The following is a 55160-nucleotide window of genomic DNA, read 5'->3' on the forward strand; positions in this document are numbered from 1 at the left end:
GTTCGGGCCAGGCCAAGGGCGGCACCAAGGTCACCTTCGGTGAGTTCGGTATTCAGGCGCTCACCCCCGCTTACGTGACGAACCGTCAGATCGAGTCCGCTCGTATCGCGATGACCCGTCACATCAAGCGCGGTGGCAAGGTGTGGATCAATATCTACCCCGACCAGCCCCTCACCAAGAAGCCCGCAGAAACCCGTATGGGTTCGGGTAAGGGTTCGCCCGAGTGGTGGGTGGCCAATGTCAAGCCGGGCCGCGTCCTCTTCGAGGTCGCCGGTGTCGACGAGCAGCTGGCCCGCGAGGCGATGACCCGCGCGATCCACAAGCTGCCGCTCAAGGCCCGCATTATCAAGCGCGAGGAGGGCGACGCGTAATGGCGATCGGTACCAAGGAACTGGCCATCACGGAACTCGATACCTTCGAGAACGAGCGTCTGGCCGAAGAGCTGAAGAAGGCCAAGGCCGAGCTCTTCAATCTGCGTTTCCAGTCGGCCACCGGCCAGCTGGAGAGCCACGGCCGCGTGCGCCAGGTGAAGCGCGACATCGCTCGCATCTACACCGTGCTGCGCGAGCGCGAGCTCGGGATCCGGGCGACGCCCGCTCCCGCGGCTCCCGCCAAGGCCAAGAAGGCTACGAAGAAGACCGAGCAGGCGGACGCCGCCGCTGAAACGAAGGAGGCCTGAGTATGGCTGAGGTCGAGAAGGAACAGCGCGGCTACCGTAAGACTCGCCGCGGCTACGTCGTCAGCGACAAGATGGACAAGACCATCGTCGTCGAGGTCGAGGACCGTGTGAAGCACCCGCTCTACGGCAAGGTCATGCGCCGTTCGTCGAAGGTGAAGGCCCACGACGAGCAGAACACCGCCGGCATCGGCGATCTCGTGCTCATCCACGAGACCCGCCCGCTGAGCGCCTCGAAGCGCTGGCGTCTGGTCGAGATCCTCGAGAAGGCGAAGTAAGCCCCCGGCTTACTGATTGAAGGAGTAGCAAGTGATTCAGCAGGAATCCCGACTCAAGGTCGCCGACAACACCGGCGCCAAGGAGTTGCTCACGATCCGTGTCCTCGGGGGATCGAAGCGTCGTTACGCCGGTCTCGGCGACACGATCGTCGCAACCGTCAAGGATGCGATCCCCGGCGGCAACGTGAAGAAGGGCGACATCGTCAAGGCGGTCGTCGTTCGCGCTCGCAAGTCGACCCGTCGTGCCGATGGCTCGTACATCAGCTTCGACGAGAACGCAGCCGTCATTCTCAAGGCAGACGGGGAGCCCCGCGGCACCCGTATCTTCGGGCCGGTCGGCCGTGAGCTTCGCGACAAGAAGTTCATGAAGATCGTCTCGCTCGCACCGGAGGTGATCTAGTCCTATGGGCGCAAAGATCAAGAAGGGTGACCTCGTCGAGGTCATCTCGGGCCCGTCGCAGGAGCGCGGCGGCTACAAGGGCAAGCAGGGGCGCGTCATCGACGTCCTCACCGACAGCGATCGCGTCGTCGTGGAAGGCGTGAACTACGTCAAGAAGCACGTCGCGGCCGGTCAGACGAGCGGTGGCGCCCGCGAGGGCGGCATCGAGACCGTCGAGGCCCCGATCCATATTTCGAACGTCGCCATCGTCGACCCCGAGACGAAGAAGCCGACCCGTGTCGGTTTCCGCGTCGAAGAGGTCGAGAAGGACGGCAAGAAGAAGACCGTTCGCGTGCGCTACGCGAAGAAGTCTGGGAAGGATCTCTGATGGCCGAGGCTAAGGTTCAGCCCAGTCTGAAGCAGAAGTACCGCGGCGAGATCGTGCCGCAGCTGCGCGAGCAGTTCGACTACGCCAACATCATGCAGGTTCCCGGCCTCGTCAAGGTCGTCGTGAACACCGGTGTCGGCGAAGCCGCACGCGACAGCAAGGTGATCGAGGGCGCCATCGCCGACCTCACCAAGATCACCGGCCAGAAGCCCATGGTCACCAAGGCCCGCAAGTCCATCGCGCAGTTCAAGCTGCGCGAGGGCCAGGCCATCGGTGCGCACGTCACTCTCCGTGGCGACCGTGCATGGGAGTTCCTCGACCGTCTCGTCAACCTCGCACTGCCGCGCATCCGCGATTTCCGCGGTCTGTCGCCCAAGCAGTTCGACGGCAACGGCAACTACACCTTCGGATTGACTGAGCAGAGTGTGTTCCACGAGATCGATCAGGATAAGATTGATCGGGTGCGCGGTTTCGACATCACTGTCGTGACTACCGCTCAGACCGACGACGAGGGTCGCGCGCTGCTCAAGGCGCTCGGCTTCCCGTTCAAGTCCGAATAACTGAATAGTCCAAACGGCGAGGGTGTCCGGGGTTTCCCGGGCACCCGATCCGTGTGTCACCCAGGTCGGCGGTCGTGTAACGGCCGTCGATACCAGGCGAGAAAGAAGAGTCACTCATGACTATGACTGATCCGGTCGCAGATCTGCTGACCCGGCTGCGCAACGCAAGCGGTGCGCATCATGACGACGTTTCGCTTCCCGGCTCGAAGCTGAAGGAGCGGATCGCAGAGATCCTCAAGCGCGAGGGCTACATCACCGACTGGAAGGTGGAGCCGGCTCGCGTCGGGACCACGCTGACCCTGTCGCTGAAGTACGGCCCGAACCGCGAGCCCTCGATCGAGGGGCTGAAGCGCGTTTCGAAGCCCGGTCTTCGCGTGTACGCGCGTTCGACCGAGATCCCGAGCGTGCTCGGCGGCCTCGGCGTTGCGATCCTGTCCACCTCCTCCGGTCTGCTGACCGACCGCGAGGCCGAGCAGAAGGGCGTCGGCGGCGAAGTGCTCGCCTACGTGTGGTAAGCCGTCATGTCACGTATTGGAAAGCTTCCCATCACCGTTCCCGGTGGTGTTGATGTCAAGATCGATGGCCAGCAGGTCACGGTCAAGGGTTCGAAGGGCGAGCTCTCGCTCGTCGTCTCCGAGCCCATCCGCGTCGCTCTCGAGGACGGCCAGGTTCTGGTCACCCGTCCCGACGACGAGCGCGAGTCGCGAGCGCTGCACGGTCTGACCCGCACGCTCATCAACAACAACATCGTCGGCGTCACCGCGGGCTACTCGAAGTCGCTCGAGGTCGTCGGCACCGGCTACCGCGTGCAGCAGAAGGGCACCGGCATCGAGCTGGCGCTCGGCTTCTCGCACCCGGTCACCTTCGACGCCCCCGAGGGCATCGCCATCGCGGTCGAGGGCGCCAACAAGATCACCGTGAGCGGTATCTCGAAGCAGGCTGTCGGCGAAGCCGCAGCGAAAATCCGCAAGCTGAAGAAGCCGGAGCCCTACAAGGGCAAGGGCATCCGCTACGCGGGCGAGAACGTTCGTCGCAAGGCTGGAAAGGCTGGTAAGTAACATGGCCGCATCTATTTCCCGGGCTAAGGGCCGTACCGCGGCTCGCCTGCGCCGCCATGCCCGCCTTCGCAAGAAGATCGTCGGCACGGAGGTCCGCCCCCGTCTCGTCGTGACCCGCTCGTCGCGTCACGTCTTCGTCCAGGTCATCGACGACTCGAAGGGCCACACCGTGGCCTCGGCGTCGACCATGGAAGCGGATCTGCGCGTCTTCGAGGGCGACAAGACCGCCAAGGCGCACAAGGTCGGCGAACTCGTCGCCGAGCGCGCGAAGAACGCCGGTGTCGAAGCCGTCGTCTTCGACCGCGGTGGCAGCAAGTACGCAGGTCGCGTGGCGGCAGTCGCCGACGGCGCACGTGAGGGAGGGCTGTCACTGTGAGCAACGAAACTAAGGAGCAGCAAGTGACTGCAGAGGCCCCGGCCGAGACCCAGGCCGCAGCGGCACCCGCACAGGATCACCGCGGCGAGCCCCGCGAGCAGCGTCGCGGCAGCCGCGACCGCGGCACCCGTGGCGAGCGCGGCGGTCGCGACCGCAACGACAGCCAGTTCCTGGAGCGCGTCGTCACCATCAACCGCGTGTCGAAGGTCGTCAAGGGCGGCCGTCGCTTCAGCTTCACCGCGCTCGTCGTGGTGGGCGATGGCAACGGCACCGTCGGCGTCGGCTACGGCAAGGCGAAGGAAGTTCCCCTCGCCATCTCCAAGGGCGTCGAGGAGGCGAAGAAGAACTTCTTCCGCGTGCCTCGCGTCGGCAGCACCATCCCGCACCCCATCCAGGGTGAGGCAGCCGCAGGCGTCGTCCTGCTGCGCCCGGCCGCTGCCGGTACCGGTGTTATCGCCGGTGGCCCGGTCCGCGCCGTCCTCGAGTGCGCCGGCATCCACGACGTGCTGAGCAAGTCGCTCGGTTCGTCGAACACCCTGAACATCGTGCACGCGACCGTCGAGGCCCTGCAGAAGCTCGAGGAGCCCCGCTCCGTCGCAGCTCGCCGCGGGCTCGACTTCGACCACGTCGCGCCGGCTCGCATCGTGCGCGCCGAGGCGAAGGCGCTGGCCGACGCTGCCGCGAAGGCAAAGGCAGGTGCGTGATGGCGAAGTCCTTGAAGATTACGCAGAAGAAGTCCGTTATCAGTGAGAAGCAGAACCAGCGCGAGACGCTGCGCAGCCTCGGTCTCCGCAAGATCGGCCAGTCGGTCGTTCGCGAGGACACCCAGGCCAACCGCGGCTACATCCGTGCGGTCGCTCACCTGGTAGAGGTTGAGGAGATCGACTGATGAGCGAGAAGAACGAGGAGCGCCAGCAGGTGCTCAAGGCGCATCACCTGCGCCCCGCCGCCGGTTCGAAGACCGCCAAGACCCGCGTGGGTCGCGGTGAGGGCTCGAAGGGCAAGACCGCGGGCCGCGGCACCAAGGGCACCAAGGCCCGGTACCAGGTGAAGGCCGGCTTCGAGGGCGGCCAGATGCCGCTGCACATGCGTACGCCGAAGCTGCGCGGGTTCAAGAACCCGTTCCGCGTGGAGTACCAGGTGGTCAACGTCTCGAAGCTCGCCGAGCTCTACCCCGCGGGGGGCGACGTCACCGTCGCCGATCTCGTGGAGAAGGGCGCTGTCCGCGCGAACCAGCCCGTCAAGGTGCTGGGCGACGGCGACATCCAGGTGAAGCTCACCGTCGATGTCGACAAGGTCTCCGGCTCGGCCGAGCAGAAGATCGTCGCAGCCGGCGGTCAGATCAAGTAAGCGTTCGAGTCTGACTCGGAATGCGGGGGAGTCGCGGGCCGGCAGCACATGCCGGCTCGCGATATCCCCCTTTTTTCTTCCCAGCGAGTTGCGTACGCGGTCGATTACGACCTCGGTGCAGCGTGTAGGCTGGTGTGGTTGGTTATCGTCGTGAGGCGAAGCCCCATGACGACGTCCCCAGGAGGCAGGATTTGTTCAGCGCCATAGGACGGATTTTCCGTACGCCTGATCTCAGGCGGAAGATCCTCTTCACGCTCGCCATCGTCGCACTGTTCCGGCTCGGCTCATTCGTGCCGACGCCCTTCGTGCAGTTCGACAACGTCCAGTCGTGCCTCGCCGCGAACCAGGGCGGCACCTCGGGCCTGTACGAGATGATCAACATGTTCAGCGGCGGTGCGCTGCTGCAGCTCTCGGTCTTCGCGCTGGGCATCATGCCGTACATCACCGCATCGATCATCGTGCAGCTGCTGCGCGTGGTCATCCCGCACTTCGAGGATCTGCACAAGGAGGGCCAGGCCGGCCAGGCCAAGCTCACCCAGTACACGCGATACCTCACCATCGCCCTCGCCGTGCTGCAGTCGACGACGCTCATCACGGTCGCGCGCTCGGGGCAGCTCTTCGGCTCCGCCGCCAACCAGGCCTGCCAGAACCTGGTGGCGCAGGAGTGGTGGGCGGTGCTCATCATGATCCTCACGATGACCGCCGGCACCGGCCTCATCATGTGGTTCGGCGAGCTCATCACCGAGAACGGCATCGGCAACGGCATGTCGCTCCTCATCTTCACCTCGATCGCCGCGACCTTCCCGAACGCGCTGTGGGTCATCAAGCAGTCCGAGGGCTGGGAGGTCTTCTTCCTCGTCATCGGCGTCGGCCTGCTGGTCGTATGCGCCGTGGTCTTCGTCGAGCAGTCGCAGCGCCGCATCCCGGTGCAGTACGCGAAGCGCGTCGTCGGTCGCCGCACCTACGGCGGCTCGAGCACCTACATCCCGATCAAGGTCAACATGGCCGGCGTGATCCCGGTCATCTTCGCCTCGGCGATCCTCTACCTGCCGATGCTCATCGCGCAGTTCAATCAGCCGAAGATCGGCGAGGACCCGAAGGGCTGGGTCGTCTGGATCCAGAACAACCTCGTCTACGGCGATCAGCCGCTGTACATGCTGGTATTCTTCCTGCTGATCATCGGCTTCACGTTCTTCTACGTACAGATCACCTTCAACCCGGAGGAGGTCGCGGACAACATGAAGAAGTACGGCGGCTTCGTCCCGGGCATCCGCGCCGGCCGTCCGACGGCCGAATACCTCAACTACGTGCTCAACCGCGTCACGAGCGCCGGGTCGCTGTACCTCGGCGTGATCGCTCTGATCCCGCTCATCGCCCTCGCCTTCTTCGGCGCGAACCAGAACTTCCCGTTCGGCGGGGCCTCGATCCTCATCATCGTCGGTGTGGGGCTCGAGACGGTCAAGCAGATCGATGCGCAGCTGCAGCAGCGTCATTACGAAGGGCTTCTCAAGTGAGCGAAACCACCACCCGACTCCTCATCATCGGCCCGCCCGGCGCGGGCAAGGGCACGCAGGCCGGCCGCATCGCCGAGGCCTACGGCGTCCCCGCGATCTCCACGGGCGACATCTTCCGCGCGAACATCAAGGGCGGCACCGAGCTCGGCAAGCGCGTGCAGGCGATCATCGAGAGCGGCGAGCTCGTTCCCGATTCGCTGACCAACGAGATCGTTCAGGATCGCCTCGGTGCGGACGACGCCCAGGGCGGCTTCCTGCTCGACGGCTACCCCCGCAACGTCGAGCAGGTGCACGCCCTCGACGGCATGATCGACGGCGACGCGCTCGACGCGGTCGTGCTGCTCGAAGCCGACGTCGACGAGGTCGTCTCGCGCCTCCTGAAGCGCGCCGAGATCGAGGGCCGCGCAGACGACACCGAAGAGGTCATCCGCCACCGCCAGGACGTCTACGCGGAGCAGACGGCACCGCTCGTCGAGCTCTTCACGGAGCGCGGGATCCTCGTCGCCGTCGACGGTCTCGGCACTGTCGACGAGGTCGCCGAGCGCATCGCCGCCGGCCTCTCGGCCCAGCTGGGACGCTGAGCATGGCGCGTCGGGGGCTACTGCGCCGATCGATCTACAAGTCGCCGGCCCAGCTGCGGCTCATGATCGAGCCGGGGCGGGCCACCGGCGCCGCGCTCCGCGCGATGCGCGAGGCGGTGCGGCCCGGCATCACGCCGCTCGAGCTCGACGCGATCGCCGAAGATGCGATCCGCTCGCTCGGAGGCGCTCCGAACTTCATGCTCGAGCCCGGATATCGGCACACGATCTGCGCGAACGTGAACGCCGACGTGGTACACGGCATCCCGACCGACCGCCCGCTCGTCGACGGCGATATCGTCTCGCTCGACGTCGGCGCGGTGATCGGCGGCTGGAACGGCGATGCGGCGATCACCGCCGTGCTTCCCGACCCGCGCGACGCCGAGCGCACCGCGAGCAACACGAAGCTCAGCGAGGTCACCGAGCAGGCGATGTGGCGCGGGATCGCGACGCTCGCCCGCGCCACCCATTTGAACGAGGTGGGCACGGCCGTCTCGCAGTACGTGCGCAGCCACAGCGACTTCGGCGTGCTCGAGGACTACATCGGGCACGGTATCGGACGCAGCATGCACGAGGATCCGCCGGTCTTCAACGTGCCGGTCGCCCGCAAGGGTCCCGAGATCAAACCCGGCCTCGTCGTCGCGATCGAGCCGATCATCTCGGCCGGCACCATCGATACGGTCATCCAGAACGACGACTGGACCGTGACGATCGCCGACGGTTCGATGAGCGCGCAGTGGGAGCACAGCGTCGCGGTGCACGAGAAGGGCATCTGGGTGCTGACCGCAGACGACGGCGGCGCCGCCGGCCTCGAGCCGCTCGGCATCACCCCCGTCCCGATCCCCTGATCGAAGTGACCGCCGGGGGAGTCCCACTGACGAGGCGGAGCCTGGTCATCGGTTCCGTCGGTCTGCTGCTCGTCGGTTGCTCCCCGGAAGCGCCCGCCGACGTGCGCCCACGACCCGCTACGAGCACTCCGGCGCCGTTCGCTACACCGGAACCCGAACCGACGCCCGAGCCCGATCCCGTGCTCGAGACGCCGCCGCAGCCCGATGTCGAAGCAGTGATCGCCGCGCATGAGGGCCTGGCCCCGACGCAGTGGGGCATGCACTTCCCGGGCGTCGTCGGCACGGGGGTCGACGCCGGGAGCGCACAGCCCGGTGCGGTGCATCTCACGCTCGACGCGTGCGGCGGGCCCACCGGCTCGGGCTACGACGCCGCCCTCATCGACGGACTCGTCCAGGCCGGGATACCGGCGACCCTGTTCCTGAACCTCCGATGGATCACCGCGAACCCCGATCTCGCGGCGCAGCTCGCGGCGAACCCGCTCTTCTCCATCCAGAACCACGGCGCCCTGCATCGCCCGCTGAGCGTGACCGGCGCAGCGGCCTACGGCATCGCGGGCACGGCCAGCGCCCGGGAGGCCGCGTACGAGGTCTGGGAGAACCATCTCGCGATCGAGAACCTCGCCGGGGTCGCACCGCGCTGGTTCCGCCCCGGCACGGCGCACCTCGACGATGTCGGCCTGAGCATCGCGGCCTCGCTCGGCGAAGGCATCGCCGGCTTCGCGGTGAATGGAGACGGGGGAGCGACCCTTCCAGCAGCAGCCGTCACGGGCGAACTCCTCCGATGCGCGGGCGGCGAGATCGTGATCGCGCACATGAACCAGCCCGGCTCGGGCACCGCGGCAGGGATCCTGCAGGCCATCCCGCAGCTGCAGGCCCGAGGTCTGGCCTTCGCCGCGCTGTGATCCGCGCCGTCGGAATCACCTGCGCGCCTCGGAGGCGCGATAGGCCCAGAGCCCGATGCGTAGATCTGCCAGATCAGCGAAATCCAGAGGGTTCTTGCCGACGATGCTGTGAATGCGCGAGAGTCGGTGCCGCACCGTATTGATGTGCAGGAACTCCGCCTGCGCCGTCGCCTTCAGCGAACCGTTGTGCGCCATGAACGCTTGAAGGGTGCCCAGGAGGTCGCGCCCGCCGCGCACTTTCGGGTCGAGCAGTGGGCCGATGAGCTGATGGACGAACGGAGCGAGGAGCCCGGGCGGCTGCTGCTCGAGCAGGGTTTCGATAGTGGTGAGGCTCTCGGGTCCGCAGACGCGGCCCTGCTTGCGGGCGACCCTGAGGGCGGCACGGGCCTCGAGGATGCCGCGCTGCAGCTCGGGCTGCTCGATCGCGCTGCTGTATCCGCACACCAGCCCGAGTCTCTGCGCGATGCCGTGAGCGTCCGTGGGAGTCGCGGAAGCGACGAGGAGCTCGTCCCCGGTATCGGCGATGAGCCCGGATCCGAACTGCTCGACCAGCAGATGGAATGTGCCGCGGGGCCAGGCGGATACCGAGAGCGGAGCATCTTCCATGCCGCCGCTCGCGAGATCCGCGGCGAGGGAGCCCGGGCGGGCCAATCCATTCGCTACCAGCGTGAAGAGCTCCCCGATGCGACGCGATTGCTGGCGCAGCTTCTCGAACTCGTTGCGGTGCGCGACCTGCAGCACGCGCCCGATCTGGTGCAGGGCTCCGGTCTCGAGTGCTGGATGCGAATCATCGGGGGCCCAGAGCAGCGACTCTTCCGCGTTCAGCCGTACCCGATGCACGGATCCTGAGTCTTCGGGCGCGTTGAGGAGTTCGCGCGCAGCGTGCTCCTGCAGCTCGCCCCGGTGCCAGAAGAGGAATCGGCCGCCGAGAGCGCGTTCGCATTCCGTGATGAGCTCCGAGGTGAGCGCTCCTCCTTGGAGCAGCGTGAGCATCCCGGCGATGATCTGGTCATCGCGCTCTGTAGCGGCGGTATGCAAGCGCAGGCGGTCGTCGGCGAGTCTCACGCTGATCTCCGTGAACGGCGTTCCCGTCGCCATCTCCACCAGAGGCATGCCCGCTCTGCGGCACTCGTCGATGAGGGGCGTCGGGGCGTGCAAGTGCACCTCGCCGAGGCCGAGGCAGATCGCGACAGCTCCCGCACGGCTGACCGCATGCACGAAGTTCGCGCAGTTCGCGGCCGATGTCAGGGCCGTGCCCACCGTGCAGATGAGCTCGCCAGCGCGCACGTACGGGCTCGGGTCGATCGCCTCGGTAGTGTGCACATCGGTGATCATCACCGTCGCGGGCGGTTCAGAGGTGAGCACTGCCGTGATGTTGAGCCCTGGCTCGGCGAGGAGCGCCGAGAGCGGTTTCCCGGGCCAAGGGTCCAGCGGGGATGAGTCGTCGATCATCGGGCTCCTTCTCATTCCTCGTGGGGGCGGCGCAGCCGCCCCGCTTGCGCCGCTGATTGTATGTTCGCACAATAAACGCCGCTGTTCGATAGCACTCATCCAATCTGCTGCTGTTTCGCTTGTCGGATCGTCGTGTGGGTTCGCATAATGTTGCCGTCCGCATATTTGCGTCCGCTCAATGTCGAGTCAGGAGAATGATGAGTGAAACGAAGAACCGCACGACGCCTCGTCTCGCTGCAGGCGCCGCGCTCGCCGGCACCAGTATCGAGTGGTACGACTTCTTCATCTACGCCACGGCAGCGGCTCTCGTGTTCAGACACGTGTTCTTCCCGCCCGATATGAACCCCACGATAGGGCTGATCGTCGCCTTCGGTACCACCTCGTTCGGTTACCTAGGACGGCCGATCGGCGCACTGCTGTTCGGCTATCTCGGCGACCGGATCGGGCGCAAGCCGATCCTCGTCGCAACGCTCCTGCTCATGGGTATCGGCACGGTCGGTATCGGTCTGCTGCCGAGCTACGAGACTGCGGGCCCCATCGCGCCCCTGCTGCTCGTAACGCTGCGCCTCGTGCAGGGCGTCGCGATGGGCGGTGAGTGGGGCGGTGCCGCATTGCTCGCGGTGGAGCACGCACCGCAGGGGCGACGCACCTTCTACGGCTCGTTCGTGCAGCTCGGCTCCTCGGTCGGCGCCACCCTGTCGTCGGTGATGTTCTCGGTCTCGGAGCACATCGGAGGAGGCCTGCTCGAAGGCTCCTGGCGCATCCCCTTCCTCATGTCCGCCGTGCTGCTGGTGCTCGGCCTGATCATCCGGCTGAAGGTCGCGGAATCGCCTGAGTTCACCAATACGGCTGCGCTGGGGATCCTCGTGAAGAACCCGGCGAAGGAGGTCATCACGCGGATGCCGCGACGGCTGCTCATCGGCATCGGTGCGATGTTCATCGCCACGGGCGGATACTACGTGACGTCCTCGTTCTTCCTCGCCTACTCGACGGACGAGGCCGGGGTGCCGATCGATCTCGTGCTGAACGCACTCATCATCGCGGGGCTCTTCGAGATGGCGTTCATGCCGCTCGCCGGCCTTCTGGGCGACAAATGGAAGGCCCATTACGTCGTGGTCGTCGGGCTATCGGGAATCGCGATTCTGTGCGTCCCGCTGTATCTGCTCGCGCACACCGGGTCCATGTTCATCATCACGGCGATGCTGTGCGTCATCGCGCTCTGCACTGCCTTCAACTACGGCCCGATGGCGAGCATCCTCGCGCAGCTCTTCCCTGTGAATGTCAGGTACTCCGGTACCTCGCTCGCCTATCAGGGAGCCGCGCTCACCGCCGGCGTCGTCACGCCGATCGTGCTGCCGACGCTGCTGGGCATCGCGAACGGCTCTCCGTGGCTGATCTTCGCCTACCTCGCCGTCTTCTGCGGAGTATCGATCCTGAGCGTGCTCGCCATTATGCGCCTGCACGACAAGGGGCGCCGGGAAGCGGCACCGGACGTGCATGGCTGAAGCCGGGCGGGGAGCACAGGGCGCACTGATCCGCCCATCATCCATCGATGAATCGCAACACTCGAGAATGGAACCTCTGATGAGCATGGTCGAGACGCTGTTCGTGAACGGCACGATCCGCACCGTCGAAGACGTGGTGGCCGCCGACGCAGTACTCGTGAGGGATGACCGCATCATCGCGGTCGGTACGGAAGCCCAGTGCAGAGCCGCATCGCTGAGGCCACCGGAAGTCATCGATCTCGACGGCGGCACCATGCTCCCCGGATTCGTCGATGCGCATTGCCACCCGTTGATGCTCGGGCAGTTCGATTCGTGGGTCGATTGCAGTTGGAACGCGGCGCCATCGGTCGAGGATGTCGTCGCGCGACTGCAGGAGCAGGCGCAGTCGCAGCGGACCGGCCCGGTGCGGGGCGAGGGGTTCCATCACGGCAATGTCGCCGAGGGGCGCATGCTGACCCTGACCGACCTCGACCGCGTCGCGAGCGACCGGGAGGTGCTCGTTTTCCATTCGAGCGGGCACGGCGCGATCGTCAACTCCTGGGTGCTGCAGCAGGCGGGCGTCACCGAAGACACACCGGACCCCGATGGCGGGCACTTCGGGCGCGATGGGTCCGGCGCGTTGAACGGCGAAGTCTGGGATGCCGCCGCCGACGTCCTGACGGGCGCGGGCGGCGTGAAGATCGCGAACAACGGACCGAACTTCCATCTGCCTGAGGGGCTCGCGGAGCTCGCCGATCATCTCGGCGAGGCTCAGTCGCGCTTCCTCTCAGCCGGAGTGACGACCGTGGTCGACGCGCAGGTCACAGCCCGGGAGCTGCGCGCCTACTTCGCGCTCCGACGTCGGGGCGAGCTCACCATGAGGGTCGAGATGCTCGTGATCTCGAGCCTGCTGGACCAGATGGAAGCGCTCGGACTCGGCGACCGGCTCGGCGACGATCTGCTCGCATTCTCCGGGATCAAGCTCTATGTCGACGGCGCGCTCACCGGCGCCACAGCGCGGTTCAGCGAGCCCTACTGCTGCTCGACGGAGGACTTCGGCTATTACTACCATTCCCCGGAGGAGATCTCGGAGCTCATCGCGCGGGCGGACCGGCTCGGCTTGCAGACCGCGACGCATGCTCAGGGCGACGCGGCGATCGAGGTCGTGATCGACGCGCACGAGGTGATCCGTGCTTCGGGGGGACGCACCGATGCGAGGCACCGCATCGAGCACTTCGGAGCCCCGACCTCCGAGCAGGTGCGCCGCGTCCAGAAGCTCGGATTGTGGCCGGTCACGCAACCGCAGTACATGCGCCGCTACGGCGAGGAGCTCTCGAAGGCGCTCGGCGATCGCGCGCAGCGCCTGTGTCCGCTGGGGGAGATGCGCGACAACGGGGTGCCGCTGGTCCTTTCGTCAGATGCGCCCGTCTGCCCGCCCGACCCGATGGAGGCGGTGTGCACGGCAGTCGCCCGCATGACTTCGACGGGAGAGGTGCTCGGCGGCCCGGAGCTGCGATTGACGGTCGCCGAGGCGATCGAGGCGCACACGCTCGGCGCGGCGAGATCGATCCATCGAGAGTCATCGGTCGGGTCGATCGCTGCGGGGAAGCTCGCGGATCTCATCGTGCTCTCCGCCGATCCCTATGCCGTTGCACCAGAAGCGCTGATGCAGATCGAAGTTCTCGAGACCTGGGTCGGCGGGCATCGCGTATTCGAACAAGAGAGAGGGAACTGAGCCATGGATGATTCGAAAGACCGGAGCAGCGCGAGGCCAGCGCCCGTCGGGCAGGTCGACGGACAGGTCTCGCCGCGATATGCGGGCTTCACGACGTTCGCGCGTCTGCCGCGCATCGACGATGTGCAGGCGCACGATGTTGCGATTGTCGGCGGCCCCTTCGATGCCGGGGTGACATTTCGGCCAGGAGCCCGCTTCGGACCATCGGCCATCCGCGAGGCATCGCGACTGCTCAGGGCGTACAACCCTGCGCAGCAGGTGCACCCATTCGACCAGGTGCAGGTCGTGGACGCCGGCGACATCGCCTGCAATCCGTTCAGCATCGAGACGGCGATCGACGAGGTGCAGGCCGGGCTCGCAGAGCTGATGGGCGGCGAGCAGCGCCCCTATGTGCTCCTCGGCGGCGACCACACGCTCGCGCTGCCGTCGCTGCGGGCCGTTCATTCGGAGCATGGTCCGGTAGCGCTGGTCCATTTCGACGCCCACCTGGACACCTGGGGCACCTACTTCGGAGCATCGATCACGCACGGTTCGCCATTCAGGCGGGCCTCCGAAGAAGGCCTAATCCGCAAGGATCGCTCAGCGCATGTCGGCATCCGGGGGTCGATCTACCAGCCGGAGGATCTGGAGGATGACGAGCAGCTCGGATTCACCATCATCCACTGCCGCGACTTCGACAGGATCGGCGCCGAGGGCGCGCTCGAACGCATTCGGCGACGGGTCGGTGACGCACCGGTGTACATCTCGATCGATATCGACGTGCTCGACCCGGGCTTCGCGCCGGGCACCGGCACCCCCGAGGCCGGAGGGATGACTTCGCGCGAGCTGCTCGAGATCCTGCGCGGCATGAGCGACCTGCACATCGTCGCAGCCGACATCGTCGAAGTCGCGCCCGCGTACGATCACGCGTCGATCACCGCAGTCGCGGCATCGAACCTGGCGTATGAGCTCGTGAGCATCATGGCGACGCAGTCGAACCGGGCGCGAGGCGCGAACTCCTGAGGGAACGCGTGCTTGCGCGAGCGGGATCGCCGGTGTAGAGTAACTCTTTGGTGCTTTGCGCCTGTTTTCGTGTTCTCGAAAACGGTGCCGAGCATTCGCAAGACCAGTACATCCTACTCAAGCGATAGTGAGGCTATGGCGAAGAAAGACGGCGTCATCGAGATCGAGGGCCAGGTCGTTGAGGCACTGCCCAACGCCATGTTCCGTGTCGAGCTGACCAACGGTCACAAGGTACTCGCTCATATCTCGGGCAAGATGCGGCAGCACTACATCCGCATCCTCCCGGAAGATCGCGTAATCGTGGAGCTGACGCCCTACGACCTCACGCGCGGTCGCATCGTCTACCGCTACAAGTAGGCCGCTGGAAAGTAACGACTCGCGGCATCCCGCGAGTACGAGGACAGCGAACCACTAGAGGAAACATCATGAAGGTTAAGCCCAGCGTCAAGCCCATCTGCGATCACTGCAGGGTCATCCGTCGCCACGGCCGCGTCATGGTCATCTGCAAGAGCAACCCGCGTCACAAGCAGCGCCAGGGCTGATCCCCTCGCCGCTCGCGCTTCCCGGCCTCGGCCGGAAACGCGGACGCACCGCTCTCGCAGAGCAGACAAGTCAATACTCACAGCGCATCGAAGAAGCCGAGCCCAGCGGGCGCGGTGGACACCTCGGGCGGAGGCTCGAACCCCCGATGCGCACCACACCTCCACAATCCGCAAGGAGAGCCACCATGGCACGTCTCGCAGGAGTCGATATCCCGCGCGATAAGCGCGTCCAGATCGCACTGACCTACATCTACGGCGTCGGCCGCACGAGCGCACTCAAGGCGCTCGCCGACACCGGCATCGACGGCAGCATCCGCGTCAAGGATCTGACCGACGATCAGCTCGTCGCGCTCCGCGACTACATCGAAGGCAACTTCAAGGTTGAGGGCGACCTCCGCCGCGAGGTCGCAGCCGACATCCGCCGCAAGGTCGAGATCGGCAGCTACCAGGGTCTTCGCCACCGCAAGGGCCTGCCCGTGCACGGTCAGCGCACGAAGACGAACGCTCGTACCCGTAAGGGCCCGAAGCGCACCGTCGCCGGCAAGAAGAAGTAATCGCCGGTTCACTGACCGAACACACAGAGCTTTTCAGGAGAATACTCAATGGCTGCACCGAAGACGGCGGCTCGTAAGCCGCGTCGCAAGGACAAGAAGAACGTTGCAGTGGGCCAGGCCCACATCAAGTCGACGTTCAACAACACGATCGTTTCGATCACGGACACCACCGGTGCTGTGATCAGCTGGGCCTCCTCGGGCGGCGTCGGCTTCAAGGGCTCGCGCAAGTCGACCCCGTTCGCCGCGCAGCTCGCCGCAGAGTCGGCTGCCCGCAAGGCGCAGGAGCACGGCATGAAGAAGGTCGACGTTTTCGTCAAGGGTCCCGGCTCGGGCCGCGAGACCGCGATCCGTTCGCTCCAGGCTGCAGGCCTCGAGGTCGGCTCGATCAATGACGTCACCCCGCAGACGCACAACGGCTGCCGCCCGCCGAAGCGTCGTCGCGTCTAACCAGCACGCGTGTGCGATTGAGCGCGGTCGGGTCACCGGCCCGCCGCGCTCCGTCGCAATTCCTCATTCCCGATACCGCATGAGTCATATAGCGGACTCCAGCGAAAGGACACCACCGTGCTCATTGCACAGCGCCCCACTCTGACTGAAGAATCGATCTCCGAGTTCCGTTCGCGCTTCGCCATCGAGCCCCTCGAACCGGGCTTCGGCTACACGCTCGGCAACTCGCTGCGTCGCACGCTGCTCTCCTCGATCCCCGGCGCCGCTGTCACCAGCGTCCGCTTCGAGGGCGTTGCCCACGAATTCACCACGATCCCCGGCGTGACCGAGGACGTGACCGAGATCATTCTCAACATCAAGTCCCTCGTCGTCTCCAGCGAGCACGACGAGCCGATCACCGCCTACCTGCGCAAGACCGGTGAGGGCGAGGTGACCGCCGCCGACATCTCCGCTCCCGCTGGTGTCGAGGTGCACAACCCCGAGCTCGTCATCGCGACGCTCAGCGACGCGGCCCAGTTCGAGCTCGAGCTGACCATCGAGCGCGGCCGCGGCTACGTCTCGGCAGCCCAGAACCGCAACGAAGACGCAGAGGTCGGCCGGATCCCCGTCGATTCGATCTACTCGCCCGTACTGAAGGTCACCTACCGCGTGGAGGCCACGCGCGCCGGTGAGCGTACCGACTTCGACCGCCTCGTGGTCGATGTCGAGACGAAGCCCGCCATCAGCCCCCGCGACGCCATCGCGTCGGCCGGTTCGACCCTGGTCGAGCTGTTCGGCCTCGCACGCGAGCTGAACACCGCCGCCGAGGGCGTCGAGATCGGCCCCGCGCCGGTCGAGGCGGCCACCGAGGGCGAGCTGTCCATCCCGATCGAGGATCTGGACCTCTCCGTGCGCAGCTACAACTGCCTCAAGCGCGAGGGCATCAACACGGTGAGCGAGCTCGTCGCGCTCTCCGAGGCGCAGCTCATGAACATTCGCAACTTCGGTCAGAAGTCCGTCTTCGAGGTGCGCGACAAGCTCACCGAGATGGGCCTCTCGCTGAAGGATGCCGTGCCCGGTTTCGACGGCGCGCAGTTCTACAGCTACGAAGACGACAACAACTAACGATCCGGCCGTCACCGACCCGATCGCACATCCACTGGAGTAAACAATGCCGAAGCCCAACAAGGGCCCCCGCCTCGGAGGCGGCCCCGCTCACGAGCGCCTGATGCTGAACCAGATGGCTGCGCAGCTCTTCGAGCACAAGCGCATCCAGACGACGGAGACCAAGGCCAAGCGTCTGCAGCCCGTCGCCGAGCGCCTCGTCACCTTCGCGAAGCGCGGCGACCTGCACGCACGCCGTCGCGTCATGCGCCAGATCCTCGACAAGTCGGTCGTGCACGAGCTCTTCACCGAGATCGCACCCCTCGTCGAGAACCGTGAGGGTGGCTACACCCGCATCATCAAGACCGGTTTCCGCAAGGGCGACAACGCTCCCCTCGCAGTGATCGAGCTCGTTCTCGAGCCCGTGAACCCGAAGCCGAAGAAGGCTGCTGCGGCTCCGGCCGAAGAAGCACCCGTCGAGGCCGAGGTCGTCGAGGAAGAGGTCGCCGAGACCGAAGCCGCCGAGACCGAGGCTCCCGCTGAGGAAGCCGCCGAGGAGAAGGCCGAGTAAGGTCTTCGTCCCGTCGCACGAGCGAACGCCCCGCGCATCCGAGAGGAGACGCGGGGCGTTCGTCGTTGTACGCGGCGTCCGGTGCGGCGCGGGCGTTTCGGACCAGGCGGCGCGACGACTGGAGTGGCGCGGCGCCTCAGAATAGCTGCGGCACGGTACTCCGGCTATACGGCGGTCGCGGGGCTATACGGCGGATCCTGCGCGGCATGCAGTGGGCCCTGACGGCCTGGAATCAGCGGCGGGGGATCGCGTAGCCGAGCGCCTCGCCGGGCTGCTGCAGTGCGTCGAGCGCCTGCTGCACCGACGCCGCGTAGATCGCGCCGCCGCTCGGGTTGGGATGGATGTCATCGCCCGCGAGTGCGCCTTCGACGCCGGTCACAGACCCTTGCCAGTCGGCGACGACGACGCCTCGATAGCTCGCAGCGAAGCTCTCGAGCGTCTGGTTGACGCCGGGAATCCAGTCGCGTTCGCCGTACGCGTTCACGAGCACGATGAGGCGCGTCCCGGCGAGGCGGTGCAGTTCTTCGAGCTCCTCGGGGTCGACGGTGCCGTTCGTGCCGAGCCCGACGACGACCACGGAACGCAGTGCGCCCTGGTCGGCCTCCTGCTGCGCCAGACCGACGCCCGGTCCCATGCCGCGCGAGACGGCGGCGTCGATGGCGATGCCCGGGAACGCCTCGGTGAGCTCGGGGAGGCTCGCGAGCATCACGGAGTCGCCGATCGCCGAAATATCGGCCCCCTGCGGCGCCACCGGCGGGAGCGCCTTGCGGCATTCCTCGGCAGAGCGTTTCGCGTCGGTGTCCTTCGAATCAGAGCTCTTCGCGTCGGTGCTCTTGGCGTGGGTGCTCTCGGCGTCAGCGCTTCGGGTGCCGGCGCCCGCGTCGCTCTGCTTCTGGTCGCCGGCGTCCTGCGCATCGCCCTTCGCGGCGGAGGCACCGGCGGAATCGCACGCGTGGGCATCGGCGTCGGCACCGGATGCGGCGTCGGCACCGGTATCGGCGCCGTCGGCCGCGCCCTCGGCCTGCTCGTCGAGCGCAGCTTGGCCGCGCGCGATGGCCTCCGCGGCGGTGCTCAGCGACGGGGCCGTCGCGATCGTGTACGCGGTCGCGGGCACGGTGACGACGAGCAGTGCGGCGAGCACTGCGGCGACGGTGCGGTTGCGGCGCGTACTGATCTTGAACGTGCAGAGCTTCTTCAGCGTGGCGCGCAGGCCGAGGCTCCTGATCGGCTGCTCGACGTAGCTGTACGAGAGCGCGGCGAGCGCGATCGTCACGGCGAACGTGAAGACGCCGGTCACCCAGGGCTCGAGCGCACCCGCGAACGCCGCGCCGAATACGATCAGCAGCGGCCAGTGCCACAGGTAGATGCCGTATGAGCGCTCGCCCACCCAGCGCATCGGCAGGATGTCGAGCGCACGCCCCGCCCACGCCCCCGGGCGAGTGATCGCGCAGACCACCACGATGGCGGCCGCGGTCGCCAGCTGGAAGCCGCCTTGGAAGCTCTCGGGGCTGGCCTCGTCGAGGTCGACCGCGAGCCAGCCGAGCACCGCCAGGCCCGCGAGCGCGATCGCGAGGATGCCGAGCTGGCGCATCACGCCGAGTCGGCGTGCCGGCGGTGCGTCCGGCGAGCGGTGCAGCAGTGCGGCCGCACCGGCCCCGAGCAGCAGGCCGAACGTATGCGTGTCCGACCCGAAGTAGATGCGGGTCGCGTCGGCGCCGAGCATCGACATGATCGCCATCCACGCCGCGGAAGCGCTGCCGAGCCCGAGCAGTACGGCGGCCCGGCTCCACCGGCCGCGCATGCGGAACAGCAGGAGCAGCAGCAGCGGCAGCACGATGTAGAACTGCTCTTCGATCGCGAGTGACCATGTATTGCGGTACAGCTCGGGGTTGTCCCTCGCGAAGTAGTCGGCGCCCAGAACGATGTAGACCCAGTTGCTCACGAAGAACGAAGCGCCCGCGATCTGCTTGCCGATCGAGACGAGGATGTCGCCGCCGACGAGTCGGGCGAGCGACGTGCAGACGAGCAGCACCAGGGCGAGAGCCGGTAGCAGACGCCGAGCTCGGCGCCGCCAGAAGTTGATCAGGCCGATGCGCCCCCGGGCGTCGAGCTCGCGCAGCAGTAGCGAGGTGATGAGAAACCCGCTGATCGCGAAGAAGACGTCGACGCCGAGGAAGCCGCCCGGCAGCAGCGTCGGCCAGAGGTGGTACACGAGCACCAGCCCCACGGCGACCGCGCGCAGCCCGTCCAGTCCGCCGAACCTCGCCGTCGCGATGTGCTGCGATGTGGCTCGGTCGGGCATGCAGGGGGCCTTTCAAGGGGTGCGTCGGGGCGGCCGTCCGGCCGCGGGCATACCGGGACATTGTACGCGGGTGTGCTGACAGAGCCGGTCCGGCTCCGGGGCAGGGGCGTCGGGCGAGGCGCGATCTGGCAGGATCGAAGCGTGACCCCAGAGAACATCAGGCTCCGTTTCGATCTGTCGTACGACGGCACCGACTTCTCGGGCTGGGCGGTGCAGCCCGGGCTGCGCACGGTGCAGGGGGAGCTCGAGCGGGCGATCGCCGTGCTGCTGCGCACCGACGCCGTGCGGCTCACGGTGGCCGGGCGCACGGACGCGGGCGTGCACGCACGCGGCCAGGTCGCGCACCTCGATGTCACGCCCGAGCAGTACGCGAGGTGGCAGGGGCGCGGCTCATCGGCCGGCACGGATCGGGCGGATGCCGAACTGCGCGCCCGCCGGCTGAACGGCGTGCTCGGGCGCAGCGCCCCCGACGCGGTGGTGCACTCGGTGCGCGCGGTGCCCGGCGCGTTCGATGCGCGCTTCTCGGCGCTGCGGCGTCGGTACGAGTACCGACTGCGCGATCAGCGGTCGCGGCGCGACCCGTTGACGGCGCGCTTCACTGCAGATGTGCCGAGGCGCCTCGATGTCGCCGCGATGCAGCGGGCCTCGGACGAACTGCTCGGGCTGCAGGATTTCACGACGTTCTGCAAAGCCCGTGAGGGCGCGACGGCCGTGCGCGAGCTGCTGCGCTTCGACTGGCGCATCGCCGACGACGGCGCGATCGTCGCGGCGATCGAGGCCGATGCGTTCTGCCACTCGATGGTGCGGGCCCTGGTCGGAGCCGCGGTCGCGGTCGGCTCGGGGCGCATCGACGGGGCCGAGGTGCCGGTGCTGAGGGATGCGCGAACGCGCACGAGCCGGTTCACGGTGATGCCGGCGCACGGGCTGAGCCTCGAGGAGATTGCCTACCCGGCCGATGAGGATCTGGCGGCGCGCGCCGAGCAGACGCGGGCCCGGCGCGATGGGCTTCCCGGGGACCTCCCCGGCGCTTCGCTCTAAGGTGGAAGGCATGGGCTTCGAAGCAGAAGGTGATGAACCGGCGACCGAGACGAGCATCGAACCGGGCGGCGACCCTCTCAGACGCGCGCAGGCCGTCGTGCGGCGCATGGTCGAGCCGGGCGGCTGCGCCTGGCACGAGGAGCAGACCCACGAGAGCCTGACCCCGTTCCTCATCGAGGAGAGCTCGGAGTTCGTCGACGCCGTCGAGCGCGGCCTGCCCGCCGACGAAGTGCGCTCGGAGCTCGGCGACGTGCTCTACCAGGTGCTCTTCCATGCGGCGATCGCAGAGCGCGACGGCGAGGGCTACGATCTCGACGAAGTGGCAGGCAGCCTCGCCGACAAGCTGATCGCCCGCCATCCCCATGTCTTCGGCGACCGCGGGTACATGACGGTCGAAGAACTGCATGACGAATGGGAGCGCCTGAAGGAGGACGCGGCGGGCGAGGAGCGCGGGTCGCGCGGCGCGCTCGACGGCATCCCCGCCGGCATGCCGACCCTCGCTCGCGCGGCGAAGGTCGTCGAACGGTTGCGACGGGCGCGGCTCATCGACCCGAGCGACGCGGCCGGCCATTCGGACGACCCGCTGGCCGCTGCGATCGGCCCGGACGAGCAGCGCCTCGCCGAGCTCGCGATCGGCGATTCGATGCTCGCCCTCGTCATGCGCGCGAACGCCGGCGGCATCGACCCCGACCGGGCCCTGCGCCTCGCGGTCGACCGCCTCGCCGAGCGCACGGCCGGCGAGTAGCGGCCGCCGGGGCAGCGCCGTGAGAGAATGGCGGTCATGGCCAATGTGAACCCGCCGCGCGGCATGCGCGACTTCCTCCCTGCTGACAAGGCCCGGCGCGAGCACGCGCTCGGCGTGATCAGAAGCGTCTACCGGGCGCACGGATTCGACGAGATCGAGACGCCGGTGGTCGAGGATTACGGACGGCTCCACGCGGGCCTCGGCGGCGATAACGAGAAGCTGAGCTTCTCGATCCTGAAGCGGGGGATCGGCGCCGAGGCGCTCGCCGCCGCGGCCGAGTCGGGCGACGTCGCAGAGATCGCCGATCTCGGTCTGCGCTTCGACCTCACCGTGCCGCTCACGCGCTTCTACGCCACGCACCGGGCGGAGCTGCCGCCCGTGTTCCGATCGATCCAGATCGCGCCGGTCTGGCGGGCCGAGCGGCCGCAGCGGGGCCGCTACCGCCAGTTCGTGCAGGCCGATATCGATATCATCGGCGAATCGGGGCTGCTCGCCGAGATCGAGCTCGTCACCGCGACGTCGGAGGTCTTCGCCTCGCTCGGCCTCGAGGGCTGCGTCATCCGCGTGAACGACCGCCGCATCCTGTTCGGTCTGCTCGCGCACTGCGGGTTCGCCCCCGCGACGCACGATCACGCGCTTATCGTCATCGACAAGCTCGACAAGATCGGTGCCGCCGGAGTCGTCGAGGAGCTGCGCGGCATCGACTCGACGGCCGCGGAGCGCATCGGGGAGGTGCTCGCCGCCGTCGAGCCCGCGCTCGAGGGCGAGGGCATCGCTCTCGACGGCGACGCCATCCGCGCGGTGCTGCCCGACGGGGCCGCGGAGGAGGGCATCGAGAATCTCGCCGCACTCGGAGATGCGCTCACCGGCTCGTTGCCCGGCGGCGTCGAGGTGCGGTTCGACCCGACGCTCGTGCGCGGCATGGGCTACTACACCGGCACCATCTTCGAGGTCGCCCACCCCGGCTCGGGCAGCTCGGTCGGCGGCGGCGGCCGCTACGACGGCATGGTCGGCCGCTTCCTCGGCCAGGATGTGCCCGCGGTCGGTTTCTCGATCGGGTTCGAGCGGGTCGTCGATCTCGTCTCGATTCCCGGCGCAGACGGCCCCGAATCCGTCGTGCTCGTGTACGACGCGAAGGGCGGCGACGCGATCGCCTCGGCAGACCTCCTGCGGCTCAAGCGCGAGCTCGTCGCACGCGGTCACCGTGTGCGCCTCGAGAAGCGGCAGAAGAACATGAAGACGCTGCTCGCCCGCATTGAGGGCGAGGGGTTCACGAGCTTCGCGAACGCGCGCGCCGGCATCGCCTCGGCAGACGATCTGGAGTGGCGCCCGCTCGGAGGATGACGGTCGTATGACGTGCGGTTCGCCCGCCTCGGGGCGAGCGCGCTACCCTGGCCGTGGAGGCGAGGAGGCGTTCATGAAACCGCGCAAGCGCACACTCAGCGAGGTCGTAGGCCGTCGTGAGCTGGTCATGGTGTCGAACCGATTGCCCGTCGATCGGGTCACCGGCCCGGACGGGGAGGTGACCTGGCGCACCTCGCCGGGCGGGCTCGTCACCGCAGTCGAGCCGATCGTGCGCGAGCTGGGCTGCGTGTGGGTCGGCTGGGCTGGCGTCGCCGATGAGGAGGTCGCGCCCTTCGCGATCGAGACGATGCGTCTCGAACCCGTGCGGTTGAGCGAGCACGAGATCGAGGAGTACTACGAAGGCTTCTCGAACGGCACCCTCTGGCCGCTCTACCACGACGTCATCGCGCCGCCGGAGTTCCACCGCGAATGGTGGGACGCCTATCAAGCGGTCAACCAGCGCTTCGCCGAGCGCGTCGCGAGCAGCGCCGGTCGGGGAGCCATCGTCTGGGTGCACGACTACCAGCTGCAGCTCGTACCGCAGATGCTGCGCGAACTGCGCCCCGACCTCACCATCGCCTTCTTCCTGCACATTCCCTTCCCGCCGGGCAGCCTGTTCGCGCAGCTGCCGTGGCGCAAGCAGATCATGCGGGGCGTTCTCGGCGCCGATGTCGTCGGGTTCCAGCGCGCACAGGACGCGGTGAGCTTCCGGTTCGCCGCCGAGCGCTATCTCGGCACGCCGGTGCTCGGCAACACGTTGGGCGTGCAGGAGGTCGACGGCAGCATGCGCCGCGTGCTCGCGCAGGAGTTCCCGATCTCGATCGACGCCCGGAGCTTCGAAGCCCTCGCCCAGCGTCCCGACGTGCAGCAGCGCGCACGGGAGATCCGCGCCGAACTCGGCGACCCCGAGACCGTTATGCTCGGCGTCGACCGGCTCGACTACACGAAGGGCATCAGGCACCGCTTGAAGGCGCTCGACGAGATGCTCTCGTTCGGCGATATTCCCGCGAAGGAGACGGTGCTCGTGCAGGTCGCGAGCCCGAGCCGCGAGCGCGTCGGCGCCTATCAGCAGCTGCGCGACGACGTCGAGGTGACGGTCGGCCGCATCAACGGCACGCACGGTTCGATCGGCAGCACTCCCGTCGTGTATCTGCACCAGGGCTACGGTCGCGAGGAGATGGCGGCGCTGTACCAGGCGGCCGACGTGCTGCTGGTGACGCCGCTGCGCGACGGCATGAATCTCGTTGCGAAGGAGTACGTCGCGGTGCGCGGCGATGAGCGCGGGGTGCTGGTGCTCAGCGAGTTCGCGGGTGCGGCCGACGAGCTGCGCGAGGCGCTGCGCGTGAACCCCCACGACATCGAGGGCCTGAAGTCGGCGATCCTGCGCGCCGTGCATATGCCGGAGGGCGAGCAGAGTCGTCGCATGCGCGCCCTGCGCGAGGTGGTGTTCCACAACGACGTCGCGCACTGGGCCGACGAGTTCCTGGGCGCGGTGGGCGCTGCCGCCTCGCTCCACGACGTCGCCACGGGCGGCGACGCGATCACCGGGGAGCTCGCCGTGCACCACGCGGCGTTCGTGCCGCGCGGAGTCGCCGAGCGCATCCGGCGCCTCGCCGCGCAGCCGACCCTCACCGTCGCCACCGACTTCGACGGCACGGTCGCGCCGATCGTGTCGCGCCCGCAGGATGCGCGCATCCTGCCGCGGGCGCAGCAGGCCCTCGACGTGCTGAGCCGCGCGCCGGGCGTGCACGTGGTGGTGCTCTCGGGCCGATCCCTGACGGGGCTCGCGGAGACCGGCCTCGACACCTCGGCCTGGACGGTCTCGGGGTCGCACGGCGCCGAACTGTTGATGCCCGGAGCCGCGCGCACCGAGGCGGCGCCCGAACTGTCGGTCGAGGACGCCGAACGCATCGAGGCGCTCGACCGGTTGCTGAAACGGGTGCTCGGCGGCGAGCCCGGTCTGCGCTTCGAGCGCAAGCCGTTCGGCGTGGCGGTGCACACGCGCCAGGTGCGCGACGAGACGCGGGCCGAGGAGCTACTCGAGGCAGCCGTCGGGCTCGCGGCCTCGGCCGGGTTCGCGCATCGCGTCGGCAAGCGCGTGCGCGAGTTCTCGGTGCGCGAGAGCGACAAGGGCACGGCGCTCGCCGCGATCCGCTCCGGGCTGCCGGCGGCGCCCGCGCTCTTCCTCGGCGACGACGTGACCGACGAGGACGTGTTCGCCCGCCTCGGCCGGGATGATCTCGGCATCAAGGTGGGGGCGGGCAGGACGCAGGCCCGCGAACGGGTCGACGATCCCGAGGCGGCCGCGGCCGTGCTCGCGCTGCTCGCGGAGCTGCGCACGGGCACCGTCATCGGATCATCGGAGTAGCACCGGCTGCCGTTCGGCCGGCCCGGCCGAACGGGAGCCGGTCGCTCCGGGCGCTAAGGTGAGACGCATGGCAGCCAATACGCGTGGACGACCCCATGCCTCGTCGCGCGAAGTGCTCGCCGATGCGGCCTGCGAGCTGTTCCTGGAGCAGGGCTACGACGCGACCTCGATCACCGAGATCGCTCGCCGCGCCGGGGTGAGTCGGTCGAGCTTCTTCAACTACTTCGAGTCGAAGCCCGGCATCCTGTGGTTCGTGTTCGACGAGCACGTCGACCGGCTCGAGACGGCGCTCGGCGACGGCGGCATTCCGCTCGCGGCGGCCCTCGCCGGGTTCGGCGACGGTGCGCCGCCCGAGACGCTGGCGCTCGCGATCGTCGACGCCCGCAACATGGGCGTCGAAGAGGAGCTCGCGAGCGGTCGGGCCGTGCGGCAGCTGCGCGTCGCCGGGGCGATCGCCGAGCGCATGGTGCGCGCGGGCGAGGCGCCGATCAGCGCCGAGGTGCTCGCGGCGGGCTACGCAGCGGCGCTCGTCGGAGCGGTGTGGCGCTGGGCCATGCAGGGCGCCGGGCGCCACTCGATGCAGCAGCTCGTCGGCGAGGCGCTCGATGTCGCCGCAGCGCTGCGCGGCTGACCCGGCGGCGTTTCAGAGACGGGCGGCCAGTCGCATGCCCTGATCGATGGCGCGCTTCGCGTCGAGTTCGGCGGCCACGTCGGCCCCGCCGATGAGGTGGCTCGCGATGCCCCGCTCGGCGAGCGCGTCGTGCAGGGACCTCTCGGGCTCCTGCCCCGCGCAGACGACGATCGTGTCGACCTCGACCAGCTGTTCGGTGCGGGCCGGGTCAGCGGCGCCGTCTGCCGTGCCCGCACTGCCGGGAACGCTGATGCGCAGGCCGGCATCGTCGATGCCGAGGTACTCGGCGCCCGCGACCTGGTGCACGCCGCGCCGCACGGCCTCGAGCCGGTGGATCCAGCCGGTCGTCTTGCCGAGGCCCGCACCGAGCTTGCCCGGCTTCCGCTGCAGCATCGTCACCTCCCGGGGCGATCTCGCGGGAGCCGGGGCGGTGATGCCGCCCGGCTGCAGGTGCTCCGGGTCGACGCCCCAGCGGGCGAGGAAGCCGGCGATGTCCGCGGGATCCTCCGGCCCGGTCGCGGTGAGATACTCGGCGACATCGAAGCCGATGCCGCCGGCTCCGATGATCGCGACGCGCTCGCCCGCCTCGACGCGGCCGCGCAGCACATCGGCGTAGCCGACCACGCTCGTGTGCTCGAGACCGGGGATCGCGGGCCGGCGCGGATTCACTCCGGTCGCGACGACGATCTCGTCGAAGCCGGCCTCGGCGAGGTGCGCCGCGTCGACCCGCTGCCCGAGCCATACCTCGACGCCGGTCTCGCGCAGGCGCACGCCGAAGTAGCGCACGGTCTCGTCGAACTCGCTCTTGCCGGGCACTCGTCGCGCAAGGTTCAGCAGGCCGCCGATCTCCTCGGCCGCGTCGAAGAGCGTGACGGCGTGCCCGCGCGATGCCGCCGTCGTGGCGCACGAGAGGCCCGCCGGGCCCGCGCCGATGACGGCGATGCGCTTCGGGGCGGTCGTCTGCTCGATCACGATCTCGGTCTCGTGGGCGGCCCGCGGGTTCACGAGGCAGGAGGTGATCTTGCCGACGAAGGTGTGGTCGAGGCAGGCCTGGTTGCAGCCGATGCAGCTGTTGATGCGCTCGGGGGCGCCCGCCCGCGCCTTCGCCACGAACTCGGGGTCGGCGAGGAAGGGGCGGGCGAGCGCGACGAGATCGGCGCTGCCGTCGGCGATGAGCCGCTCGGCGACATCGGGGGTGTTGATGCGGTTCGCCGCGATGATCGGGATGCCGACGTGCTCGCGCACGCGGCGCGTCACCCATCCGAAGGCGCCGCGGGGCACCGATGCCGCGATGGTCGGAATGCGGGCCTCGTGCCAGCCGATACCGGTGCCGAGCAGCGTGGCTCCGGCCCGCTCGATGAGGCCCGCGAGCGCGAGCACCTCGTCGAGCGGGGCGCCATCGTCGACGAGGTCGAGCATGGAGAGGCGGTACACGATGATGAAGTCGGGTCCGACGGCCGCGCGCACGCGTCGCACGATCTCGAGGGGGAGGCGGCTGCGGTTCTCGAACGAGCCGCCCCAGCGGTCGTCGCGAAGGTTGGTGCGGGGCGCCGTGAACTGGTTGAGCAGGTACCCCTCGGATCCCATGATCTCGACGCCGTCGTACCCGGCGGTGCGGGCGAGCAGCGCGGTGCGCACGTAGTCGTCGATGGTGCGTTCGATGCCGGCTTCGTCGAGCTCGCGCGGCGTCAGGGGGGAGATCGGGGCCTGCAGGGGGCTCGGGGCGACGAGGTCGGGGTGTGCGGCGTAGCGGCCGGCGTGGAGGATCTGCATGGCGATGCGCCCGCCCTCGCGGTGCACGGCGTCGGTGATGAGCCGGTGCGGCGCGATCTCTCCCTCGTGTTGGAGCGTCGCGGCGCCCGGAGTGAGGCGACCGGCCTCGTTCGGCGAGATGCCGCCCGTGATGATGAGCGCTGCGCCGCCGCGCGCGCGTTCGGCGTAGAAGGCGGCCATGCGTTCGAAGCCGCCCGGCACCTCCTCGAGCCCGAGGTGCATGGAGCCCATGATCACCCGGTTCGGCAGCACGGTGAAGCCGAGATCGAGCGGGGCGAAGAGGTGGGGTGCGGTCTGCGCTGACATGGTTCCCTGTCGGTCGGAATCGATGCTTCGAATCTACGGCCGCGGCCGGAGCCGGTCGAACCGTTGGTGGGATTCGCACAATCCAGCGTTTGACGGCACCGGCGCAGGGGCGTATTCTCACTTATGGTCAATATGACTATAAGTGCGGGGGTGGAGATGCAGTACGAGAGCGCGAGCGTGAGCGAACGGCGCACGATGCCGCCCGCGGTCGCCGTGTCGACCGTTGCGTTCGCCCTGCGCCCCCCGCTCGGCGCCGTGCTGGGCTCCACCGCCGGGGCGGAAGGGGTCGGCTCGGGTCGCGCCCCGACCCTCTGGATTCCGCTCGTGCGACGCACCCGAGCACCTTTCCAAGGCCTTTGGGCGCTGCCCGGCGGTCCCACCCGCTGGAACGAGACGCTCGCCGACACCGCGCTGCGCAGCCTGCACGCGGCGGTGCTGCGGCCGCCCGGCTACCTCGAGCAGCTCTACTCGTTCGGCGGGGTCGAACGATCCGCCGAGGCGCAGCGCCTCGTGACGATCGCCTACTGGGCCCTGTACGGAGAACACGATCTCGCGGCCTCGCCGAGCCTCGCGGCTCCGTCGCCCGCGGACGACGACGGGGCGCCATCGGCGGCCGCGCGCTGGGACGACGCCGCGCCCGCGGCGGGTCTCGAGCCCGACCCGGCGGACGCCGACGAAGCCGGGGACACGGAGCCGGCCGACCCGAACGTCGCCTGGTTCTCGGCCGACGACCTGCCGGCCCTCGCCTTCGACCATGCCGAGATCGTGGCGTACGCGCTCGAGCGTCTGCGGTCGAAGACCGAGTACTCGGCCATCGCGCACCGCTTCCTCGGGCCCGTGTTCACGCTGGGCCAGCTGCGCGCCGTGCACGAAGCCGTGCGCGGTGAGCCCGCCGACCCCGCCAACTTCCGGCGGCAGGAGCTCGCCCGCGGCACGCTCGTCGACACCGGCGAGTTCGAGACGGGCACTCCGCATCGCCCCGCGCGCCTCTACCGCTTCCGAGACCCGCACGAGCCCGGCCCGCGGCGACCCGCGTCCGGGCCCACCCCGCCGCAGCGCACGGCACCGAACTCCGAACTCCCGAAGAAGGGCACATCATGACCAGCGTGCAAGAACTCCTGCGCACCGCGAGCCGCATCGAGACGGCCGCCACGCCCGCGCCCTCGCGCCGCCCCATCGCCCTCCGTGCGACCGGCCTCTCGAGCTGCGATTCCGGCCTCACCGCCGACCCGTGGGCGATCGATCGCGCCCTGGGGTACGGCCCGGGCGCCTCCACCGGCGACCGGATTCCGGGCGATGCCCCGCGGCAGGGCCCGCTCCCCGCGCGCTACACCGAGGCGAGCGACGACGAGCTCCACGACCGGATCATGGCGGCGAAAGCGGAGCTGGGAGAGCGCGTGCGCATCCTCGGCCACTTCTACCAGCGGGACGAGATCGTCCGGTACGCCGACTTCGTCGGCGACTCGTTCATGCTTGCCCAGGCCGCCAAGGCGAGCCCCGAGACCGAGGCCTTCGTCTTCTGCGGCGTGCACTTCATGGCCGAGACCGCCGACATCCTATCGGCACCCGAGCAGGCCGTGATCCTGCCGAACCTCGCCGCCGGCTGCTCCATGGCAGACATGGCCACCATCGAACAGGTCGAGGACTGCTGGCGCGAGCTCGCCTCGGTGCTCGGCGAGGGCCCGACGGCGGACGGCCTGCAGCCCGTCATCCCGGTCACGTACATGAACTCGTCTGCCGCGATCAAGGCCTTCTGCGGCCGGAACGGCGGCATCGTCTGCACCTCGTCGAACGCGCGCACCGTGCTCGAATGGGCCTTCGCCCGCGGGCAGCGCGTCGTCTTCTTCCCCGACCAGCACCTCGGCCGCAACACCGCGAGGGCGATGGGCGTGACCGAGGCCGAGATGCCCCTGTGGCGCCCGCACCTGCCGCTCGGCGGCAACTCGACCGAGCAGATCGAGAACGCCCGCGTCATCCTCTGGAATGGTTTCTGCTCGGTGCACAAGCGCTTCTCGGTCGCACAGATCGAGCAGGCCCGCGCGGACTACCCGGGGGTGCGGGTCATCGTGCACCCCGAGTGCCCGGCCCCGGTCGTCGACGCGGCCGACGGCGCAGGGTCCACTGAATACATCCGGGGGGCCGTCGAGGCCGCGGCTCCCGGCGACGTGCTCGCCATCGGCACCGAGATCAATCTCGTGAACCGATTGCAGCAGCAGCGCCCCGACCTCACGATCTTCTGCCTCGACCCCGTCGTGTGCCCCTGTTCGACGATGTACCGCATCCATCCGGCGTACCTCGCCTGGACGCTCGAGTCGCTGGTGCAGGGATCGACGCCCAACCGCATCACGGTCGCGGATTCGGTCGCCGGCGACTCGCGGGTCGCCCTCGAACGCATGCTCGCGGCACGGCCGTGATCGTCGTCATCGGGGCGGGCGTCGCCGGGCTCTCGTGCGCGCTTGCCGCCGCCGCGACGGCGGCCGGCGCCGAGTGCGGCGTCGAACTCATCGGTCTCGAACCCGGGATGGCCGAGGCCGGCGACGACAGCCGTGCGGCGGGCTGCAACACCGTGCTCGCGCAGGGCGGCATCGCCGCGGCGATCGGCCCGGGCGACTCGCCGGAGGCGCACCTCGCCGATACGATCGCCGCCGGCGCCGGTCTCGTCGACCCGCAGGCCGCCGACGTCCTGGTGCGCGACGGCGCCGCGGCGTTGCGGCGGATGCTCGCCGGTGGCTTCGCAGCGGATCGCGACGCCGACGGCCGAGTGCGCCTCGGGCTCGAAGCCGCCCACTCGGCCTCCCGCATCGTGCACGGCGGCGGGGACCGTTCGGGCGCGGTGCTGCACGCATACCTGAGCGCGCGGGCGCGCGACGCGGAGCGCGCGGGCCGGCTCGTCATCCGCGGGAAGATGACGGCGGTGTCGCTGATCGAGGACGCGGGCGCAGTGACCGGAGTCGTGCTGCGCGATGCGCACGGCGGGCTCGCCGTGCGCTCTGCCGATGCGGTGGTGCTCGCCACGGGCGGCTACGCCGGACTGTTCCCGCGCACCTCGAACCATGCGGAGGCCCGGGGCGAGGGCATCGTGCTGGCCGCTCGAGCGGGCGCGCTCGTCGCCGATCTCGAGTTCGTGCAGTTCCACCCGACCGTGCTCGCGGGCACCGGCGAACTGGTGTCGGAGGCCGTGCGCGGAGCCGGAGCGGTGCTCCGCGACGGCAGCGGGCGACGGTTCATGCAGGGCGCCGACCCGCGCGCCGAACTCGCGCCCCGCGACGTGGTCTCCCGCGCCGTGCACCGCACCCTGCGCGAACGAGGCGAGGTCTCGGTGTGGCTCGACGCCCGCGGCATCGAAGCCGCCGAGGGGCCCGGGGCGCTCGCGAAGCGGTTCCCCGGCATCAGCGCCATGCTCGCGCGCCACGGCTACGACTGGGCGCGCGAGGAGATTCCGGTCGCCCCCGCGGCCCATTACTCGATGGGCGGGGTCGCGAGCGATCTCGACGGGCGGTCGACGGTGCCCGGGCTGCTCGTCGCCGGCGAAGTCTCTTCGACCGGCGTGCACGGGGCCAATCGCCTGGCCTCGAACTCGCTGCTCGAAGGCCTCGTGTTCGGTGGCCGCGCCGGTCGTGCCGCCGCCGCATGGGTGCGCGACGGCCGTGCGCGCTGGGAGCCGCGCGGCCCCGGCATCCGGGCCCTCGCCGCCGACGCGACGCCGGTGCGGCTCGCATCGTCGACCGAACCCGTCGCGCACGGCCGGGAAGCGCTCGAACGCGCCGCGGTCGCCGCCGCGCTCGAGACCGGGCTCGGCATCGAACGCGATGCGCACGGGCTGGGCGCCGCGCAGGAGGCGCTGCGCCCCCGCACCGGCCCCGCCGCCGAACTCGCCGCGATGCTCGTGCTCGCGGCCGCGGAGCGCACGGAATCGCGCGGTGCGCATCAGCGCGCCGACCACCCCGGCAGCGACCCCGTCCAGGCGCGGCGACGGGCGTTCCGCTTCTCGCGCCCCGACGCATCGGGTGCTGCGAGTACCGCCGACACCGCGGCCTCTGCCGCGGCACGATCCGTTCAAGGGAGCCTGACCCCGTGCTGACCCCGCACCACATCGAATCCGCCGTCCGCCGCGCACTCGAAGAGGATGCCCCGTGGGGCGACCTCACCGTCGAGCTCACCATTCCGCAGGAGGCGCAGCTCACGGCCCGCATCGTCGCGCGCGAGCCCGGGGTCTTCGCGGGCGGCCCCGTCATCGAGGCCGCATTCGGGCTGACCGACGCGCGCATCGTCGTCGCCGACCTCGTGCCCGAGGGCACGCGCTTCTCGTCGGGAGACGTGCTCGCGCGCATCTCGGGCCCGGCGCGCGGCGTGCTCACCGCTGAGCGCATCGCGCTGAACTTCGCCCAGCGCATGAGCGGCATCGCCACGCTCACCTCCCGCTTCGTCGATGCGGTCACGCATACCCGCGCCCGTATCGCCGACACCCGCAAGACGACGCCCGGTCTGCGCGCCTTCGAGAAGCACGCCGTGCAGGCCGGCGGCGGTTCGAGCCACCGCTTCAGCCTCTCGGACGCCGTGATGGTGAAGGACAATCACCTCGTCGCCCTCGGCGCCGCCGACGCCGAGACCACGACCGCCGCCCTGCGCCACCTGCGCGAGCGCGCCGGGCACACGACCTCGATCATCGTGGAGGTCGACCGCCTCGACCAGATCGCCCCGGTGCTCGAGGCGGGCGCGACCGGCATCCTGCTCGACAACCTCGACCCCGCGGCGCTCGCCGAGGGCGTGCGGCTCATCGACGGGCGCGCGATCGCCGAAGCCAGCGGCGGCGTCACCCTCGACACGGTCGCCGCGATCGCCGAATCCGGCGTCGATATCGTCTCGGTCGGCCTGCTCACCCACGGCGCCCGCGCCCTCGATCTCGGCCTCGACGCCGACCCGGTGGCAGGGCCCGTGACAGGCGCACGATGAACCGCTACCTCGACGCCGCCGCGACGGCTCCGCTGCGCCCCGAAGCGCTCGCCGCCATGGTCGCGGTGCTCGAAGCCGGGCCGGCGAACCCGTCGAGCGTGCACGCGCCCGGTCACCGCGCGCGGGTCGTCGTCGACGAAGCACGGGACACCGTCGCCGCGGCGCTCGGGGCACGGGCCAACGAGGTGGTGTTCACCTCGGGCGGCACCGAGGCCAACAATCTCGCGATCATCGGGGCGGCGCTCGCGCGGCCGCGCGGGCGGCACATCGTCACGACCCCGATCGAGCACCCCTCGGTGCTCGAGAGCTGCGACTACCTCGCCCGCATGTTCGGCTTCGAGATCGAACTGCTGCCGGTCGATGCCGACGGCGTCGTGCATCCGGCGGCCGTCGAGGCGGCCGTGCGCGCCGACACCACGCTCGTATCGGTCGGGCTCGCGAATGCCGAGATCGGCACGGTGCAGCCGATCGTCGAGATCGCCGCAGCCGCCCGTGCGCACGGCGCGCTCGTGCACACCGACGCCGTACAAGCGGCGGCCGCGCTGCCGGTCTCGTTCTCGGACGACGCCGGGTCGGGCTGGCCGGGCGGCGCCGTCGACGCGATGACCGTCGCGTCCCACAAGTTCGGCGGGCCGCAGGGCGCCGGGGCGCTCCTCGTGCGCAGCAGCATCGCGCTCGAACCGCTGCTGCACGGGGGCGGTCAGGAGCGCGGCCTGCGCTCGGGCACCCACAACGTGCCGGCGCTCGCCGGGTTCGCGGCCGCCGTGCGCGCGGGCCGCGCAGCGATCGGCACGCACGCGCTTGCACTACTGCGCAGCCGTGACGCGCTCATCGCCCGCGTGGTCGCCGAATTGCCCGGCGCCCGACTGACCGGGCACCCGGAGGAGCGGCTGCCCGGTCACGCCTCGTTCGTCGTGGCCGGGCGCAGCGGCGAGTCGATGCTCGTCGCTCTCGATGCGGCGGGGTTCGCGGTCTCGTCGGGGTCGGCATGCGCGGCGGGGGAGGACGAGCCTTCGCCCGCGCTGCTCGCGCTCGGCATGGACCCCGTGCTCGCGCAGACCGCCATCAGGTTCACGCTCGACGATGCGATCGACGTCGCCGACGTCGATCGCATCGTCGCGGTGCTGCAGCGGGAGGTCATCGGCCGCTGATGCATGTGTGACGTCCCCTCCACTGAGGTACCGGCGCCGCACCTACGCGGCACGCCCGGCCGACTGCCGCTGCCGAGAGCGGAGCATGCGCGCGGTGAGCGGCACCTCGACGACGCGTTCGACCATGCGCACGATGGCGTCGTCGTCGTCATCATCGGCGGTGATCGCGAGCGCTTCGGCGATGTGACGGCTCGCGACCGTCTGGTTGCCCCGCAACCACCACAGCAGCGCGCTGAGCGCGAACTGGCCCGGACGCAGTTCGGTCGGGGTGTCGGCAATCGACCGAGCCAGGGCATCGACGAGCGGAGGCAGCCGCTCGTGGTCTTCGAAGCCCGGGCAGATGCCCGTCAGGATGCGTCTGATCGACCAGCCGGCGACGGGCGGCCGGCGAGACCCGTCGTCGACATCGATGGGGATGCCGGCGAAGCCCTCGGGCGCTTCTCCGCACTGCGCGAGCTCGATCGGGAACTCGGGCCGCGTGAGCAGGCCGATCACGAGTACGAGCCAACGGTCTGAGTGCGCTGCGGTGCGCGCGAGACGGGCGGTGCTCGTGGGGTCGAGTCCGGAGGAGGGGGTTGCGCTCACGGCCCGCAGCGCCTCGGCCACGGCCGCCGTCTCGTGCATCCAGTCGAGCCCATCGCGGGGGAGGGACCGGCTGCTGCGAGCGGCCTCGCCGAACGAGCGCCCCGGTACCGGCCGGGGGATCGTGTACGGCGGCAGCTGCGACAGTGCCTGCGAAACGGCCTCTGATCGGGCGGGGTCGGGGGCGGGGATGCGACCGAGGGTCGAGAGATCGTGCACCTCGGCGTCGCTCCGATGCAGGCGGGCGACGGTGCTCCGCTCGATCTCGGAGAGCGGCCGCCCGCCCGCGGGCGCGTGCGGGTCGAGGAAGCCGACCCAGCGGTCGGCGGCCAGGCAGCACAGCTCGCGCAGCGGGAGGCCGTCGCGACGCAGACGACGCTCGAGGCGTCGGGCCAGCCGCTGCCAGGGGGCCGGGCCGCGCGGAGGGAACGGCAGATCGGTCGTGATCACGATCGCGGGCGAGATCGTCTCGATCTCGTGCAGTTCGCGCAGGGTACCTGCGATGAAGTCGAGCAGCGGCGCGGTGGTCGCGGGGCTGTCGTCCTCGGGCAGATCGAGCCGCACCGTGCGGCCGGCGAAACGGCCGGCGAAGAGGACGATGAAGATGCTGTTCGTGGCGGTGAAACCGACGAGCAGGGGGAGGGCGGCGAGGAAATCGGCGGTCGTGCGGCACCGGATGACCTCTGGCGTGGAGTCGGAGTATGCGGTCATACCTCGATCATCGGCACGATTCGCGGGCGTTCCGAGTTCTCCACAGAACTCGCGACGAGAGATCCACGAATTCGCCGAATAGCGTACCTGTGGAGGAAGAAGCTTTCGGCGATTTGGCGCCTCGCCCGCCTGCTTGCTACGCCAGTTGCGCCTCCACCTGGCGCAGGTCGGCCTCGAGGGCGACCCAGCCGAGCATGGCGCACTTCACCCGCATCACGAACTTCGAGACGCCCTGCAGCGCGACGGCGTCGCCGAGCAGCTCGTCGTCGGGCTCGCCGCCCTTACCGCGCGCCTGGATCATCTCGCGGAAGGCGTCGATGCGCACCTGCGCCTGCTCGAGCGTCAGCGGCTCCTCGCGGATCAGCTGCGACAGGATCGAGGCCGACGCCATCGAGATCGAGCAGCCCTGGCCCTCCCAGGCGATGCCGGTCACCGTGCCCGTCGCCGGGTCGACCGATACCGAGAGGTCGATCTCGTCGCCGCAGCTCGGATTGAACTCGTGATGCGATGCCGAGAGTTCGCCGACGGCCGGATCGAGCGCGCCCTTGCCGATCGGCCGCTTCGAATGGTCGAGAATGACTTCCTGGTACAGACCGTCGAGCGCGCTCATGCGGATACCTCCACGCCGAAGTACCGCTGGGCGCCGCGGAGCGCGTCGAGGAACCGATCGATCTCGTCCTCGGTGGTGGTCAGGTGCACGCTCGCCCGCGTCGACGAGGCGATGCCGAGGGCCCGGTGCAGCGGCTGGGCGCAGTGGTGGCCGACGCGCACGAGCACTCCCTGCTCGTCGAGGAACTGGCCGACGTCGTGCGCGTGCAGGCCTTCGACCGACACCGCCGCGAGCGCGACGCGCTTCGAAGCATCCGCCGGTCCGAGCAGGCGCAGCCCCGGGGTGGCGGCGATGCCGTCGACGAGGCGCTCGACGAGCTCGTGCTCGCGCGAAGCGGCGCGATCCATACCGACCTGCGAAAGGAACCCGACGGCCGCGCCGAGCCCGACCGCCTGCGATACGGGCTGCGTGCCCGGCTCGAAGCGCATGGGCGGCGGCATGTAGAGCGCCGACTCCATCGTCACCTTCGTGATCGCCGAGCCTCCCGTGCGCGACGGGGGCAGTGCGTCGAGCAGCTCGGGCCTGCCGTACAGTACGCCGAGGCCGTTCGGGCCGAGCATCTTGTGCGCCGAGAAGGCAGCGAAGTCGACGCCGAGCGCGCCGAGATCGACGGGGATGTGCGGCACCGACTGGCAGGCGTCGAGCACGGTGACCGCGCCGACGGCGTGCGCGAGCTCGACGAGCTCCGCGACCGGGGCGACGTAGCCGGTGACGTTCGAGACGTGGGTGAAGGCGAAGACGCGCGTGCGCGCGTTCAGCGCCTCGCGGGCGTCGTCGAGCGTCCACGTGCCGTCTTCGCGCACCGGGATGTAGCGGAAGGTCGCGCCGGTCTTGGCGGCGAGGCGCTGCCACGGGATCAGGTTCGCGTGGTGCTCGCTCTCGGTGACGAGGATCTCGTCTCCCGGCTCGAGGCGGTAGCGTTCGCTGCCCGGCACGCCCAGAGCGTCGCCGGCGTTCGCTTCGAAGATGCCGAGCGCGAGGATGTTCAAGGCGTCGGTGGCGTTCTCAGCCCAGACGATCTGCTCGGGCGCCGGGGCGCCGACGAACTCCGCGACCGCGGCGCGGGCGCCCTCGAACGATTCGGTGGCCTGGCCGACCGCGCCGCTCGTGCCCCGATGCACCGCGGCGTTCGCCGATTCGAGGAAGCGCCGTTCGGCGTCGAGTACGACGCTCGGCCGCTGCGACGTCGCGGCCGAGTCGAGGTACGCGGCCGATCCGGGCGTCGCGTCGAGGTGTGCGAAATAGGGGAAGGCCGCGCGGAGCTCGGCGACCTCGGCATTGGAGAGAGCGGACATATCCACCATTCTTCCACTCGGGACTGTCTGCAGCCCTCAACCGCGTCGGCCGGCGCAGTATTCCGTCTGTCGCGGCCCCAGGGTCCGCCCATCGGCCTCATGGTAAAGACGCGCGTTGCGCTTTTTCTGGATGACGTCTAATGTTCTTGATGGGATGCTCACGGCATTCACGTAGTTTTCGGCAGCAAGATACTCGCGCTTCTGCAAGCACGACCGTATGAACGCGATACCAATGCCGAGAACCCGACTCAATTCTGCGGACTCCGAGGAGAACATTCAGTGAAGAATTCGACAGTGCGTCGTACGAACGTCGCAAAGGTCGGCCTGGCGCTGGCCGCCGCCGGAGCGCTCGCATTCGGCGGTATCTCACCCGCGTATGCGGCAGACCTGACGCTCGGGCCGGGCGACGTCGCCGGTTTCGAGAACGGCGACGAGACGCAGGTCGGTGCGGGCTACAACTACGACCAGTGGCATGTGGGTTCGAACTACGACCCGGAATTCGCACTCGAGCAGAGCGTGCAGTTCGGCGAGTGCTCGGTCACCGCCCTCGCGCAGACGAGCTCCGAGCCCGGTGTCTCGGTCGTGCAGCTGCTGAAGGGCTTCCCGATCGATGCGAGGCCGACCGCCGGACTCCCGGCCTACGGCGGCGACGGCACGCTCGCACCTATCGAAGGGCTCGTGAACTCGACCTCGATCGAGGTGCTGCAGGGCAGTGTCACGCTGCAGATCCCGGTTTTCGTCTTCGATGGCCTGGACGATGAGCCGCGCTCGCCCGAGTCGTTCTCCACGGTCCGATCCGTCGCGCTCGAGCCCGGCACCTATAACCTCGCCGATCTCGCACTGACCGATTCCAGCGGGTGGACGAGCTTCCTCGGCACCTCCTGGAGCGAGATCTACACGAACCTCCAGGCCGATGTCGACGACGACTACTACTTCCAGATCCTCGGCGTCGGTTTCACCGGCTCCGAAGGCGCTGAGGTGTCCACGGTCAGCTTCGGCGGCGACACCTACTACTTCGGCAGCGGTGACTGCGCTCCGGCTCCCGAGCCCCAGCCCGAGCCGCAGCCGCAGCCCGGCCCGACGGCGCCTAAGCCGCCGGTCGCGGTGCAGACGGCCGCCGAGTAACGGAATACAACGGAATAGTTTCACGAGCAGCGCAACGCTGCGCGGAGTGCGACGAGGTCTCCCGGGTGCGTCCCGGGAGACCTCGTCGCACTCGTGATGGAAGGGACCGCGAGATGACGGTTGCGGACGACGAACACGGACAAGGCGCTGAACCCGGGCCGCTCCCTGCCCGTCGGTTCGATTCGGAGACCGGGGCGGTGGCCGCCGACCTCGCACCTCGAACCGCCGAGCCGCGAGCGCGGAAGCGCTGGCCGTGGTTCGCCGCCGCCGGCGCCGTCGTGCTCGCGGGAGCGGGCATCGGCATCGCGGCGGCCCTGGGCGCATTCGCTCCGGCTCCCGAGCCGGTGGCCGAGCGACCCGCTACGACCGCACCTGCGTCTCCCGCCCCCACTACTCCGGCGCCCGCGCCGCCCCGCGAGCCGCTCACCACCAGCATCCCCTCGGTGCAGCAGATGCCCTACACGGAGGTGTGGAACCCGCCGGACGGCGGGCAGTACTTCTGGCAGATCGTGGACCCCGCGAACGGCTACCCGCAGACCGGGGGTACGACGTACGTGCTCGCGCACGCCTGCGAGAACCAGAGCTGTGCGGGCGACCAGTTGCGCAGCCTCGAAGCCGGCGACACGATCGACTACCTCGGCCAGGCGTACCGGGTGCAGGAGTCGCGCGAGATCCTGAAGACGGATATCGCCGCGCAGGACATCTGGTATCACGACCCGAATCGACTCGTCGTCATCACCTGCGTCATCGAGACGACTTGGGATCAGTCGGATAAGAACGACATCGTCATCGCGACGAAGCTGTGAACACCGGCATCATGAGCCTTCCGGCGGGGTGAGTGCCCAGTTCGCGGCGCCGCACGCCAGCACGAGCGTTCCGGCCCCGAGCGGCAGCAGCATCGCGACCTCGACGCCGGCGTCCTCGGCGACGGCTCCTGTGGCAGCGGCCGCGAGCGATTGCCCGAGCATGATGCCCGAACCGAGCATCGTCATCACGGTCGCCGAACGGCCCTCGGGGCTGCGGATCGCGCCGAAGCTGAAGATCGTGACGAGCAGCGGGCCGATGCCGATGCCCATGAGCGAGAGGCCGACGAGCACCGTGCCGACGGAATCCGCGCGCGCCAGTGCGATGCCGCCCACGATGATGAACAGGTTGAAGAGCAACCAGCGGTAGCGCAGGGTGAAGCGCGGCGAGAACAGCGCGACGCACAGGGCGAGGATGGCGGAGCCGACGCCCATCGCGCCGTAGAGCAGGCCCGCCGACTCGGCATCGCCCTGCTGCTGCATGAACGCGGTGAGCGTGGTGAGCGTGGTGCCGAAGATCAGCCCGACCGAGAAGATGCCGAAGACGATGACCAGGAGCGACGGTCGGAACAGGTGGCTCGCCGGGGCGAGCACCGCGGCGCGCTCCTCCTTCGTGCGGGCGGGCACGGCGGTGCGGTGCAGGGCGAAGGCGCCGACGAAGAACACGGTGAGCACCGCCGCGCCGACGATGGGCGCCCACGCGCCGAAGGCAAGCGCGAGCACGCCGACGATCACGGGGCCGAAGACGAACACCATCTCGTCGGCAGCCGACTCGTACGCGAGGATCGACGACAGGGCGCGGGGCGCGCGCTCCGGCGGCAGCCGGGTCGTCGCGATCGTGACCACCCGCGAGCGCGACATCGGCGACACCTGCGGCACGGTCGCGCCGACGAAGAACGCGGTGATGAACACCGCCGAATCCGGGGTGTCCGCGGTGGTCACCCAGGCGATCGCGACGAGCGCGAGGCTGTTGCACAGGCCGGCGACGATGAGGGTCGGGCGCTGGCCGAAGCGATCGGCGGCAGCTCCGATCAGCGGGCCGACGATCGCCGAGCCGATGCCGACCATCGCCGAGCCCAGCCCGGCGGTCTCCACGGAGCCGCGCAGCGAGACGATGAGGGTGAGCACGCCGACCACCAGCATCGCGAAGGGCAGCCGCGCGATGAAGGCGAGCGGGAAGTAGGCGAAGCCCGTATGCGAGATCAGCGTCGCGCCGCGCGGGGCGGGAGTCGGGGTGGAATCGGCGGGGAGCATAGCCGACACAGCCTAGCAGCGTTCGGGCGGAGGAGTGTGGCGCCGCGGGCGACGCGTACGATGAGGGGGTGATCATTCTCGCCGCCACGCCCATCGGCAACCTCGGGGACGCCTCGACCCGGCTGCGCGAGGTGCTCGGCTCCGCGAGCGTCGTCGCGGCGGAGGACACGCGCCACACGGTGCAGCTGCTGCGGCTGCTCGGCATCGAGCACCGCCCGGAGCTCGTGGCGCTGCACGACCACAACGAGCACGACCGTGCGGCGCAGCTCGTCGACCGCGCCGAGCACGAGGACCTCGTGCTCGTGAGCGACGCTGGCATGCCCACCGTCTCCGACCCCGGCTTCCGCGTCGTGCAGCTCGCGGCCGAGCGCGGCGTGCAGGTCACCGCCGTTCCCGGCCCCTCCGCGGTCGTCACCGCGCTCGCGGTCGCGGGGCTCCCGACCGATCGCTTCGCCTTCGAGGGGTTTCTGCCGCGCAAAGCGGGCGAACGCGGTCGCGCGCTCGCGATGCTCGCCGACGAGCGCCGCACGCTCGTATTCTTCGAAGCGCCGACGCGGCTCGCGGCGTCGCTCGCAGACCTCGCCTCGGCGTTCGGCGGCGACCGGCCCGCGGCCGTCTGCCGCGAGCTCACCAAGCTGCACGAGGAGGTGCGCCGCGGCCCGCTCGACGAGCTCGCCGAATGGGCGGCCGGCGGCGTGCGCGGCGAGATCGTCGTCGTGGTCGGGGGAGCGCCCGAACGGACCGTCTCGCCCGAGACCGCCCTCGCCGACGTGCAGCTGCGCGTCGCGGGCGGCGAACGCCTGAAGGACGCCGCCCGCGCGGTCGCCGAGGCCACGGGGCTGTCGGCCAGGGATCTCTACGAGGCCGCCCTCGACGCGCGTCGGGGCGACGGCGCCCGGTGATCCCTGGCGCCGAATACAGAGAACGCAAAGACCGATGGACCAGACTGGGGAGCTGCGCCGATTCGCGCCGCGCGTCGCCGCCCCGGATCATGCCGACCCGTTAGTGAGGAACCCAGCTGTGAAGCTCACCCGCACCATCCTGCCCGCCGCCGCCGTGGCGGCCCTGCTCCTGATGACCGCCTGCTCGAGCGGAGGCCCCACCCAGGACGCCTCGGGGGCCGATTGCATGGCGCCGGGCGATGCCAGCAAGTCGATCGAGCTCTCGGGCGAGACGGGCGCCGAGCTCAAGCTGAAGTCGAAGACGCCGGTGCGCACCGAGACCACCGAGCGCTCGGTCATCACCGAGGGCAAGGGCGCGGTCGTCGCCGAGGGCGACGCGATCACCTACTCGATCACGGTGTTCAACGGCGCCACCGGCAAGATCCTCGAAGCCGATGACGGCGCGGGCAACATGATGCCCATGGCGAACCAGGACATCGAGGGCGTCTTCTCTGCCGCAGCCGGTTCCGACCCGCTCGCGGGCGGCGTGCTCAGCTGCGCCACCGAGGGCCAGCGCGCCGTCGCCGTGGTACCGCTCGCGTCGATCCTGAACGGTTCGACCCCCGAAGACGCCGGTGTTCCCGATATGACCGAGAAGGACGCCATCGTCGTCGCGGTCGACACCACCAAGATCACCCGCGGCGATGGTGCGGCCGCCTCGGGGGCGGAGGATGAGATCGTCTGCGAGAAGCTCGACAAGCGCGATGAGCAGTACCCGAAGGTCGACCTCGGCGACGGCGCCTCCGAGCCGAAGATCACCATCCCCGAGTGCATGGAGCCGCCGACCGACCTCGAGATGCAGGTGCTCGAGGAGGGCGATGGAGCCGTCGTCGCCGAGGGCGACGAGATCATGACCAACTACGTCGGCGTCGACTGGAACGGCGCGGTGCGCTTCGACGGCAACTGGAGCGAGACCGGCATCCCGTTCAGCACCGAGAAGGGCAAGCTGATCGAAGGCTTCCGCTCGGCGATGATCGGTCAGAAGATCGGGTCGACGATCCTCGTCACCATGCCCTCCGACCAGGGCTACAACGATGGCATGACCCGCACCTTCGTGCTGCAGCTCGTCGAGAAGAGCGCCTAGGCGCCCCGCGCCGGTGGCTTCGGGCACAATGGTGGCATGAAGCGCGTCATCATCCTCGGATCCACCGGTTCGATCGGCGAGCAGGCGCTCGACGTCGTGCGCCGCAACCCGTCGAAGTTCCAGGTCGTCGGGCTTATCGCCGGTACGCAGGGCGAGCTCGTGCAGCAGCAGGCCGAGCAGTTCAACGTCGAGCACACCGGCCTCGGCGCGGACGCGGCGGTGCAGCTCATCCGAGATGTGCCCGCCGATGTCGTACTGAACGGCATCACCGGCTCGATCGGCCTCGCCCCGACGCTCGCGGCGCTCGAAGCGGGGCGCACGCTCGCCCTCGCGAACAAGGAGTCGCTCATCGTCGGCGGCGATCTTGTCACGGCGGCCGCGAAGCCCGGTCAGATCGTGCCGGTCGACTCCGAGCATTCGGCCATCGCGCAGGCGCTGCGATCGGGCTCCCGCGACGAGGTTCGCAGGCTCGTGCTGACCGCGTCGGGCGGCCCGTTCCGCGGCCGCACCCGCGACGCGCTGCGCGACGTCACGCCCGCCGAGGCGCTCGCGCACCCCACCTGGGATATGGGCCGCGTCGTGACCACGAACTCGGCGACCCTCGTGAATAAGGGCCTCGAGGTCATCGAGGCCCACCTGCTCTTCGGCGTCTCGTACGGCGACATCGAGGTGGTGGTGCACCCGCAGTCGATCGTGCACTCCATGGTCGAGTTCGTCGACGGCTCGACGATCGCCCAGGCCTCGCCCCCCGACATGCGCCTGCCCATCGCGCTGGGCATGACCTGGCCCGACCGTCTCGCGAACGTCGGCGCGCCGCTCGACTGGAGCACCGCCTCGACCTGGGAGTTCGAACCGCTCGATTCCGAAGCGTTTCCCGCCGTCGAACTCGCGAAGGAGGTCGGGCGGGCGCGCCGCACCTACCCGGCGGTGTTCAATGCCGCGAACGAGCAGGCCGTCGAGGCGTTCCACGCCGGTCGCATCGGCTACCTCGACATCGTCGACACGGTGCGCGACGTGCTCGAGAAGCACACCGCCCCCGACGCGCTCACGCTCGACACGCTCGTCGAGGCCGAGCGGTGGGCGCGCGAGCAGGCCGAGAAAGCGATCGCGGCGAAGGCCCGGTAGCGCCGCGGGTACGGCCAGACCCGACAGGGATCGTCGAGCCCGTCACGCGCAGCGTTCACCGGGCGCGCTCCCCGAAACTCCACAGCGCCGACCAGTAGCCTGAACCGCGTGATCGAAGTGCTGCTGTATGTGCTCGGAGTCGTGATCCTGCTCGCGGGTCTCGCGCTCTCCATCGCCCTGCACGAGGTCGGCCATCTGCTGCCGGCGAAGCTCTTCGGCGTCAAGGTGACGCAGTACATGATCGGCTTCGGCAAGACCATCTGGTCGCGCCGCATCGGCGAGACCGAGTACGGCGTCAAGATGCTGCCGTTCGGCGGATACGTCGCGATGACGGGCATGTACCCGCCGCAGAAGCCGGGGGAGGCGCCGCGCGCCTCGACGACAGGGTTCTTGAACACGGTCGTGCAGGAGGGCGGCGCGGTCGCCCACCGCGACGGTCGCGGCGCCGTGCTCGAGATCGAGCGCGAGCTCGACCGCGTCGGCGATGCCGGCGACGGCGCTGTTGCGGGCGGCGATGCCGAAGACGTGCCGGGGGAGTCCCGCAGAGGGATCGCCGGCCTCGTCGACGAGGCGCGGCTCGCCAGCGCCGAGACGATCGCGCACGGGGAGGACCACCGCACCTTCTACCGGCTGCCCGTGTGGAAGAAGATCATCATCATGCTCGGCGGGCCGTTCATGAACCTGGTGCTTGCCTTCGTGTTCTTCGCGATCGCGCTGGTCGGCTTCGGCGTGCCGCAGTCGAGCACGACCCTCGCCCAGGTGAGCGAATGCCTGCTGCCCGCCTCGAGCACGTCGACGAGCTGCTCGACCGGCGACCCGGCGGCCCCCGCCGCCGCGGCCGGGCTGCTGCCGGGCGACCGCATCGTCTCTGCCGACGGCGCCCCGATCGACGACTGGCAGCGGTTCAGGGATCTCGTCTCGGCGTCGCCGGGAGTGCCGATCGATCTCGTGATCGAGCGCGGCGGGGCCGAGCAGCGCCTCGAGCTCACCCCCGTGGCGAACGAGCGCGCGGTGGTCGACGACAAGGGTGCCGCCGTCACAGGTGCGGACGGCGCACCGGTCACCGAGACCGTGGGCATGGTCGGCGCGACGCCGGCCTCGGAGACCGTCGCGCTGCCGATCACGGCCGTGCCGGCCTACGTCGGCGATAACGTCGCGAACGTCGCGGGCGTCATCGTGCGCCTCCCCGAGCGCATGGTCGATGTCTGGAATGCGGCGTTCGGCTCGGAGGCGCGCGACCCGAACGGCCCGATGGGCGTCATCGGGGTCGGCCGCCTCGCGGGCGAGGTCGCGAGCCTCGACCAGGCGCCGGTCGCGGCGCGCACCCAGATCATGGTGCAGCTGCTCGGCTCGCTGAACGTCGCGCTCTTCGTGTTCAACCTGGTGCCCCTCATGCCGCTCGACGGCGGGCACGTCGCGGGCGCCCTGTACGAGGGGCTGAAGCGCGGCATCGCGCGCCTGCGCGGCAGGCCCGATCCGGGCCCGGTCGATACCGCGCGCATGGTGCCCGTCACCTTCGTCGTCGTGATCGCGCTCGGCGCGATGAGCGTGCTGCTCGCCTACGCCGACATCGTGAAACCGGTGTCGCTCTTCGGCTAGCTCCTAGTAGGTCGGGGCGGCGGGGAGGCCGAAGTAGTCCTCGAGGTTCGGGATGCCCTTCGCCTGCATGTCGGCGGCGACCTCCGGCCCGACGTAGCGGAAGTGCCAGGGCTCGTACACGTAGCCGACGACGGGCTCCTGGCCCGGCTGGTAGCGCATGATGAAGCCGAAACGGTACGCGTTGTCGCGCGCCCAGATGCCCTGCGGCGTGCCGCCGAACGCCTCGCTGAGACCGCAGCCGCCGCACTCCGTGATGTCCATCACGAGCCCGGTCTGGTGCTCCGAGAAACCGGCCCGAGCCGAGTAGGTCTCGGCCGCCTCGACGCCGTCCGACGCGACGTAGCTGTCGAAGAGGGACACCTGGTAGTAATAGTCGCGGAAGCCGCTGGCGATCGTGAACGGGACGCCGGCGGCCGAGGCCTCGGCGTACATCGCCTCGGCCGCCGCCGCTGCCTCCGCGCGCATCGGCTGGCCGTTCTGATTCGGCACGTTCGGCATCACGAGGTCGCCGGGGGCCCAATCGATCGGATTGAACGGGCGCTGCTTGTTGACGACCACCTGGTACGAGGCGGGGTCGTCGACCGACCACTGCGGGGCCGGCGGTTCGACGGGCACCTCTTCGACGGGCGGAGCGGGCTCGGGCGTCGGCTCCGGTGTCGGTGTCGGAGTCGGAGACGGCGTGCGCTTCGGCGCCGCGGGCTTCGACGCCTCGGCCGCGGTGCTCTGCTGCGACATCGCCGAGATCGTGGCCCAGGTCGCACCGCTCGCACCGAGCACGGCGGCGACCCCGATCACGGTGCCGATGAGGAGGCGCTTCCGCCTGCGCCCGCTCGCAGCCGCGGGAGTGCTTGCCGGGGTCGGGGGCGTCTCAGCCGCGCCGTCGCTCTGCTCGCGCGCCTGTTCGTCGTGAATGCCTTGCACGAGGTCTGAGAGGTCGTCGGGGTTCGTCATCGCTGCCAATCGCACGTCCGGGTCTGCGTCACAGGCGATCCTACCCGCGGCACCGGGCGACCCGGCGGAGGAGCACGGCGCTTCCCGGGACGACCGCTGTAGACTCGGGCCCGTGGCAGCTGTGAATCTGGGAATGCCGTCCGTGCCCGAGGTGCTCGCACCGCGGCGCGCGACTCGGGCGATCAAGGTCGGTTCGGTGACCGTCGGCGGCGGTGCGCCGGTGTCGGTGCAGTCGATGACGACGACGCCGACGACCGACATCAACGCGACGCTGCAGCAGATCGCCGAGCTCACGGCGTCGGGCTGCGACATCGTGCGCGTCGCCGTGCCGAGCCGCGATGACGCCGAAGCACTGCCGATCATCGCGATGAAGAGTCAGATCCCGGTCATCGCCGACATCCATTTCCAGCCCAACTACGTGTATGCGGCGATCGATGCGGGCTGCGCCGCGGTGCGAGTGAACCCGGGCAACATCCGCAAGTTCGACGACCAGGTCGGCGAGATCGCGAAGCGCGCGAAGGCCGCCGGGGTGTCGCTGCGCATCGGCGTGAACGCGGGTTCGCTCGAGCCGAGCCTGCTGCAGAAGCACGGCAAGCCGACCGCAGAGGCGCTCGTGGAGAGCGCCGTCTGGGAGGCCTCGCTCTTCGAGGAGCACGACTTCCACGATTTCAAGATCTCGGTCAAGCACAACGACCCGATCGTCATGGTGAAGGCGTACCGGCAGCTCGCCGAACGCGGCGACTGGCCGCTGCACCTCGGCGTCACCGAGGCCGGCCCCGCGTTCCAGGGCACGATCAAGAGCGCCACCGCGTTCGGCATCCTGCTCTCCGAGGGCATCGGCGACACGATCCGCGTCTCGCTCTCGGCCCCTCCGGTCGAGGAGGTGAAGGTCGGCCTGCAGATCCTGCAGTCGCTGAACCTGCGCGAGCGCAAGCTCGAGATCGTCTCGTGCCCGTCGTGCGGCCGCGCCCAGGTCGACGTCTATACGCTCGCCGAAGAGGTCACGAAGGGCCTCGAGGGCATGAGCGTGCCGCTGCGCGTCGCCGTCATGGGCTGCGTCGTGAACGGCCCGGGCGAGGCCCGCGAGGCCGATCTCGGCGTCGCGAGCGGCAACGGCAAGGGTCAGATCTTCGTGAAGGGCGAAGTCATCAAGACGGTGCCCGAGAGTGAGATCGTCGCGACCCTCATCGCCGAGGCGAACCGCATCGCCGAGGAGATGGGGCACGAACGCGAATCGGGCGCGCCCGAGGTCGTCACCGTCTAGACGATCGGCTCCGGCGGCCGTCAGGCGAGCGCGAGCGCGAGCCTGCCGCTCGGCACGTCGGCGCTCACCACCCGCGCCGAAACCTCGGTGCCCGGCGCGAGTCTCTCGGGCACCGGTTCTGCCGACGCCGTGATCGGCGGGTCCGCGATCTGCAGGCGCGCACGCGACCCGCGCACCTCGAGCACGGTTGCGGCGACCACATCGCCGATGCGGTCGTGCAGCAGCGCGGCCTCGACGCGGTCGAGCGCCTCGCCGCCGATGCGGCCCGCGAGCGACGACGAGGCCCGCATGAGCGCGGGCAGGTCGCCGAGGCTCGCCCGCGCCCACTCGGGTACGGGGGAGCCCGAGCAGAGCGCTTCGCAGATGACGAGGCCCCAGCGGTCGACGAGGCGTCGCAGCGGCGCCGTCACGTGCGCGTAGGGGGCGGCGATCGCCGACTGCACGGCGTCCTCGGCCGAGACCGTCCCGCCCGCGTCGAACACGGTGTAGCCCGCGCCGCGGAAGAGGCTGGCCGCAGCGTGAAGCACGGCGAGGCCCTGCGCCGTGTCGCGGGGCACATCGCGCAGGTAGTCGCCGTACGCCGTGCGCTCGGGCCACGGGAGCCCGAGCGCCCGCACGCGCACCTTGAACTCGGCGAGGGTCTCGGCTTCGGGCGCCGGCATGGTGCGCAGAATGCCGATGCCGCCGTCGAGCATGATGCGGGCCGCAGCCATGCCGGTGAGGAGGGACAGCTGCGCGTTCCACTCCTCGACGGGCAGCGGCGACCGGCGTTCGATGCGGTAGCCGGAGTCGTCGCACACGATCTCCTCGTCGGGCATGCTCAGGCTCGCGCCGCCGCGCCGGTGCTCCTGCGCGATGCGCAGCAGACCGAACTCGCGCAGCAAACGCACCTGCTCGCGCGCGCTCTCCGCGTCGATCTCCCGCTGCGCTGCGGCGTAGTCGAGTCGTGCGCGCGAGCGGACGAGGGCGCGCTCGACCCGTGCCGGCGCCGCGGCGCCTCCCTCGAACTCCGCGGCTCCCGACGCGTCGACAGGGATCGTCCAGACGTACGCCGTGCGGTCGCCGGTCGGGTGCAGAGACACCCGGTCCTCGCTGAGGATCGGCGGGTGCAGCGGGACGAGGCCGTCGGGCAGGTAGAGGGTCTGCCCGCGCCGCCGCGCCTCCAGATCGATGGCGCCGCCGGGCCGCACGAACGACGGCACGTCGGCGATCGCGTACCGCAGCACGTAGCCGCCGGCGGCGTCGCCCGCGGGGGCGGGCTCGATGCAGAACGCCTGGTCGAGATCCTGCGACCCCTCGGGGTCGAGCGTGACGAACGCGATCCCGCGCAGATCGAGGTCGGGGAGCGGGCCGCCATGCGCCGCCTCGGCCTCGGCCAGCACCTCGGCCGGGAAGCCGACGGGCACGCCCGATTCGGTGCGGAGCTCGGAAAGAGCGGCCGCGAGGCCGTTCTGTTCCGTCCGCCGGGTGAGATGCGCGCGCCGACTGGGCATGGCCCCAGCCTAGACCTCCCTGCGCGGGGCGCCGCCCGGAATCTTCCGTTCCGATCTCCTAGACTCTGCAGATATGGCCGATCACGTACAGAATCCCGCCGACGACGCTCTCGCCCGATCGATCGACGCGCTGCTCGCGGAGGCAGGCATCGCGCACCAGCGCAAGCTCGTCGAACAACTGATCGAAACGAGTCTCGGCCTGGGAGAGGACGGCACGAGCCGCGCCAATCTGAAGCTCACCGCGGCCGCGATCGCCGAGATGCGGCGCGCCTTCCAGCTCTTCGCCGGCCACGAGGGCCCGCGCAAGGTGACGATCTTCGGCTCGGCGCGCACCCTCGTCGGCGACCCGCTCTGGGAGCAGGCCGAAGCGGCGGCGCGCAGCCTCTCGGAGCTCGGATGGATGGTCGTGACGGGGGCCGGCCCCGGCATCATGGAGGCCGCAGCGCGCGGTGCGGGCCCCGAGATGTCGCTCGGGGTCTCGATCCGGCTCCCCATGGAGGAGAAGCCGAACGACATGATCAACCAGGACGGCAATCACGTCGCCATGCGCTACTTCTTCACGCGCAAGCTCATGCTTGTGAAGGAGTCGAGCGGATTCGTCTGCCTGCCCGGCGGCTTCGGCACGCTCGATGAGACGTTCGAGCTGCTCACGCTGCAGCAGACGGGAAAGATGCTGCCCGCCCCGATCGTGCTGCTCGACCGGCCCGGCGGAGATTTCTGGGGCGGCTTCGAACGCTTCGCCCGCGAACAGCTCGCCGCGTCGGGCATGATCGCCGAGGACGACCTGGATCGGGTGCTCATCACCGACTCCGCCGAGGAGGCGGTCGAGGAGATCGCCGGGTTCTGGCGCAACTTCGACTCGCTGCGCTGGGTGCCCGACCGCAGCGCGACCGGCCCCGGGGCGCCCGAGGCGGAGGCGCGCTCGGCGGCGGGCGACGGCGAGCCGCCGAAGTACGACCGCCTCGTGCTGCGGCTGCGCGCGGAGCCGACCGCGGCCGAGATCGCCCAGCTGAACGAGCGGTTCGGCGAGATGCTCGCGGAAGGCCGCATCGAGACGACCGGCCCGGTCGGCCCCGAGGTCGTCGACCGCGACCGGCTCGAGCTGCCGCGCCTGACGCTCGTGCCGATGCCGCGCGCGGTCGGCAAGCTGCATCGGCTCATCCGGGCGATCAACGCGCTGGAGTCCGCGCCCCGCTGACCGCTGAGCCTACTCGTCGCTCGACGCGGCGAGATGCTGGGGAATGTCCCGACGTTCGTGCAGGACGCGCAGAACCTCGATGCGACTCTCGTCGGCGATCTCGATGTAGAACAACAGGTACGGGAAGTCTCGAGCCTTGCAGAATCGCAGTACGGCGCCGGGAAGAGCCTTCGAATACGCGTCTGAGCCGAGTGCAGGATAGTCGACGATGCGGTGAGAAGCCTCGGCCATCGCGTCGATGAACCGATCTGCGATGTCGTTCGAGCTGTGCTCGGCGTACCAGGCGACTGCACTGAGGTATTCGAGTCGCGCCTGGTCCGTCCAATTAAGCGTCGGCGTGCTCACGCGCGATCCGCCTTGCTTCAGCGTGTATCTCTTCCGAGGACATCGTCGACAGCGGCGAGTTCATCCCGTCGAGGATCTTCTGCCGGAAGATCGCCTCCTCGCGCTTCTCGCGGATGAGCTGGCGCATGTATTCGCTCGCCGAGGTGTACGCGCCGTCGTGCACTTCGTGCTCGACGAACTCCTTGAGCTCGTCACTGAGGGAGATGTTCATCGTGGCCATGCCCGGATTCTACTGCGAATGACAATCTTTGTCATAGGTCATGCAATATATCGGCCCTAACCCGATGCGGCTTTGGCGTGTCAAGCCCCCGCTGCGGCGCGCGCGACGGCGGTCGCGATGCGGCGCTCGCGGGTCTCGGGGCGCTTCGCCTCGAGGATCGCGTTCACGAGCTCCTTGCGGTGCGTGAAACTGAGTCGGTCGAACGACTCGCGGCTGCCGGGTGCCGCGTCGAGCGCCGCGGCGAGATCGGCGGGCATTTCGACTTCTCGGGGCGCAGTGTCGAGCGCTATCCCAGCCTCGATCTCATCGCCGATCTCGACGCCGAGCGCGGCGCGGTTGGCTTTCGAGATGCCGATCATGTACGCGCCGCCCATCGAGGCGAGGCGCAGCCGCGCCGAACGCCCGCCGATCGTGACGATCACGGCCGCGCGCTTGCCGCCGCCGAGCGCGGCGACCTGACCCTCGTCGAGAACGATCGCAGTGGCCGGGCCGTGGGGCTCGAGCACGGTGCGCACGGTGAGGCTCATCCCGCCTCCTCCTCGCCCCGCGCCACGTAGGCGGCGAGATGCCGCCCGGTGAGCGTCGAGCCGTCCTCGACGAGCGCCCGCGGCGATCCCTCGAACACGACCTCGCCTCCCGTATGGCCCGCGCCCGGGCCGATGTCGATGATCCAGTCGGCATGCGCCATCACGGCCTGATGGTGCTCGATCACGATGACGCTCTTGCCCGCATCGACCAGGCGGTCGAGCAGTTCGAGCAGACGCTCGACATCCGCGAGGTGCAGCCCCGTCGTCGGCTCGTCGAGCACGTAGACGTCGGCGTCCTCGATCATGCGGATCGCGAGCTTCAGGCGCTGGCGTTCGCCGCCGGAGAGCGTCGAGAGCGGTTGGCCGAGCTTGATGTATCCGATGCCGGCCTCGACGAGGCGGTCGAGGATCTTCGCGGCCTTCGGCACCTTCGCCTCGGCGCCCGCCTCCGAGGTTCCGGCGAAGAACTCCCGCGCTTCCGCCATCGACAGGTCGAGCACCTCGGCGATGCTCTTGCCGCCGAGCGTGTACTGCAGCACCTCCGAGTCGTAGCGCTTGCCGTCGCACACCTGGCAGACGCTCTCCATCGTCGCCATCATGCCGAGGTCGGTGTAGATGATGCCGGCGCCCTTGCATTCGGGGCAGGCGCCCGCTGAGTTGGCGCTGAAGAGCGCCGGTTTCACGCCGTTCTGCTTCGCGAATGCCGTGCGCACCGGGTCGAGCAGGCCGGTGTACGTCGCCGGGTTCGAGCGCCTGGACCCCTTGATCGGTCCCTGGTCGACCGCCACGACGCCCTCCCGATTCGAGACGTACCCGTGCACGAGCGTGCTCTTGCCCGAGCCCGCCACTCCTGTGACGGCGCAGAGCACGCCGAGCGGGAAGTCGACGTCGACGCCCGTGAGGTTGTGCTTGTCGGCGCCGCGCACCTCGAGCGCGCCGGTCGCCTCGCGCACCGTCACCTTGAGCTTCGCCCGATCGTCGAGATGCCGCCCCGTGCGCGTCCCCGAAGCGCGCAGGCCGTCGACGGTGCCCTCGAAGCAGATCTCGCCGCCGTCGGTGCCGGCACCGGGCCCGAGATCGACGACGTGGTCCGCGATCCCGATCATCTCGGGCTTGTGCTCGACGACGAGCACCGTGTTGCCCTTGTCGCGCAGCTTCACGAGCAGCGCGTTCATGCGCTGGATGTCGTGCGGGTGCAGGCCGATCGACGGCTCGTCGAAGACGTAGGTCGCGTCGGTGATGGGGGAGCCGAGGTGGCGGATCATCTTCGTGCGCTGCGACTCTCCGCCCGACAGCGTGCCGGTCGGGCGCTCGAGCGAGAGGTAGCCGAGCCCGATCTGCACGAACGAGTCGAGCGTGTCGATGAGCTTCGCGATCAGCGGCGCGAGCCCGGGGTCGTCGATCGTGCGCGCCCACGCCGCCACATCCGAGATCTGCATCGCGCACACATCGGCGATCGAGCGCCCGTCGATCTTCGATGATCGCGCGGTCGCGTTCAAGCGGGTGCCGTCGCATTCGGGGCAGGTGCGGAAGACGATCGCGCGATCCACGAACGCGCGGATGTGCGGCTGCATCGCCTCGCGATCCTTCGACAGCATCGACTTCTGGATCTTCGGGATGAGGCCCTCGTAGGTGAGGTTCACGCCCTCGACCTTGATCTTCGTCGGCTCCTTGTGGAGCAGGTCGTCGAGCTGCCGCTTCGTGAAATCGCGGATCGGCGTGTCCATCGGCACGACGCCCGAGAAGACGCGCCCGTACCAGCCGTCCATGCTGTAGCCCGGCACCTTGAGGGCCCCGTCGTTCAGCGACTTGTCGGCGTCGTAGAGCTCGGCGAGGTCGAAATCGCTCACCGAGCCGCGGCCCTCGCAATTCGCGCACATGCCGCCGAGCACCTCGAACGAGCGCCGCTCCTTCACGGTGCGGCCGCCCTTCTCGACGGAGACCGCGCCCGCGCCCGAGACCGAGGCGACGTTGAACGAGAACGCGTTCGTGCCCCCGATGCGCGGCGATCCGAGGCGCGAGAAGACGATGCGCAGCATGGCGTTCACATCGGTCGCCGTGCCGACGGTCGAACGGGGGTTCGCGCCCATGCGCTCCTGATCGACCGTGATCGCGGTGGTGAGCCCCTCGAGCACATCGACGTCGGGGCGCGACTGCGTGGGCATGAACCCCTGCACGAACGCGCTGTACGTCTCGTTGATGAGCCGCTGCGACTCGGCCGCGATCGTGCCGAAGACGAGCGAGCTCTTGCCCGACCCCGAAACTCCCGTGAACGCGGTCAGACGGCGCTTCGGGATCTCGACGTTCACGTTCTTGAGATTGTGCTCGCGTGCTCCGGAGACTCGGATGCGATCGTGCGAATCGGCGGGGTGGACCTGCGCTCGGCCCGCGGCTTCAGTGCTCATAGGGGACAGGGTAGCGCGGGCAGGGGCCGTGCGCTCGCCATCGTGTATTATGGGTTGCTGTACTTCGGCGAGGGGCGCAGCACTGCGCCCGTGATCGACGCGGTAGTGCCTCTCACGGGCCCTTCTGACGCGCCAATCGGCGAGACAATTCGAAAGGGCGCAAGGCCCGTAAAGGAGACATCATGAGCGAGAACAAGCTCGTCGCGAATGCACGCGACAACTTCGGCAAGGGCGCAGCGCGCAAGCTCCGCGCCGCCGGCCAGACCCCGGCCGTCGTCTACGGCCACGGCACCGACCCGCTGCACATCTCGGTCGATGCGCACGCCCTCAGCCTGATCGTCCGCCAGGCGAACGCGCTCATCGAGCTCGACGTCGACGGCAAGCCCCAGCTCGTGCTGGTCAAGGACGTGCAGAAGGATCCGGTGCGCCAGATCATCGAGCACATCGACCTCATCGTCGTGAAGAAGGGCGAAAAGGTCGAGGTCGAGGTTCCGGTGCACGTCACCGGCGTCTCCTTCTCGGGCACCAACGCGCTGCAGGAGCTCAACACCCTGCGCCTGAGCGTCCCCGCGACGAACATCCGCGACTTCGTCGAGGTCAGCGTCGAGGGCCTCGAGGCCGGCACCCGCATCGTCGCCGGCGACGTCCAGCTCGACGCCGATGAGCTGCTGCTCGACGCTGCCGACCAGCTCGTCGTGCACATCGTCACCCCGCGCGGCGCTTCGGAGGACGAGGGCGCCGAGGCAGAGGCCGCCGAGTAAGCGACCCACCGCAGCAGAACCCGTCGGGCCGGCCATCGCGCCCGACGGGTTTTTGCATGCCGCGGATCGTGACCCCGGTCAGCGATCTGCGGCAGAATTGTCGGGGGCCGATGCGAGCATGGAGGCGTTGATGTTCTGGCGCACACGGAATGAGGGAGCGGAACGAGTGTCCGAAGACAGCTGGTTGATCGTCGGCCTGGGCAACCCGGGGGCGAAGTACGAGACCACCCGGCACAACGTGGGCCAGATGGTGCTCGACGTGATCGCCGATCGGCTCTCCGCGCGCTTCTCCTCGCACCGCACCGGCGCGCGCGTCGCCGAAGGACGCATCCGTCCGGGCGGGCCGAAGGCGGTCCTCGCGAAATCGAACGGATACATGAACACTTCGGGCGGCCCGGTCTCCGCGCTCGCGAAGTACTTCGGCGTGCCGGCCGAGCGCATCATCGTGATCCACGACGAGCTCGACCTGCCGTTCGACA

The 55160-nt window shown here is 69.5% G+C and carries 58 protein-coding genes (2 of these 58 only partly in view); 45 read left to right on the forward strand and 13 right to left on the reverse strand.

Annotated elements, in window-relative coordinates:
- From rplP to NHL51_RS01610, 16 genes are all read left to right on the forward strand, one after another.
- Positions 1 to 371 carry the 3' portion of a 50S ribosomal protein L16 gene (gene rplP, locus NHL51_RS01535; protein WP_434141268.1) on the forward strand. The gene continues 49 nt to the left of window position 1, outside the view, so 371 of the gene's 420 nt are visible here — the last part of the coding sequence; its start codon lies beyond the left edge, outside the window; it ends in the stop codon at positions 369 to 371.
- Positions 371 to 679, forward strand: a complete 309-nt coding sequence (rpmC, locus tag NHL51_RS01540) for a 50S ribosomal protein L29 (protein ID WP_434141270.1) — start codon at positions 371 to 373, stop codon at positions 677 to 679. The genes rplP and rpmC overlap by 1 nt, the downstream gene beginning before the upstream one ends.
- Before the next feature lie 2 nt (positions 680 to 681).
- Positions 682 to 954 carry a 30S ribosomal protein S17 gene (rpsQ, locus tag NHL51_RS01545; protein WP_434141272.1) on the forward strand — a complete coding sequence of 91 codons (273 nt, stop codon included), beginning with the start codon at positions 682 to 684 and terminating at the stop codon, positions 952 to 954.
- A 31-nt stretch (positions 955 to 985) separates the two neighbouring features.
- Positions 986 to 1354, forward strand: a complete 369-nt coding sequence (gene rplN, locus NHL51_RS01550) for a 50S ribosomal protein L14 (RefSeq protein ID WP_434141274.1) — start codon at positions 986 to 988, stop codon at positions 1352 to 1354.
- Positions 1355 to 1358: 4 nt separating this feature from the next.
- Entirely contained in the window at positions 1359 to 1721 is a 363-nt protein-coding gene (gene rplX, locus NHL51_RS01555) for a 50S ribosomal protein L24 (protein ID WP_434141276.1), read from the forward strand.
- Positions 1721 to 2281, forward strand: a complete 561-nt coding sequence (rplE, locus tag NHL51_RS01560) for a 50S ribosomal protein L5 (RefSeq protein WP_434141277.1) — start codon at positions 1721 to 1723, stop codon at positions 2279 to 2281. The genes rplX and rplE overlap by 1 nt, the downstream gene beginning before the upstream one ends.
- Positions 2282 to 2397: 116 nt before the next feature.
- Positions 2398 to 2796: a 30S ribosomal protein S8 gene (gene rpsH, locus NHL51_RS01565; protein WP_434141279.1), complete on the forward strand. Its 399-nt coding sequence runs from the start codon at positions 2398 to 2400 to the stop codon at positions 2794 to 2796.
- A 6-nt stretch (positions 2797 to 2802) separates the two neighbouring features.
- Positions 2803 to 3339, forward strand: a complete 537-nt coding sequence (gene rplF, locus NHL51_RS01570; RefSeq protein WP_434141281.1) for a 50S ribosomal protein L6 — start codon at positions 2803 to 2805, stop codon at positions 3337 to 3339.
- Between the two features lies 1 nt (position 3340).
- Complete coding sequence (gene rplR / locus NHL51_RS01575; RefSeq protein ID WP_434141283.1) at positions 3341 to 3715, forward strand: 50S ribosomal protein L18; 375 nt, start codon at positions 3341 to 3343, stop codon at positions 3713 to 3715.
- Positions 3712 to 4419 (forward strand): 30S ribosomal protein S5, encoded by a 708-nt coding sequence (gene rpsE, locus NHL51_RS01580; RefSeq protein WP_434141285.1) that lies wholly within the window; start codon positions 3712 to 3714, stop codon positions 4417 to 4419. The genes rplR and rpsE overlap by 4 nt, the downstream gene beginning before the upstream one ends.
- On the forward strand, positions 4419 to 4604 hold the full coding sequence (rpmD, locus tag NHL51_RS01585) for a 50S ribosomal protein L30 (protein WP_434141287.1): 186 nt from the start codon (positions 4419 to 4421) through the stop codon (positions 4602 to 4604). Before rpsE ends, rpmD begins: the two co-directional genes overlap by 1 nt.
- Entirely contained in the window at positions 4601 to 5065 is a 465-nt protein-coding gene (rplO, locus tag NHL51_RS01590; protein ID WP_434141676.1) for a 50S ribosomal protein L15, read from the forward strand. The genes rpmD and rplO overlap by 4 nt, the downstream gene beginning before the upstream one ends.
- Positions 5066 to 5256: 191 nt before the next feature.
- A complete protein-coding gene (gene secY / locus NHL51_RS01595) occupies positions 5257 to 6579 on the forward strand; it encodes a preprotein translocase subunit SecY (protein WP_434141289.1) in 1323 nt (440 codons plus the stop codon).
- Positions 6576 to 7160: an adenylate kinase gene (locus tag NHL51_RS01600; RefSeq protein WP_434141291.1), complete on the forward strand. Its 585-nt coding sequence runs from the start codon at positions 6576 to 6578 to the stop codon at positions 7158 to 7160. Before secY ends, NHL51_RS01600 begins: the two co-directional genes overlap by 4 nt.
- 2 nt (positions 7161 to 7162) lie before the next feature.
- Positions 7163 to 8005: a type I methionyl aminopeptidase gene (gene map, locus NHL51_RS01605; protein ID WP_434141293.1), complete on the forward strand. Its 843-nt coding sequence runs from the start codon at positions 7163 to 7165 to the stop codon at positions 8003 to 8005.
- Between the two features lie 5 nt (positions 8006 to 8010).
- Positions 8011 to 8907 (forward strand): polysaccharide deacetylase family protein, encoded by an 897-nt coding sequence (locus tag NHL51_RS01610; RefSeq protein WP_434141295.1) that lies wholly within the window; start codon positions 8011 to 8013, stop codon positions 8905 to 8907.
- Positions 8908 to 8922: 15 nt separating this feature from the next.
- Here NHL51_RS01610 and NHL51_RS01615 read toward each other — a convergent pair whose 3' ends face one another.
- A complete protein-coding gene (locus tag NHL51_RS01615) occupies positions 8923 to 10359 on the reverse strand; it encodes a PucR family transcriptional regulator (protein WP_434141297.1) in 1437 nt (478 codons plus the stop codon).
- Between the two features lie 197 nt (positions 10360 to 10556).
- On the opposite strand from NHL51_RS01615, the gene NHL51_RS01620 reads away from it, so the two are divergent.
- From NHL51_RS01620 to rplQ, 9 genes are all read left to right on the forward strand, one after another.
- Entirely contained in the window at positions 10557 to 11864 is a 1308-nt protein-coding gene (locus tag NHL51_RS01620; protein WP_434141299.1) for an MFS transporter, read from the forward strand.
- Positions 11865 to 11943: 79 nt separating this feature from the next.
- Positions 11944 to 13578 (forward strand): amidohydrolase, encoded by a 1635-nt coding sequence (locus NHL51_RS01625; RefSeq protein ID WP_434141301.1) that lies wholly within the window; start codon positions 11944 to 11946, stop codon positions 13576 to 13578.
- A 3-nt stretch (positions 13579 to 13581) separates the two neighbouring features.
- Positions 13582 to 14580, forward strand: coding sequence for an agmatinase (gene speB, locus NHL51_RS01630; protein WP_434141303.1), 999 nt, complete (start codon positions 13582 to 13584; stop codon positions 14578 to 14580).
- Between the two features lie 135 nt (positions 14581 to 14715).
- Positions 14716 to 14937 (forward strand): translation initiation factor IF-1, encoded by a 222-nt coding sequence (gene infA, locus NHL51_RS01635; protein ID WP_017885304.1) that lies wholly within the window; start codon positions 14716 to 14718, stop codon positions 14935 to 14937.
- A gap of 68 nt (positions 14938 to 15005) precedes the next feature.
- Positions 15006 to 15122 carry a 50S ribosomal protein L36 gene (rpmJ, locus tag NHL51_RS01640; RefSeq protein WP_132201997.1) on the forward strand — a complete coding sequence of 39 codons (117 nt, stop codon included), beginning with the start codon at positions 15006 to 15008 and terminating at the stop codon, positions 15120 to 15122.
- A 185-nt stretch (positions 15123 to 15307) separates the two neighbouring features.
- Positions 15308 to 15676 (forward strand): 30S ribosomal protein S13, encoded by a 369-nt coding sequence (rpsM, locus tag NHL51_RS01645; protein WP_434141306.1) that lies wholly within the window; start codon positions 15308 to 15310, stop codon positions 15674 to 15676.
- A gap of 48 nt (positions 15677 to 15724) precedes the next feature.
- Positions 15725 to 16123 carry a 30S ribosomal protein S11 gene (rpsK, locus tag NHL51_RS01650; RefSeq protein ID WP_053352811.1) on the forward strand — a complete coding sequence of 133 codons (399 nt, stop codon included), beginning with the start codon at positions 15725 to 15727 and terminating at the stop codon, positions 16121 to 16123.
- Between the two features lie 117 nt (positions 16124 to 16240).
- Positions 16241 to 17227 carry a DNA-directed RNA polymerase subunit alpha gene (locus tag NHL51_RS01655; RefSeq protein WP_434141309.1) on the forward strand — a complete coding sequence of 329 codons (987 nt, stop codon included), beginning with the start codon at positions 16241 to 16243 and terminating at the stop codon, positions 17225 to 17227.
- 46 nt (positions 17228 to 17273) lie between these two features.
- Complete coding sequence (gene rplQ / locus NHL51_RS01660) at positions 17274 to 17777, forward strand: 50S ribosomal protein L17 (protein ID WP_434141311.1); 504 nt, start codon at positions 17274 to 17276, stop codon at positions 17775 to 17777.
- A 232-nt stretch (positions 17778 to 18009) separates the two neighbouring features.
- Here rplQ and NHL51_RS01665 read toward each other — a convergent pair whose 3' ends face one another.
- Positions 18010 to 20079 (reverse strand): acyltransferase family protein, encoded by a 2070-nt coding sequence (locus tag NHL51_RS01665; RefSeq protein ID WP_434141313.1) that lies wholly within the window; start codon positions 20077 to 20079, stop codon positions 18010 to 18012.
- A 141-nt stretch (positions 20080 to 20220) separates the two neighbouring features.
- Here NHL51_RS01665 and truA point away from each other — a divergent pair, with 141 nt between their 5' ends.
- The 5 genes from truA to NHL51_RS01690 all read left to right on the forward strand — a co-directional run bounded on the left by truA (position 20221) and on the right by NHL51_RS01690 (position 26205).
- Entirely contained in the window at positions 20221 to 21117 is an 897-nt protein-coding gene (gene truA / locus NHL51_RS01670) for a tRNA pseudouridine(38-40) synthase TruA (protein ID WP_434141315.1), read from the forward strand.
- A 10-nt stretch (positions 21118 to 21127) separates the two neighbouring features.
- The gene (locus tag NHL51_RS01675) at positions 21128 to 21862 is read left to right on the forward strand and encodes a MazG nucleotide pyrophosphohydrolase domain-containing protein (protein ID WP_434141317.1); all 735 of its coding nucleotides are present in this window, start codon (positions 21128 to 21130) and stop codon (positions 21860 to 21862) included.
- Positions 21863 to 21898: 36 nt separating this feature from the next.
- Positions 21899 to 23206, forward strand: a complete 1308-nt coding sequence (gene hisS, locus NHL51_RS01680; protein ID WP_434141319.1) for a histidine--tRNA ligase — start codon at positions 21899 to 21901, stop codon at positions 23204 to 23206.
- 73 nt (positions 23207 to 23279) lie between these two features.
- Positions 23280 to 25574: a bifunctional alpha,alpha-trehalose-phosphate synthase (UDP-forming)/trehalose-phosphatase gene (locus tag NHL51_RS01685; RefSeq protein WP_434141321.1), complete on the forward strand. Its 2295-nt coding sequence runs from the start codon at positions 23280 to 23282 to the stop codon at positions 25572 to 25574.
- Positions 25575 to 25641: 67 nt separating this feature from the next.
- Positions 25642 to 26205 carry a TetR/AcrR family transcriptional regulator gene (locus tag NHL51_RS01690; protein WP_434141323.1) on the forward strand — a complete coding sequence of 188 codons (564 nt, stop codon included), beginning with the start codon at positions 25642 to 25644 and terminating at the stop codon, positions 26203 to 26205.
- A gap of 12 nt (positions 26206 to 26217) precedes the next feature.
- Here the strand turns inward: NHL51_RS01690 and NHL51_RS01695 are convergent, their stop codons facing one another.
- The gene (locus NHL51_RS01695; RefSeq protein ID WP_434141324.1) at positions 26218 to 28284 is read right to left on the reverse strand and encodes an FAD-dependent oxidoreductase; all 2067 of its coding nucleotides are present in this window, start codon (positions 28282 to 28284) and stop codon (positions 26218 to 26220) included.
- A gap of 156 nt (positions 28285 to 28440) precedes the next feature.
- Between NHL51_RS01695 and NHL51_RS01700 the strand changes: the two genes are divergently transcribed.
- Genes NHL51_RS01700 through NHL51_RS01720 form a run of 5 tightly spaced genes read left to right on the forward strand, consistent with a single transcriptional unit; the run spans position 28441 to position 34388 of the window.
- Positions 28441 to 29385 carry an NUDIX hydrolase gene (locus NHL51_RS01700; protein ID WP_434141677.1) on the forward strand — a complete coding sequence of 315 codons (945 nt, stop codon included), beginning with the start codon at positions 28441 to 28443 and terminating at the stop codon, positions 29383 to 29385.
- Complete coding sequence (gene nadA, locus NHL51_RS01705) at positions 29382 to 30698, forward strand: quinolinate synthase NadA (RefSeq protein ID WP_434141326.1); 1317 nt, start codon at positions 29382 to 29384, stop codon at positions 30696 to 30698. The genes NHL51_RS01700 and nadA overlap by 4 nt, the downstream gene beginning before the upstream one ends.
- Positions 30695 to 32365 (forward strand): L-aspartate oxidase, encoded by a 1671-nt coding sequence (locus NHL51_RS01710; protein WP_434141328.1) that lies wholly within the window; start codon positions 30695 to 30697, stop codon positions 32363 to 32365. Before nadA ends, NHL51_RS01710 begins: the two co-directional genes overlap by 4 nt.
- Positions 32359 to 33237 (forward strand): carboxylating nicotinate-nucleotide diphosphorylase, encoded by an 879-nt coding sequence (nadC, locus tag NHL51_RS01715; RefSeq protein ID WP_434141330.1) that lies wholly within the window; start codon positions 32359 to 32361, stop codon positions 33235 to 33237. The genes NHL51_RS01710 and nadC overlap by 7 nt, the downstream gene beginning before the upstream one ends.
- Entirely contained in the window at positions 33234 to 34388 is a 1155-nt protein-coding gene (locus tag NHL51_RS01720; protein WP_434141332.1) for a cysteine desulfurase family protein, read from the forward strand. The genes nadC and NHL51_RS01720 overlap by 4 nt, the downstream gene beginning before the upstream one ends.
- Before the next feature lie 42 nt (positions 34389 to 34430).
- Here NHL51_RS01720 and NHL51_RS01725 read toward each other — a convergent pair whose 3' ends face one another.
- From NHL51_RS01725 to NHL51_RS01735, 3 genes are all read right to left on the reverse strand, one after another.
- Positions 34431 to 35681, reverse strand: a complete 1251-nt coding sequence (locus NHL51_RS01725; protein ID WP_434141334.1) for a hypothetical protein — start codon at positions 35679 to 35681, stop codon at positions 34431 to 34433.
- Positions 35682 to 35817: 136 nt separating this feature from the next.
- Positions 35818 to 36291: a Fe-S cluster assembly sulfur transfer protein SufU gene (gene sufU, locus NHL51_RS01730; protein WP_434141336.1), complete on the reverse strand. Its 474-nt coding sequence runs from the start codon at positions 36289 to 36291 to the stop codon at positions 35818 to 35820.
- Positions 36288 to 37586 carry an aminotransferase class V-fold PLP-dependent enzyme gene (locus NHL51_RS01735; protein ID WP_434141338.1) on the reverse strand — a complete coding sequence of 433 codons (1299 nt, stop codon included), beginning with the start codon at positions 37584 to 37586 and terminating at the stop codon, positions 36288 to 36290. The genes sufU and NHL51_RS01735 overlap by 4 nt, the downstream gene beginning before the upstream one ends.
- A 279-nt stretch (positions 37587 to 37865) precedes the next feature.
- Here NHL51_RS01735 and NHL51_RS01740 point away from each other — a divergent pair, with 279 nt between their 5' ends.
- Both NHL51_RS01740 and NHL51_RS01745 read left to right on the forward strand, forming a co-directional pair.
- Positions 37866 to 38711: a hypothetical protein gene (locus NHL51_RS01740; RefSeq protein WP_434141340.1), complete on the forward strand. Its 846-nt coding sequence runs from the start codon at positions 37866 to 37868 to the stop codon at positions 38709 to 38711.
- Positions 38712 to 38824: 113 nt separating this feature from the next.
- Complete coding sequence (locus NHL51_RS01745) at positions 38825 to 39517, forward strand: hypothetical protein (protein ID WP_434141342.1); 693 nt, start codon at positions 38825 to 38827, stop codon at positions 39515 to 39517.
- A gap of 9 nt (positions 39518 to 39526) precedes the next feature.
- On the opposite strand, the gene NHL51_RS01750 is transcribed toward NHL51_RS01745, so the two are convergent.
- On the reverse strand, positions 39527 to 40768 hold the full coding sequence (locus NHL51_RS01750; protein ID WP_434141344.1) for an MFS transporter: 1242 nt from the start codon (positions 40766 to 40768) through the stop codon (positions 39527 to 39529).
- A 68-nt stretch (positions 40769 to 40836) separates the two neighbouring features.
- Here NHL51_RS01750 and rsmI point away from each other — a divergent pair, with 68 nt between their 5' ends.
- The 4 genes from rsmI (at position 40837) to NHL51_RS01770 (ending at position 45517) form a co-directional block, all read left to right on the forward strand.
- The gene (gene rsmI, locus NHL51_RS01755; protein WP_434141346.1) at positions 40837 to 41670 is read left to right on the forward strand and encodes a 16S rRNA (cytidine(1402)-2'-O)-methyltransferase; all 834 of its coding nucleotides are present in this window, start codon (positions 40837 to 40839) and stop codon (positions 41668 to 41670) included.
- Between the two features lie 118 nt (positions 41671 to 41788).
- The gene (locus NHL51_RS01760; RefSeq protein WP_434141348.1) at positions 41789 to 42793 is read left to right on the forward strand and encodes an FKBP-type peptidyl-prolyl cis-trans isomerase; all 1005 of its coding nucleotides are present in this window, start codon (positions 41789 to 41791) and stop codon (positions 42791 to 42793) included.
- 36 nt (positions 42794 to 42829) lie between these two features.
- Positions 42830 to 43918 carry a 1-deoxy-D-xylulose-5-phosphate reductoisomerase gene (gene dxr / locus NHL51_RS01765; RefSeq protein WP_434141350.1) on the forward strand — a complete coding sequence of 363 codons (1089 nt, stop codon included), beginning with the start codon at positions 42830 to 42832 and terminating at the stop codon, positions 43916 to 43918.
- A 117-nt stretch (positions 43919 to 44035) separates the two neighbouring features.
- Positions 44036 to 45517 carry a M50 family metallopeptidase gene (locus tag NHL51_RS01770; RefSeq protein WP_434141678.1) on the forward strand — a complete coding sequence of 494 codons (1482 nt, stop codon included), beginning with the start codon at positions 44036 to 44038 and terminating at the stop codon, positions 45515 to 45517.
- A 3-nt stretch (positions 45518 to 45520) separates the two neighbouring features.
- Here NHL51_RS01770 and NHL51_RS01775 read toward each other — a convergent pair whose 3' ends face one another.
- On the reverse strand, positions 45521 to 46468 hold the full coding sequence (locus NHL51_RS01775; protein WP_434141352.1) for a D-alanyl-D-alanine carboxypeptidase family protein: 948 nt from the start codon (positions 46466 to 46468) through the stop codon (positions 45521 to 45523).
- A gap of 133 nt (positions 46469 to 46601) precedes the next feature.
- Here NHL51_RS01775 and ispG point away from each other — a divergent pair, with 133 nt between their 5' ends.
- Complete coding sequence (gene ispG / locus NHL51_RS01780; protein ID WP_434141679.1) at positions 46602 to 47732, forward strand: flavodoxin-dependent (E)-4-hydroxy-3-methylbut-2-enyl-diphosphate synthase; 1131 nt, start codon at positions 46602 to 46604, stop codon at positions 47730 to 47732.
- 20 nt (positions 47733 to 47752) lie between these two features.
- On the opposite strand, the gene NHL51_RS01785 is transcribed toward ispG, so the two are convergent.
- Entirely contained in the window at positions 47753 to 49225 is a 1473-nt protein-coding gene (locus tag NHL51_RS01785) for an RNB domain-containing ribonuclease (RefSeq protein WP_434141354.1), read from the reverse strand.
- Between the two features lie 73 nt (positions 49226 to 49298).
- Between NHL51_RS01785 and NHL51_RS01790 the strand changes: the two genes are divergently transcribed.
- Positions 49299 to 50423 carry a TIGR00730 family Rossman fold protein gene (locus NHL51_RS01790; protein ID WP_434141355.1) on the forward strand — a complete coding sequence of 375 codons (1125 nt, stop codon included), beginning with the start codon at positions 49299 to 49301 and terminating at the stop codon, positions 50421 to 50423.
- A 9-nt stretch (positions 50424 to 50432) separates the two neighbouring features.
- Here the strand turns inward: NHL51_RS01790 and NHL51_RS01795 are convergent, their stop codons facing one another.
- The 4 genes from NHL51_RS01795 to NHL51_RS01810 all read right to left on the reverse strand — a co-directional run bounded on the left by NHL51_RS01795 (position 50433) and on the right by NHL51_RS01810 (position 53920).
- On the reverse strand, positions 50433 to 50768 hold the full coding sequence (locus NHL51_RS01795; RefSeq protein ID WP_434141357.1) for a type II toxin-antitoxin system RelE/ParE family toxin: 336 nt from the start codon (positions 50766 to 50768) through the stop codon (positions 50433 to 50435).
- Positions 50749 to 50988, reverse strand: coding sequence for a type II toxin-antitoxin system ParD family antitoxin (locus tag NHL51_RS01800; RefSeq protein ID WP_434141359.1), 240 nt, complete (start codon positions 50986 to 50988; stop codon positions 50749 to 50751). The genes NHL51_RS01795 and NHL51_RS01800 overlap by 20 nt, the downstream gene beginning before the upstream one ends.
- 80 nt (positions 50989 to 51068) lie before the next feature.
- Entirely contained in the window at positions 51069 to 51515 is a 447-nt protein-coding gene (locus NHL51_RS01805) for a YdeI/OmpD-associated family protein (protein WP_434141361.1), read from the reverse strand.
- Positions 51512 to 53920 carry an ATP-binding cassette domain-containing protein gene (locus NHL51_RS01810; RefSeq protein ID WP_434141362.1) on the reverse strand — a complete coding sequence of 803 codons (2409 nt, stop codon included), beginning with the start codon at positions 53918 to 53920 and terminating at the stop codon, positions 51512 to 51514. Before NHL51_RS01810 ends, NHL51_RS01805 begins: the two co-directional genes overlap by 4 nt.
- Positions 53921 to 54102: 182 nt before the next feature.
- Between NHL51_RS01810 and NHL51_RS01815 the strand changes: the two genes are divergently transcribed.
- Together NHL51_RS01815 and pth are read left to right on the forward strand one after the other, a co-directional pair.
- Positions 54103 to 54681 carry a 50S ribosomal protein L25/general stress protein Ctc gene (locus tag NHL51_RS01815; protein WP_434141364.1) on the forward strand — a complete coding sequence of 193 codons (579 nt, stop codon included), beginning with the start codon at positions 54103 to 54105 and terminating at the stop codon, positions 54679 to 54681.
- Between the two features lie 130 nt (positions 54682 to 54811).
- On the forward strand, positions 54812 to 55160 hold the 5' portion of the coding sequence (gene pth, locus NHL51_RS01820) for an aminoacyl-tRNA hydrolase (RefSeq protein ID WP_434141365.1). It continues 275 nt past the right edge of the window; the window shows 349 of its 624 coding nt (coding positions 1-349); it begins with the start codon at positions 54812 to 54814; its stop codon lies off the right edge, out of view.

Origin of the sequence: Leucobacter sp. gxy201 (assembly GCF_051043335.1) — a bacterium.
In the GTDB taxonomy this organism is placed as follows: Bacteria; Actinomycetota; Actinomycetes; order Actinomycetales; family Microbacteriaceae; genus Leucobacter.

What these genes read in the sequence shown, in the direction of transcription:
- rpmC (WP_434141270.1), top strand. Translation starts at nt 371, where the DNA reads ATGGCGATCGGTACCAAGGAACTGGCCATCACGGAACTCGATACCTTC.
- rpsQ (WP_434141272.1), top strand. Translation starts at nt 682, where the DNA reads ATGGCTGAGGTCGAGAAGGAACAGCGCGGCTACCGTAAGACTCGCCGC.
- rplX (WP_434141276.1), top strand. Translation starts at nt 1,359, where the DNA reads ATGGGCGCAAAGATCAAGAAGGGTGACCTCGTCGAGGTCATCTCGGGC.
- rplE (WP_434141277.1), top strand. Translation starts at nt 1,721, where the DNA reads ATGGCCGAGGCTAAGGTTCAGCCCAGTCTGAAGCAGAAGTACCGCGGC.
- rpsH (WP_434141279.1), top strand. Translation starts at nt 2,398, where the DNA reads ATGACTATGACTGATCCGGTCGCAGATCTGCTGACCCGGCTGCGCAAC.
- rplF (WP_434141281.1), top strand. Translation starts at nt 2,803, where the DNA reads ATGTCACGTATTGGAAAGCTTCCCATCACCGTTCCCGGTGGTGTTGAT.
- rplR (WP_434141283.1), top strand. Translation starts at nt 3,341, where the DNA reads ATGGCCGCATCTATTTCCCGGGCTAAGGGCCGTACCGCGGCTCGCCTG.
- rpmD (WP_434141287.1), top strand. Translation starts at nt 4,419, where the DNA reads ATGGCGAAGTCCTTGAAGATTACGCAGAAGAAGTCCGTTATCAGTGAG.
- map (WP_434141293.1), top strand. Translation starts at nt 7,163, where the DNA reads ATGGCGCGTCGGGGGCTACTGCGCCGATCGATCTACAAGTCGCCGGCC.
- NHL51_RS01615 (WP_434141297.1), bottom strand. Translation starts at nt 10,359, where the DNA reads ATGATCGACGACTCATCCCCGCTGGACCCTTGGCCCGGGAAACCGCTC.
- NHL51_RS01620 (WP_434141299.1), top strand. Translation starts at nt 10,557, where the DNA reads ATGAGTGAAACGAAGAACCGCACGACGCCTCGTCTCGCTGCAGGCGCC.
- NHL51_RS01625 (WP_434141301.1), top strand. Translation starts at nt 11,944, where the DNA reads ATGAGCATGGTCGAGACGCTGTTCGTGAACGGCACGATCCGCACCGTC.
- speB (WP_434141303.1), top strand. Translation starts at nt 13,582, where the DNA reads ATGGATGATTCGAAAGACCGGAGCAGCGCGAGGCCAGCGCCCGTCGGG.
- infA (WP_017885304.1), top strand. Translation starts at nt 14,716, where the DNA reads ATGGCGAAGAAAGACGGCGTCATCGAGATCGAGGGCCAGGTCGTTGAG.
- rpmJ (WP_132201997.1), top strand. Translation starts at nt 15,006, where the DNA reads ATGAAGGTTAAGCCCAGCGTCAAGCCCATCTGCGATCACTGCAGGGTC.
- rpsM (WP_434141306.1), top strand. Translation starts at nt 15,308, where the DNA reads ATGGCACGTCTCGCAGGAGTCGATATCCCGCGCGATAAGCGCGTCCAG.
- rpsK (WP_053352811.1), top strand. Translation starts at nt 15,725, where the DNA reads ATGGCTGCACCGAAGACGGCGGCTCGTAAGCCGCGTCGCAAGGACAAG.
- rplQ (WP_434141311.1), top strand. Translation starts at nt 17,274, where the DNA reads ATGCCGAAGCCCAACAAGGGCCCCCGCCTCGGAGGCGGCCCCGCTCAC.
- NHL51_RS01665 (WP_434141313.1), bottom strand. Translation starts at nt 20,079, where the DNA reads ATGCCCGACCGAGCCACATCGCAGCACATCGCGACGGCGAGGTTCGGC.
- NHL51_RS01675 (WP_434141317.1), top strand. Translation starts at nt 21,128, where the DNA reads ATGGGCTTCGAAGCAGAAGGTGATGAACCGGCGACCGAGACGAGCATC.
- hisS (WP_434141319.1), top strand. Translation starts at nt 21,899, where the DNA reads ATGGCCAATGTGAACCCGCCGCGCGGCATGCGCGACTTCCTCCCTGCT.
- NHL51_RS01685 (WP_434141321.1), top strand. Translation starts at nt 23,280, where the DNA reads ATGAAACCGCGCAAGCGCACACTCAGCGAGGTCGTAGGCCGTCGTGAG.
- NHL51_RS01690 (WP_434141323.1), top strand. Translation starts at nt 25,642, where the DNA reads ATGGCAGCCAATACGCGTGGACGACCCCATGCCTCGTCGCGCGAAGTG.
- NHL51_RS01695 (WP_434141324.1), bottom strand. Translation starts at nt 28,284, where the DNA reads ATGTCAGCGCAGACCGCACCCCACCTCTTCGCCCCGCTCGATCTCGGC.
- NHL51_RS01700 (WP_434141677.1), top strand. Translation starts at nt 28,441, where the DNA reads ATGCAGTACGAGAGCGCGAGCGTGAGCGAACGGCGCACGATGCCGCCC.
- nadA (WP_434141326.1), top strand. Translation starts at nt 29,382, where the DNA reads ATGACCAGCGTGCAAGAACTCCTGCGCACCGCGAGCCGCATCGAGACG.
- NHL51_RS01720 (WP_434141332.1), top strand. Translation starts at nt 33,234, where the DNA reads ATGAACCGCTACCTCGACGCCGCCGCGACGGCTCCGCTGCGCCCCGAA.
- NHL51_RS01725 (WP_434141334.1), bottom strand. Translation starts at nt 35,681, where the DNA reads ATGACCGCATACTCCGACTCCACGCCAGAGGTCATCCGGTGCCGCACG.
- sufU (WP_434141336.1), bottom strand. Translation starts at nt 36,291, where the DNA reads ATGAGCGCGCTCGACGGTCTGTACCAGGAAGTCATTCTCGACCATTCG.
- NHL51_RS01735 (WP_434141338.1), bottom strand. Translation starts at nt 37,586, where the DNA reads ATGTCCGCTCTCTCCAATGCCGAGGTCGCCGAGCTCCGCGCGGCCTTC.
- NHL51_RS01745 (WP_434141342.1), top strand. Translation starts at nt 38,825, where the DNA reads ATGACGGTTGCGGACGACGAACACGGACAAGGCGCTGAACCCGGGCCG.
- NHL51_RS01750 (WP_434141344.1), bottom strand. Translation starts at nt 40,768, where the DNA reads ATGCTCCCCGCCGATTCCACCCCGACTCCCGCCCCGCGCGGCGCGACG.
- dxr (WP_434141350.1), top strand. Translation starts at nt 42,830, where the DNA reads ATGAAGCGCGTCATCATCCTCGGATCCACCGGTTCGATCGGCGAGCAG.
- NHL51_RS01775 (WP_434141352.1), bottom strand. Translation starts at nt 46,468, where the DNA reads ATGACGAACCCCGACGACCTCTCAGACCTCGTGCAAGGCATTCACGAC.
- ispG (WP_434141679.1), top strand. Translation starts at nt 46,602, where the DNA reads ATGCCGTCCGTGCCCGAGGTGCTCGCACCGCGGCGCGCGACTCGGGCG.
- NHL51_RS01785 (WP_434141354.1), bottom strand. Translation starts at nt 49,225, where the DNA reads ATGCCCAGTCGGCGCGCGCATCTCACCCGGCGGACGGAACAGAACGGC.
- NHL51_RS01790 (WP_434141355.1), top strand. Translation starts at nt 49,299, where the DNA reads ATGGCCGATCACGTACAGAATCCCGCCGACGACGCTCTCGCCCGATCG.
- NHL51_RS01800 (WP_434141359.1), bottom strand. Translation starts at nt 50,988, where the DNA reads ATGGCCACGATGAACATCTCCCTCAGTGACGAGCTCAAGGAGTTCGTC.
- NHL51_RS01805 (WP_434141361.1), bottom strand. Translation starts at nt 51,515, where the DNA reads ATGAGCCTCACCGTGCGCACCGTGCTCGAGCCCCACGGCCCGGCCACT.
- NHL51_RS01810 (WP_434141362.1), bottom strand. Translation starts at nt 53,920, where the DNA reads ATGAGCACTGAAGCCGCGGGCCGAGCGCAGGTCCACCCCGCCGATTCG.
- NHL51_RS01815 (WP_434141364.1), top strand. Translation starts at nt 54,103, where the DNA reads ATGAGCGAGAACAAGCTCGTCGCGAATGCACGCGACAACTTCGGCAAG.